Origin of the sequence: Streptomyces sp. NPDC088553, from assembly GCF_044752965.1 — a bacterium.
Lineage (GTDB): Bacteria > Actinomycetota > Actinomycetes > Streptomycetales > Streptomycetaceae > Streptomyces.
The window spans coordinates 108,278-162,974 of the sequence record NZ_JBIVMG010000004.1 but is presented as its reverse complement, the minus strand read 5'-3'; the positions used below and the strand labels follow the sequence as shown (position 1 = coordinate 162,974).

The window sequence follows — 54,697 nt, the reverse complement described above, 5'->3', positions numbered from 1 at the left end:
GTCTGCGGTGGCCGCGGTGCGCGTGTGGTGTCCTTCGGTCCGCGTCCGGTGCCTGCTCGGCTACAGCTCCGCGAGGAGCTCCGCCTTCTTCGCCGAGAACTCCTCGTCCGTCACCAGTCCCGCCTGGTGCAGTTCACCCAGGTGCCGAATCCTTTCAGCGACGGCCCCGGGAGCGGCGGCCGTGCGGGCCGGGACCCGGTCCGAGGTCCTGATCGCCGCGAGGACCGCCGCCGCGAAGGGGAGGGACAGGTGCACCGGCCCGTATCCGAGGCCGAACACGACGGAGGCGGGGTCGCGGTCCGGCTGGGGCGCGCGGGGTTCGCCGCCCCGCGGAACCAGCCGCAGATGCCCGTCCAGGACGTCAGGCGAGCGCCACTCGACCCCGCAGAGATCCCGTACGTGGAAGAACTGGTCACCCGCCTTCCACTTCTCGGAGGACGCCCCCGTCCAGGACCAGCGGAACGAGACCTCCGACTGCCCGTCGAAGCTCGCCTTCCCGTCGTACGCCTTGAAGGACTGCGGACCCTGCGGCGGCGCCACGAGGAAGCGGTCGGCGGGCGTCACGTCCCCCCCGTCCGACGCGTCGTCGGGGTACGCCGCCCCCGCCGTCCCCGACCCGAGTACGCCCCGCAGATCGTCCCGGTAGTACTCGGCGAGCGTCTCCCGGTCCGCCGGCAGCACCAGGCGGTACGGGTCGCAGTTCTCCGAGAGCTGCCCCGCGGCCGCCTCCATCAGCGGATCGGCGCCCGGTCTCGGCACGGCGTGCAGCACGACGGTGCCCCGCTTGCCGGGCGCGAGCGTCACGGACGCCAGCGCCTCGTGCGGTACACGTCGTTCGCGCAGCACGCCGAAGAGCCTCGGCGCACGGTTCCCCCGGTCGAAGCGGATGACGAGGGCGTCGCTCTCGAACTCCCAGGTGGCATGAATTCCGGCCAGCACATCACCCATACGCCTCATCGTAAGCGGCGCGTGCCCGTGCGTCGCCCCTGTGAAAGGTCCCGAAATTACGTGATCTACGCGCGTCAGCGCCCTTCCGTACCGGATATTCCCCCGTGGCAAGCGCTGTCGGCACCTGCGCAGACCAGCTCACCGTAGGAGCCGACGCCTATCGCGGCGAAGTTGCCGAGGCTGTCGGTGCCGGGCGCGAAATAGCCGCTGTGGCCGATGGCGCCGCGCGCCGAGAGCAGCCGGGCGCCGAACTCCGGGGCCACCGGATCGGCTCCGTGCCCGACCCCGCCCACCTCCAGGTGCGGCACGTCCGCGATCCAGTCGTCGGCGTCCCGCATCGCCCACACGTGCGCGGGGGTACGGAGTTCCGTCGCCCGCTCCACCCGCATCCCGGGGCTTCCGGCCACGGCCAGGTCCGTCACCCGGGCGGGCAGCCGGGGCGCGGCGACCCCGCAGAGCACGGAGCCGTAGCTGTGGCAGAACAGCGCCACGCGCGCGTCGCCGGGCAGTCCCTCGGTCATCCGGACGAGCCGGGCGGCGCCTCCCTCGGCGAGGCGGCCGGTCATGGCGTCGACGCCGACCCCGGCGGGCGCGGTGTAGTCGGCCCAGGCGATCACGGCGACCCTGGCGCCGGGCGAGGCCCGCCGCTCGGCGCCGTAGAGGGACTCGGCCATGCCGGCGGGGGCCCCGTACCGGCCGTGGGTCTTCTGGAAGGTGAGGAGGTTGGTGTCGACGCCGGGCACGATCACCGAGACGTGCCGGGCCCGCGTCAGGTCCCCGAGGACCTCGGCCGTCCGCCCCGTGCCGGTCGGGTCGAAGGCGAGGATCTGCCGGCCGGGCCGCATCAGCGAGACGAAGCGGTCGAGGCGGCGCTGCGCCTCGTGCCGTCCGTCGGCGGAGAGCCGGGCGTCGTGGACCCTGCCCCGTTCGGCGGCGAGGGCGTGGCCGAGGGTGATCCGGTTGGCGCGGTAGCGCAAGGAGACCGGGGCGCCGTCGAGATTGCCGACGACGAGCGGATGCCGTTCGGCGAGCTCGGCCGCGCGCGGGGGGCCGAGCCGGGCGAAGAACGCGGCTATGCCCCCGGCGGAGGTGTTCGGTCCGGGCAGGGGGCGGTGGTCGATCCGGTCGCGCGCCCAGGCGGCGAGCGCGGCCGCGCGGGTGGGACCGGGTACCGGACGGTGCGTGATCGTCGTCCAGCCCGTGGTCGTGAGCAGCACGAACACGACGGCGAGCGCGAGCAGGGTGCGCAGGACGACGAGCGTGGGGGAGTCGGCTTCGACGGGGGTCACGGGCGGCCACCCTACGGGTCGTGGGTGAACGGCCCGACCGCGCGGCGGCTACGTCCGGTCGCGCCAGTGGGGTGCGAGGGCCGGTCCGAGGTGGTCCAGATACCGCTCGGTGAGGGCGCGAATGGCCTCCAGGCTCTGGTCCGTGCCCCGTCCCCACATCTGCCCTGTCACACGCATCACACCGCTGAAGGCCGCCACCGCGATCCGCGGGCGCGGGTCCGCGTCGACGTCGAGGCCCTCGCGCTCGGCGATGATCCGGGCGAGGGTCTCCTCCATCTCGGTCGAGCGGCGCAGATGGACGGCGAGCAGCGCGGGCGTCGACTCGATCATCTGGAAGGTGCGCAGGTACAGCTCCAGCGGCACGATCTCGGTGATGGCGTCGCCGATGGTGTCCCAGCCGGAGAGCACGGCGTTGCGCATCGCGTCGAAGGGGCCCTCGCCGGGGGGCCGCCGCCGGAGGGCCGCGACGAAACGCTCCTCCACCATCTGCTGGACGGCGAAGGCGACCTCCTCCTTGGAGGAGAAGTAGCGGAAGAAGGTGCGCTGGGAGACCTCGACGGTGTCGACGATCTCGTCGACGGTCGTCCGCTCGTAGCCGTGCGCGGTGAAGAGCTCGAGGGCCACCTTGATCAGCGCCTCGCGCGTACGTTGCTTCTTCCGCTCGCGCAGGCCGGGCAAGGTCACGTCAGGGTCCTCTTTTCACGCATTTCGTCCAGCTCAGCGTACCTGTGAGCTACGTGACAGTTACCGGCGCATGAATCGCTTTGTCAATTGTCAGTGACTGTCACTAGCCTCGTTTCCATGACTAGTCAGACCACCGTGGAAAAGGCCCCGCAGGGTCAGGGGGACGCCCGGGAACCCGTACCGGCCCCGGCGAAGGGACTGCGTGGCCATCCGTGGTTGACGCTGTTCGGAGTCGCGGTCGGCGTGATGATGGTCGCGCTCGACGGCACGATCGTCGCCATCGCCAACCCCGCCATCAAGACCGACCTCGGCGCCTCCCTCGCCCAGGTCCAGTGGATCACCAACGGCTATCTGCTCGCGCTGGCCGTCGCCCTGATCACCGCCGGCAAGCTCGGTGACCGCTTCGGCCACCGGCAGACCTTCCTCATCGGCATCGCCGGCTTCGCCCTCGCCTCCGGCGCCATCGGCCTCTCCGACTCCATCGGGGCCGTGATCGTCTTCCGCATCCTCCAGGGCCTCTTCGGCGCCCTGCTCATGCCGGCCGCGCTCGGCCTGCTGCGCGCCACCTTCCCCGCCGAGAAGCTCAACATGGCCATCGGCATCTGGGGCATGGTCATCGGCGCGTCCACCGCGGGCGGCCCGATCGTCGGCGGCCTGCTCGTCGAGCACGTCAGCTGGCAGTCCGTCTTCTTCATCAACGTGCCGGTCGGCGTCGTCGCGCTCGTCCTCGGCCTGGTCATCCTCAAGGACCACCGCGCCGAGAACGCGCCGCGCTCGTTCGACGTCCTCGGCATCCTGCTGCTCTCCGGCGCCATGGCCTCCCTCGTCTGGAGCCTCATCAAGGCCGGCGAGTCCTGGGGCTGGTCGAGCGGCAGGACCTGGGGCGGCCTGCTCGGCGCGGTGCTGCTCTTCGCGGTCTTCGCCTTCTGGGAGACCAAGGTCAAGGAGCCGCTCATCCCGCTGGCCATGTTCCGCTCCGTGCCGCTCTCGGCCGGTGTGGTGCTGATGGTCCTGATGGCCTTCGCCTTCATGGGCGGCCTGTTCTTCGTGACCTTCTACCTCCAGGGCGTGAAGGGGCTCAGCCCGGTCGACAGCGGTCTGCACCTGCTGCCGCTGACCGCGATGATGATCGTCTCCTCGCCGCTCGCGGGCGCGCTGATCACCAAGTTCGGCCCGCGGGTGCCGCTGGTCGGCGGCATGGTCTGCACGGCCGTCGCGATGTTCGGCATGATCACCCTCTCCGCCGGCACCGGCACCTTCGTCATGTCCCTCTGGTTCGCCCTGCTCGGCCTCGGGCTCGCCCCGGTCATGGTCGGCGCCACCGAGGTCATCGTCGGCAACGCGCCCCTGGAGCTCTCCGGCGTGGCCGGCGGTCTCCAGCAGGCCGCCATGCAGGTCGGCGGCGCGCTCGGTACGGCGGTGCTCGGCGCCGTCATGTCCTCCAAGGTCGCCGACGCCTTCGAGGGCAACTGGAAGGACGCCGGCATCCCGGCCCCGGTCAACCCGCAGCTGGAGCAGGCCGCCGAGTTCGGCATGGCCCCGCCGGAGCTGGCCCAGGCGCCGGGGATGACCCCCGACGTCCTCCAGAAGATCACCGGCGTCATCCACGACACCTTCCTCGACGGCATGGGCCTGGCCTTCACCGTCGCCGGTGTCGTCGCCGTCGTCGCGGCCCTCGTCGCCACGCTCACCAAGCGCGGCGAGAACGCGGAGGCGGGCGGCATGGGCGGTCACATCTGACCTCCCTGGAGGTGCCCGTGAGGGGCCGTCACCCGTTCGCGTGAACGGGGGCGGCCCCTCTTCCGTCTCCGGGTGACCTCCGCCATGCTTTTGATTACGGAGAGTGACTGAACGGGGGTTCATCAGCATGTACGTGTATACGAAGGCCGCACTGGTGGTCGCGGCCGTCCTGACCGCCTTCCTCGCCGTCCCGGCGGCGGCCGCGCCGTCCGGGATCGCACTGGGGGCCTGCGGGCCGGGGCGGCTCTGTCTCTGGCCCAAGCCCGACTTCAAGGGCAGGGCGCAGAGCCACGAGCTGGCGACGACCGACATCGAGAGCTGTGTCGCGCTGCCGCCGGGCACCTCGGCCCAGTCCCTCGCCAACCGCACGGGACGGCCGGTGACCACGTACCAGTCGGCCGAGTGCGCGGAGGCGGGGGAGTTCGAGACCTACCCGGGGCGCGGGACCTGGGTGCCGCAGACGCCCTACGAGGTCAGAGCGTTCAAGATCTGGGAGCGGTAGGCGAGGGGAGGTCCTGGGGCTCCGGCCCGGGACCCCCGGCCGGTACGGCCTGCGCCGGCGCGGCGGCTGCCGGTACCGCCCCTGCGGGTGCGGCGTCTGCCGGGGCGGTCTCTGCCGTTACCACCCCGGCCGGGGCGGTCCCCGCCGGTGCGGCTCCGGCCGGTGCCGACAGCCGGGCGACCTCCGCGCGCAGGGCGCGGACCTCCAGGGTCAGTGTCTCCAACAGCTCGGTCTGGCGGCGCTCCACCGCGTCGTCGCGGTCGAAGCGGGAGATGAACCAGGCCGCGATGTTGGCGGTGACGACACCGAGCAGGGCGATGCCCGAGAGCATCAGGCCCACCGCGAGGACCCGGCCGAGACCCGTGGTGGGGGCGTGGTCGCCGTAGCCGACCGTGGTCATCGTGGTGAACGACCACCAGACCGCGTCCCCGAGCGTCTTGATGTTGCCGTCGGGCGCGTCCCGCTCGACGTGCAGCACGGCCAGCGAGCCGAACATCATCAGCCCGACGACCGCGCCCGCCACATAGGTGGTGAGCGTTATCTGAGGGGCCATCCGGGCCCGCCGGCCCACGAGGAGGAGGGTGGAGACGACCCGCAGCAGCCGCAGCGGCTGCACCATCGGCAGCAGGACCGCGAGCAGATCGAGGGGATGGGAGCGGACGAAGGCCCAGCGGGCCGGGGCGAGGGCCAGCCGGACCAGATAGTCGAGGGCGAAGGCCGCCCAGACCGCCCACTCGACATGGGTGCACAGCCGGAGCACCCAGGGTGCGGCGCCGGGAGCCACGATCGGCACGGCGTAGGCGACGCCGAACGCCACGGCCAGCACGAGCAGCGGTGCCTGTGTGCGTTCTTCCCAGCGATCCCTCATGCGGGGAATCGTAGAGAACGCCGAAGGGCGGCGAGACCGAGGTCCCACCGCCCCTCACCAGGTGCGCTGTGCTACCGGAGCACCGCCCGAGGGCTCCTCCGGGGGCTGCCCGAGGGCTGCCGGGTCAGGCGTCGCCGCCCGCGGCGCCCGGGTCGGCGGCCGTGACGTCGAGCAGCTGGTAGCGGTCCACCGCCTGCTTCAGGGCCGAGCGCTCGATCTTGCCCTCACGGGCCAGCTCGGTGAGCACGGCCAGCACGATCGACGGGGCGTCGATGTGGAAGTAGCGACGGGCCGCGCCCCGCGTGTCCGCGAAGCCGAAGCCGTCCGCGCCCAGCGAGCTGTAGGGGCCGGGCACCCAGCGGGAGATCTGGTCCGGCACCGCCCGCATCCAGTCCGAGACCGCCACGAACGGGCCCTGGGAGCCCTGGAGCTTGCGCGTCACGTACGGCACGCGCTGCTCCTCGTCCGGGTGGAGCAGATTGTGCTCCTCGACGGCCACGGCCTCGCGGCGCAGCTCGGTCCAGGAGGTCGCGGACCAGACGTCGGCCCGGACGTTCCACTCCTCGGCGAGGATCCGCTGCGCCTCGATCGCCCACGGCACGGCGACACCGGAGGCCATGATCTGCGCCGGGATGGTGCCCGCCTCGGCCGGCTTGAAGCGGTGGATGCCCTGGAGGATGCCCTCGACGTCCACGTCCGCGGGCTCGGCCGGGTGCTGGATCGGCTCGTTGTAGACGGTCAGGTAGTAGAAGACGTCCTCGGCCTCGGAGCCGTACATGCGGCGCAGACCGTCCTTGACGATGTGCGCGATCTCGAAGCCGTACGCCGGGTCGTAGGCGATACAGGCCGGGTTGGTCGAGGCCAGCAGGTGGGAGTGGCCGTCCGCGTGCTGGAGGCCCTCGCCGGTCAGGGTCGTCCGGCCGGCGGTGGCACCGAGCACGAAGCCGCGGGCCAGTTGGTCGGCCATCTGCCAGAACTGGTCGCCGGTCCGCTGGAAACCGAACATCGAGTAGAAGACGTACACCGGGATCAGCGGCTCGCCGTGCGTGGCGTACGCCGAACCGGCGGCGATCAGCGAGGCCGTGCAGCCGGCCTCGGAGATGCCGTCGTGCAGCATCTGGCCGGTCGGCGACTCCTTGTAGGCGAGGAGGAGTTCGCGGTCCACCGCCTCGTACTGCTGGCCCAGCGGGTTGTAGATCTTGGCGCTCGGGAAGAACGCGTCCATGCCGAAGGTGCGGTACTCGTCGGGGGCGATCAGCACGAAGCGCTTGCCGATCTCCTTGTCCCGCATGAGGTCCTTCAGGATGCGGACGAAGGCCATCGTGGTGGCGATCGACTGCTGCCCGGAGCCCTTCTTGGCGGCCGCGTAGGTCTTGTCGTCGGGGAGGACCAGCGGCTTCGCCCGCACGACCCGGGTGGGGACGTACCCGCCCAGCGCCTTGCGGCGGTCGTGCATGTACTGGATCTCCTCGGAGTTCCGGCCCGGGTGGTAGTACGGCGGCAGGCCGTCCTCCAACTGCCGGTCGGTCACCGGGATGTGCAGCCGGTCGCGGAAGCGCTTCAGGTCGTCGACCGTCAGCTTCTTCATCTGGTGGGTCGCGTTGCGGCCCTCGAAGTTCGGGCCCAGTGTCCAGCCCTTGACGGTCTGGGCGAGGATCACCGTCGGCTGGCCGGCGTGCGCCTTCGCCGCCGCGTAGGCCGCGTAGATCTTCTTGTGGTCGTGACCGCCGCGGCCCAGGTGCAGCACCTGCTGGTCGGTCATGCCCTCGACCATCGCCCGCAGCCGGTGGTCGTCGCCGAAGAAGTGGTCGCGGATGTAGCCGCCGGTCTCCGTGGCGTACGTCTGGAACTGGCCGTCCGGGGTGGTGTTCAGCTTGTTGACCAGGATGCCGTCGCGGTCCTGCGCGAGCAGCGGGTCCCAGGAGCGGTCCCAGATCAGCTTGATGACGTTCCAGCCGTTGCCCCGGAAGATCGACTCCAGCTCCTGGATGATCTTGCCGTTGCCCCGCACCGGGCCGTCGAGGCGCTGGAGGTTGCAGTTGACGACGAAGGTGAGGTTGTCCAGGCCCTCGCGCGCCGCGATGGACAGCTGGCCGAGCGACTCGACCTCGTCCATCTCGCCGTCGCCGAGGAACGCCCAGACGTGCGACTTGGAGGTGTCCGCGATCCCGCGCGCCTCCATGTACCGGTTCATCCGGGCCTGGTAGATCGCGCCGAGCGGGCCGAGGCCCATCGACACCGTGGGGAACTCCCAGAAGTCCGGCATCAGCCGCGGGTGCGGGTACGAAGAGAGCCCGTTCGGGAACTTCGACTTCTCCTGGCGGAAGCCGTCGAGCTGCGTGTCGTTCAGCCGGTCCAGGAGGTACGCGCGGGCGTAGATGCCGGGCGACGCGTGTCCCTGGAAGAAGATCTGGTCGCCGCCGTCGCCCTCGTCCTTGCCGCGGAAGAAGTGGTTGAAGCCGACGTCGTACAGCGAGGCGGAGGAGGCGAAGGTCGCGATGTGGCCGCCGACGCCGATCCCCGGACGCTGGGCGCGCGACACCATGACGGCCGCGTTCCACCGGGTGGCGTTGAGGACCTTGCGCTCGATCTCCTCGTTGCCCGGGAAGAAGGGCTCGTCCCTGGTCGCGATCGTGTTGACGTAGTCCGAGCTGCGCATCTCGGGCACGGCCACACGCTTCTCGCGGGCCCGCTCGATCAGTCGGAGCATGAGGTAGCGGGCCCGTTCACGGCCCCGCTCGTCCACGGCCGCGTCGAGGGAGTCGAGCCATTCCTGGGTCTCTTCCGGGTCGAAATCCGGGACCTGGCTGGGAAGGCCGCCAATGATGATCGGGTTGCGATCGGATCCGGGAGCCACGCTCTTCCTTCGCTGTTCGGTGGTGCCCACGGGCCACGACGTGGTCGGGATGTCCATCGTGTACCCCGTGTGCGCCAGACGTCACATTTACCGAGGGGTAACCCCCAGCGGTGTCCTCCACGAGTCTGGGTTCGGTCAAATCGCAACCTTACGCTCAACCCGCGCATGCGTTTCGTCCGGGCGTTCGGCAGACTGAAACCGCAGAAGTCTTCAAACCGGGATGAATCATGTGTGCCTGATCACGGAGCGGGGTCCCTACGGTGCCGGAAGTTGCGGCGAGACGGCCCCAAACGTCACCGTTTCGGCGGTCTCCACGGCCGGGTACTTGCGCGATCCACCCCGGCACGTGTGGACTACGGCCAGCGCCGCGCGCATACGCGCGGCCCAAGCATTTACCGAATGAGCAGGAGGCAAGCCGTGAGCGCGACCGCGGACCACGCGGAGGAGCGGACCAACCCGGCCGTCAGGCTGGGGTTCGAGCCCGGACAGGTGGTCCAGGAGATCGGCTACGACGACGACGTCGACCACGATCTCCGTGAAGGCATCGAGTCCATCATCGGGGCCGAGCTCGTGGACGAGGACTACGACGACGTCGCTGACGCCGTCGTGCTCTGGTTCCGCGACGAGGACGGCGATCTCACCGACGCCCTGGTGGACGCCATCGGTCTTCTGGAGGACGGCGGCACCATCTGGCTGCTGACGCCGAAGACCGGCCGCGACGGCTACATCGAGCCGAGCGACATCAACGATGCCGCGCAGACAGCTGGTCTCTCCCAGACCAAGAGCATCAGCGTCGCCAAGGACTGGACGGGCACCCGCCTGACCGCCCCCAAGCGCTGATCACCACGCTGCGAGAAGCCCCCGCCGGTCCGCCGGCGGGGGCTTTCGTGCGCGCGCGCCCGCCGGGCCGCCGGGCCTCGCGGGGGCTCGCGCGGACAGGCCGTAGGGTGGGGTTCACCGATTCGGCCCAAGGTCAGGGCCCCGCCGAAGGGATGCGTACGCGATGGCGATCGAGGTCGGCACCGAGGCCCCGGATTTCGCGCTCAAGGACAACCACGGGCGCACCGTCCGGCTCTCCGACTTCCGCGGCGAGAAGAACGTGGTGCTGCTCTTCTACCCCTTCGCCTTCACGAGCGTCTGCGCGGGCGAGCTCGGCGAGCTGCGCGACAACCTTCCGGTGTTCGTCAACGACGACACCCAGCTCCTCGCCGTCTCCAACGACTCCATCCACACCCTGCGCGTCTTCGCCGAGCAGGAGTCCCTGGAGTACCCGCTGCTCTCCGACTTCTGGAAGCACGGCGAGGCCTCCCGTGCCTACGGTGTGTTCGACGAGGAGAAGGGCTGCGCGGTGCGCGGCACCTTCATCATCGACAAGGAGGGTGTCGTCCGCTGGACCGTCGTGAACGCCCTGCCGGACGCACGTGACCTCGGCGAGTACGTCAAGGCCCTCGAAGCGATCTGACCTCCGTCGGGAGCGCCGAGGGGAGCCGCCGGGACCTTCCGGCGGTGCGACCCGAGGGGCTCTCCGGGACCCGACACCTGGATTCACCGGGCGAATCGACTGTTTCGAGCGGGAACCCGTCACTAGGATCCACTCGTTGATCCGATGCCAACGCACGACTGGGGGCGCTGCCCCTGGAAACCATATGGAGGGACTCGTGGGAGTCAGCCTCAGCAAGGGCGGCAACGTCTCGCTGACCAAGGAGGCCCCTGGCCTCACCGCCGTGACCGTCGGTCTGGGCTGGGACGTCCGCACCACCACCGGTACGGACTTCGACCTCGACGCCAGCGCCATCCTGGTGAGCGCGGAGGGCAAGGTCCGCAACGACCAGGACTTCGTGTTCTTCAACAACCTGAAGAGCGCCGACGGCTCCGTCGAGCACACCGGTGACAACCTCACCGGCGAGGGCGAGGGTGACGACGAGCAGGTCAAGGTCAGCCTGGCCACGGTGCCGGCCGACGTCGCCAAGATCGTCTTCCCGGTGTCGATCTACGACGCCGAGAACCGCCAGCAGTCCTTCGGCCAGGTGCGCAACGCGTTCATCCGCGTCGTGAACCAGGCCGGCGGCGCCGAGATCGCCCGGTACGACCTCTCCGAGGACGCCTCGACCGAGACCGCCATGGTCTTCGGCGAGCTGTACCGCAACGGCGACGAGTGGAAGTTCCGCGCCGTCGGCCAGGGCTACGCCTCGGGCCTGCGCGGCATCGCGCAGGACTTCGGCGTCAACGTCTGAGCCGAACCGTTCCAACCGTCCGGCGCCGCACATCCCGTGCGGCGCCGGACGTGCCTCATCACCACCGGGGAGGAAAAGAATCATGGGCGTCACGCTCGCCAAGGGAGGCAATGTCTCCCTCTCCAAGGCCGCACCCAACCTCACCCAGGTCCTCGTCGGGCTCGGCTGGGACGCGCGCTCCACCACCGGAGCCCCCTTCGACCTCGACGCCAGCGCGCTGCTGTGCCAGGCCGGACGGGTGCTCGGGGACGAGTACTTCGTGTTCTACAACCAGCTGCGCAGCCCCGAGGGCTCGGTCGAGCACACCGGTGACAACCTCACCGGCGAGGGCGACGGGGACGACGAGTCCCTGATCGTGGACCTCTCCAAGGTGCCCGCCCACTGCGACAAGATCGTCTTCCCGGTGTCGATCCATGACGCCGACAACCGCGGCCAGAGCTTCGGTCAGGTCAGCAACGCGTTCATCCGCGTCGTGAACCAGATGGACGGCCAGGAACTCGCCCGGTACGACCTCTCCGAGGACGCCTCCACCGAGACCGCGATGATCTTCGGCGAGCTCTACCGCTACAACGGCGAATGGAAGTTCCGCGCGGTCGGTCAGGGGTACGCGTCCGGGCTGAGGGGCATCGCTCTAGACTTCGGGGTCAACGTTTCGTAAAGCCATGTAATTCACGATGGGGCAAACAGTGGTTCTGAAAACCTTCGGCTGGTCGTTCGCCATCACGGCGCTCGGCCTGGTCGCAGCGGTGCTCTACGGGGGGTGGGAGGCGTTCGGGATCGTCGCGATCCTGTGTGTCCTCGAGATCTCGCTGTCCTTCGACAATGCAGTGGTCAACGCCGGAATCCTGAAGAAGATGAATGCCTTCTGGCAGAAGATCTTCCTCACCGTCGGTGTGCTCATCGCCGTCTTCGGCATGAGGCTGGTCTTCCCCGTCGTGATCGTGGCGATCAGTGCCAAGATCGGCCCCATCGAGGCCGTCGATCTCGCACTCAACGACGCCGAGCGCTACGAGCAGCTCGTCACCGACGCCCACCCGTCGATCGCGTCCTTCGGCGGGATGTTCCTGCTGATGATCTTCCTCGATTTCATCTTCGAGGACCGCGACATCAAGTGGCTCGGCTGGCTCGAGCGCCCGCTGGCCAAGCTCGGCAAGATCGACATGCTGTCGGTCTGCATCGCCCTGGTCGTCCTGGCCATCAGCGCCATGACCTTCGCGACCCAGGCCCACCAGCACGGCGGCACGCACATCGACGCGGCCTCGACCGTCCTGCTCTCCGGCGTCTTCGGCCTCATCACGTACCTCGTCGTCGGCGGTCTCTCCGGCTACTTCGAGAACAAGCTGGAGGAAGAGGAGGAGCGCGAGCACGAGGCCGAGGAAGAGGCCAAGCGCAGCGGCAAGCAGGTCGGCGTGGTGCAGCTGGCCGGCAAGGCCGCCTTCTTCATGTTCCTGTACCTGGAGGTCCTCGACGCCTCCTTCTCGTTCGACGGTGTCATCGGCGCCTTCGCCATCACCAACGACATCGTCCTGATGGCGCTCGGCCTCGGTGTCGGCGCCATGTACGTCCGTTCGCTGACGGTCTACCTGGTCCGCCAGGGCACCCTCGACGACTACGTCTACCTGGAGCACGGCGCGCACTACGCGATCGGCGCGCTGGCCCTGATCCTCATGGTCTCCATCCGCTACCAGATCCCCGAGGTGGTCACCGGTCTCATCGGTGTCGCCCTCATCGCCTGGTCCTTCTGGTCCTCCGTACGGCGCAACAAGGCGCTGGCGGCGGCCGAGGGCGGGTCGGGTCCCGCGGGGGACAAGACCGAGGTGTCGTCCGGGGTGTGACACCCCCGGCAATGAGGAACGCTTCACTGCGGGGCGGCCGGTGCACCCGGCCGCCCCGCAGGCATGTGCGGTGTCGGTGATCAGCGGTGCCGGCGGACGGCCGGCGATCAGTGGGGGGTGAAGGCGGCATGGCCTTCTGGGACAACCTTTTTCCGGGGAGGACGGCGTCGCAGTTCGACTCGGGCAGCGCCGCGTCGAACACGATCGATCTGACGAAACGGCGCCCGACCGTCTCGCTCACCAAACAGGGCGCCGCCACCGGCAACCTCCGGGTGAACCTCTCCTGGCGGATGCGGACCTCCGACCTCGAAGGACGCTCCCGGCAGAGCGGTCGGCTGCTCCGCAACCCGTCCCAGCTCTTCAAGCCCGAGGTCGTGCAGGCGCACACCCAGGGCATGGTCAACGTCGACCTGGACCTGGGCTGCCTCTACGAGCTCGCCGACGGCAGCAAGGGCGTGGTGCAGCCGCTCGGCGGCTTCTTCGGAGACCTGAACGGCGCGCCGTACGTGAAACTCAGCGGCGACGACCGCTTCGGCGGCTCCTCCGGGGAGACGATCTTCGTCAATCTGGACCACAAGGACGAGATCAAGCGCCTGCTGTTCTTCGTGTACATCTACGACCAGACGCCGGCCTTCGACCGTACGCACGCCAAGATCACGCTCTATCCGAGCAACGGCCCCCGGATCGAGATCGATCTCGACGAGCGCGCCCCGCAGGCCCGCTCCTGCGCGGTCTTCTCCGTGGAGAACGCCAAGGGCGAGCTGACGGTCCGCCGCGAGGTGCGCTTCGTGTACGGCTTCCAGGCCGAACTGGACCGGCTGTACGGCTGGGGTCTCCAGTGGGGGCGCGGCTACAAGACCAAGGCGTAGCCGTTGCCCGCGTCCGCGGGGCCGCCCCCGGGCCGCCCCTCGGGAGTGCCGGGCGCCTCGGGTCCGGCCCGCCCCTCGGGGCCGCCGATTCCCTCGGGGCCGCCGATCACCTCAGGACCGGACGAACTGGGGACCCATCGGCGGCATCCGGAACTCGGGTGCCGGGTTCTGCTCGGGGGCGGTCACCGGCTGCGGATAGCCGTACGCGGGGGCCGGGGCGGCGTTCGCCGGCTGCTGGGGGTAGCCGTAGGCCGGCGCCCGGTCGGGCATGGGCGGCGGCATGGTCGGCTGCGGCGGCACGGGTACGGGCGGGTGGGCGACGGTGAGGTCGAGATCCGGGTCGCCGGCACCGGGGGAGGCGACAGTGGCCGCCGTGACCTCCTGGGCCTCGCCGGGGGAGCCGTGGCCGCCCGGGACCTCGCGGAAGCCGCCCTGGGCCTCCTGGAGGCCGTCCTGGGCGCTCTGGGAGTTCGAGGCCGCCTGAGCGGCCTCCTGCGCCGCGTCCTGAGCGTCCTGCGCGTCCTCGTCGACCGAGATGCCGAAATCGGTGGCGAGGCCGACCAGGCCCGTCGGATAGCCCTGACCCACGGCACGGAACTTCCAGCCGTCCCCGCGGCGGTACAGCTCGCCGCAGATGACGGCCGTCTCCTCGCCCGTCTCCGCCGTCACGGAGAACAGGGCCAGCGCCTCGGCCTCGGGCCCCGCCGTCGCGTCGTACAGCAGGATCCGCAGGTCGGAGACGGAGCGGAAGGTGCCGCCGTCGGAGGAGGCCGCGATCACCACCCGGTCGACGGAAGGGTCGAGGCTTCCGAGGTCGGCTTCCACGGTGTCCGTGAGACCCTTGGAGTCACGCTTCTTCGGCAGCCGTCGCACCAGGCCCGAAGGGTGGCGCGGCTGGTTGTAGAAGACGAAGTCCTCGTCGGACCGCACCCGGCCGGAGGGCCCCAGGAGCAGGGCCGAGGCGTCCACGTCGGGGACCCCGGAGCCCGGGGTCCAGCGGAGCACGGCCCGTACGGCCGCGGTGTCGAGAGGGACGTTGGAGCCCTTCAGCATCGCGTGCGTCATGACCGTCATCCTGCCCTCCCGGCGGACCCGCGGACAACGCGGGGGCGTCACCTGTCGCGGGACGGCGTGACGGACGCTGACGAGTTACCTGGATTTCATGCTCGAAGGGAACTGTGGACACCCGCACCTACGTACTATTACCGGCCACATGTCGTCAGGTTCCAGAGAGGTAGACGGGGGACTTATATGCGTCATTTCGGGCACATCCCGTCCGCGACGCGGGCAGGTCTCTTCCTTCGGGAACCGGCCGCGTTCACGGCAGATTCGCCCGCGCGCACGCTCGCCGTGGCCCTGGGGGCCACGCTCTACAGCCCGGCCACCCGGCCCCGGCTCGCCGACGACGTGCGCAAGCAGGCGGCTCGTGGAGTGGTCTCCATGGTGCTCTGCCTGGAGGACTCCATCAGCGACGCCGATGTCGAGGCGGGCGAGGACAACCTCGTACGCCAGTTCGCCGACCTCGCCGATCGTCCGGATCGTGCCGATCCCACCGACCTCGCCGATCGCACCGCCGGGACCGTGACGGACGCCGACGCCGCCACGGGCACCGCCGCGGATCTGCCCCTGCTCTTCATCCGGGTCCGCGATCCGCGCCAGATCACCGACCTCGTCGCCCGGCTTGGAGAAACGGTCCGCCTGCTGTCCGGATTCGTACTGCCCAAGTTCACCGAGGCACGCGGCCAAGCCTTCCTCGAAGCGCTCGCCCTCGCCGAGCGGACGAGCGGACGGCGTCTTTTCGCCATGCCCGTCCTGGAGTCCCCCGAACTCCTCCACCTGGAGACCCGGGCCGAGACCCTGGCCGGCATCGCCTCGATCACCGACAAGTACCGCGACCGGGTCCTCGCCCTGCGCCTCGGCGTCACCGACTTCTGCTCCGCCTACGGGCTGCGCCGCTCGCCCGACATGACCGCCTACGACGTCAAGATCGTCGCGAACGTCATCGCCGACGTCGTCAACGTCCTCGGCCGCTCCGACGGCACCGGCTTCACCATCACCGGACCCGTCTGGGAGTACTTCCGGCCCGGCGAGCGCATGTTCAAGCCCCAGCTGCGCCGCAGCCCCTTCCTCGAAGGCCGCGCCGAGGACCTGCGCACGGCCCTCATCGAACACGACCTCGACGGCCTGCTGCGCGAGATCGAACTCGACCGCGCCAACGGCCTGCTCGGCAAGACCTGCATCCACCCCACCCATGTGGTGCCGGTGCACGCGCTCTCCGTGGTCAGCCACGAGGAGTGGAGCGACGCCCAGGACATCCTGCGGCCCGAACAGGGCGGCGGCGGAGTCCTCCGCTCCGCCTACACGAACAAGATGAACGAAGTGAAGCCGCATCGCGCGTGGGCCGAACGCACCCTCCTGCGCGCCGAGCTCTTCGGCGTCGCCAAGGAGGACGTCGGCTTCGTGGATCTGCTCACCGCCGGACTTGCCGGCTGACGAAGGGACGTCGACGACGTGGTGTGGACCGGAACGTGGGTCGCGGAGCGACTGGGCGTCGAACTGATCGGCGACGAGGCGCTACCGGCTCTGTTGGGCCTCGCACTGCGTCGCAACCCCAAGCGCGCGCATCTGCTGGTCTCCAGCGTGCTCGGCAAGCACGTGCCGCAGCGGCCGTCCGTGGTCTACGGCTCCGGCCTCGACCTCGGCCGGCGCGTCCGCGCGCTCCTCGGTGACGAGGAGGCCGCGCGCGCGGTCGTCCTCGGGTACGCCGAGACGGCCACCGCCCTGGGCCACGCCGTCGCCGACGGCCTCGGCCTCGCCCCGTACCTCCACTCCACCCGGCGGCCGGTGGCCGGAGTCGCCCGCGCGGGCGGCTTCGAGGAGTCCCACTCGCACGCCACCTCGCACCTGCTGCTGCCCGAGGACCCCAAGCTGCTCGCCGGGGACGGCCCGCTGGTCCTCGTCGACGACGAGTTCTCCACCGGCAACACGGTCCTCAACACGGTCCGGGCCCTGCACGAGCGCTACCCGCGCGACCGGTACGTCGTCGTCGCCCTCGTCGACATGCGCTCGGCCGCCGACCTCGGCCGCCTGGACGCCTTCGCGGCGGAGATAGGCGCCCGCGTCGACCTGATATCCGGCGCCGCCGGCACCGTACGCCTCCCGGAGGGGGTCCTGGAGAAGGGCCAGGCGCTGGTGGCGGAACACGAACGGGCGTACGAGCCGGGAGCGGGCTCCGCCCCCGGCCGCGGCCCGTCCACGGCCCCGGACGTCGTGCGGGTGGCGCTGGACTGGCCGGAGGGGCTGCCCGACGGCGGACGACACGGCTTCACACCCGACCACCGAGACCGCCTGGAGTCGGCCCTCCCCACGATGGCGGTCAGGATCACGGAGGCGCTGCGGGCCCCGGCGGCCGGGGGACTGCGGTTCCCGGCGGCCGAGGCGGAGCCCGGCTCGGCCGCCGCGGGGCGGCAGGGCCTGTCCGGCGGGGCGTGGCCCGGCCTGACGGCCGAGGAGCGGCGTGGCTCGTCCGCCGAGGACGAGTCCGGCTCGGTCGTCGAGGCGGAGCCCGGCTCGGCCGCCGAGGAAGTCTCCGGCGCGTCCGCCGAGACGCTCGGTGAGACCGTCGGCGGACGCGCCGACACCCCCGCCCCGCCGCCCGCAGGGCCCCGCGTCCTCGTCCTCGGGTTCGAGGAGCTGATGTACGCGCCCCTGCGCCTCGGCACCGCCCTGGAGGACGCCGGGCACGACGTCAGGTACTCCACCACCACCCGTTCGCCCGTCCTCGCCGTCGACGACCCCGGCTACGCGATCCGCACCCGGCTCGTCTTCCCCGCCCACGACGACCCCGCCGACGGCCCCGGCGAGCGCTACGCCTACAACGTGGCCGGCGCCGGCTTCGACGCCGTCGTCCTCGTCATCGACTCCACCGCCGACACCCCGGCCCTGCACGCCCCGGACGGCCTGCTCGCCCAGCTCGCCGCGCACATCCCGCGCGTCGTGCTCGCCGTCGTCCCCTCGTACACGCCCACGGCCTCGCCGTACGTTCCGTACGACGCCACGCCCGAGGTCACCGAAGCCACCGAAGCTCCCGAAAGGAGCTCCATGCTGCCCGAGCCCCTCCGCGGCCCCGCCTTCTCCTCGTACGCACCCGAGGAGGTCGGCTGGCTGCTCCAGGACCTCTCGGACGTCGAGCTCGAGGCGCCCACCGAGGAACGCGAGGAAGCCATTCAGAGCGGCGGCGCGCACTACGCCGAGTCGCTCCCCGTCGAGTACCAGCCGAGCGACCGCTACCAGGAGCTGTTCCACGCGGCCCTGGAGACCTCGGCGGCCCGCATCGCCCGCGCCGTCGGCACCGTCACCGAGACCGTCCTCGCCGAGCGCGAGCGCCCCGGCCACCTCCCCGTCCTCGTCTCGCTCGCCCGCGCCGGCACCCCCGTCGGCGTCCTCATGCGCCGCTGGGCGCAGGCCCGCCACGGCCTGGACCTGCCCCACTACGCCGTCTCCATCGTGCGCGGCCGCGGCATCGACGCCAACGCGTTGCGCTGGCTCGCCGCCCACCACGACCCCGCCGACGTCGTGTTCGTCGACGGCTGGACCGGCAAGGGCGCCATCACCCGCGAACTCGCCGACGCGATCAAGGAGTTCGAGGCCGCCGAAGGCGTCACCGGCTTCGACCCGGAGATCGCGGTCCTCGCCGACCCCGGCTCCTGCGTCCGCACGTACGGCACGCGCGAGGACTTCCTCATCCCCTCCGCCTGCCTCAACTCCACGGTCTCCGGCCTGATATCCCGTACGGTGCTCCGCGCCGACCTGGTCGGACCGAACGACTTCCACGGCGGGAAGTTCTACCGCGAGCTGGCCGGCGCGGATGTCTCCAACGCCTTCCTCGACGCCGTCGCCGCCCGCTTCGACGAGGTCGGAGCGGCCGTCGACGCCGACGTGAAGGAACTCCTGGCCGCCGACCGCACCCCGACGTGGGAAGGCTGGGCCGCCGTGGAGCGGATCAGCGAGGAGTACGGCATCCACGACGTCAACCTGGTCAAGCCGGGCGTCGGCGAGACCACCCGCGTCCTGCTCCGCCGCGTCCCCTGGAAGATCCTCGCGAAGCGGGGCGCCGACGCCGACCTCGCGCACGTCCGGCTGCTCGCCGAGCAGCGTGGCGTACCGGTCGAGGAGGTCGACGAACTCCCGTACAGCTGCGTCGGCCTGATACACCCTCAGTACACGAGGGGCGCGACAGGCGCCGACGGCAAGGCGGTGGTGTCCCAGTGAGTACGGCGAGCGCGCCCGGTAGTACGACGGACACGACGGAAGCGACGGGTACGACCACGAGCGTGACGACTACGGCGAAGGCCCCGATTCCGGCCCAGGCCCCGACACCGATCCCGACCCCGATCCCGGCCCCGACCGCGGGCCCCGCCCCCGTCCTGGTCGCGAGCGACCTCGACCGCACCCTCATCTATTCCTCCGCGGCCCTCGCCCTCGGCATGCCCGACGCCCAGGCGCCCCGGCTGCTCTGCGTCGAGGTCCACGAGTCCAAGCCGCTCTCGTACATGACCGAGCACGCGGCGGGGCTCCTGGAGCGACTGACCGGGGAAGCCGTCTTCGTCCCCACCACCACCCGGACGCGCAAGCAGTACCAGCGCATCCAACTCCCAGGCGGCGCACCGAAGTACGCGATCTGCGCCAACGGCGGCCACATCCTCGTCGACGGCGTCACCGACGCCGACTGGCACGCCTCCGTGGTGCGCAGGCTCGCCGAGGAGTGCGCGCCGCTCTCCGAGGTCCGCGCCTACCTCACCGCGACCACGGACCTGTCCTGGGTACGCAAGCACCGCGTCGCCGAGGACCTGTTCGCCTACCTCGTGGTCGAGCGGGAACGGCTGCCCGAGGACTGGCTGGAGCGCTTCGGCGCCTGGGCGGGCGAGCGGGGCTGGACGGTCTCGCTCCAGGGCCGCAAGGTGTACGCCGTACCGAAGCCGCTCACCAAGAGCGCGGCCGTCCGCGAGGTCGCCCGCCGCACCGGCGCGTCGCTCACCCTGGCGGCCGGGGACTCGCTCCTCGACGCGGATCTGCTGCTCGCCGCGGACCGGGCGTGGCGCCCGGGCCACGGCGAACTGGCCGAGAGCGACTGGACGGCCCCCCACCTCGACGTCCTCGCGGAACGCGGGGTCGCGGCGGGGGAGGAGATCCTGCGCCGCTTCAGGGCGGCGGCGGCCGTCTAGCCGACGGGAACAGCCGGCCGGAAACAGCGGACCGGGTCGGCCGGCCGGGATCAACCGACCGGGATCAACCGGCCGGGGTGAACCGACCGGGATCAGCCGGCCGGGGTGAACCGGCCGGGGTGAACCGACCGGGATCAGCCGCAGCAACCGCCACCGCAGCAGCCTCCGCCACCCCCGCCACCGCTCGGCGCGGGGGCGGCGGAGGCGGAGCCGCCGACGGCCACGGCCGAGAGCAGCTTCACGGTGTCGTCGTGCCCGGCGGGGCAGGATGCCGGGTCGGAGGACTCGGCCATGGGCCGGCTGAGCTCAAAGGTGTCGCCGCAGGTCCGGCAGCGGAATTCGTAACGAGGCATGGGAACAGGCTAGAGCCTGCGAGCGGACACGGGCAGGGGACCCGACGGCAACGCCGTCCCCCGCGCGGGTCTCAGGCCCCGGCACCGGACCGGGGCATCGGGCAGGGGTATCGGGCCGGGGCGCCCGGCCCGGGCCCCTGGAGGCGGCGGCCCCGTGTGGCGCCCCGCCCTCCGCTCTCAATGCCCGGTGGCGCCGCCCCGTTCCTCCCTGATCCGGCCGACGACGTGCGCGGCCGTGGCCCGTACACCCTCCAGTTCGGTCAGGAAGTGCCAGTAGTCCGGGTGGCGGCCCTCCAGGGTGTCGACCGCCCGGTCGATCCGGGCGACGGCCTCGTCGAGGGGGCGGGCGTGGCGGGGGTCGGGGGTGCTGCGCCCGGCCATCGCGAGGCGCTGGGCGTCCCGTACCGCGAACCGGGCGCGGTCGATCTCGGCCTTGGGGTCCTTGGCGACGGCGTCGAGCCGGCGCAGCCGGTCGCCGGCGGCGGAGACGGCCTCGTCGGTGGAGTCGAGCAGCGCGCGGACGGTGGAGAGCAGCGAGGTCGCGTCCGGCCAGCGCTGCTCGGCGCGCGCCTTTCCGGCCTCGGCGAGCCGCTCCTCGGCCTGCCGGAGCGTGGTGGCGGCCTGCTCGGGCACGTGCTGGAGGTCCTGCCAACAGGGTGCGGTGAAGCGTCGGCGCAGCTCCGAGAGGATCGGCTCGACGCCACCGGTGCGCGTGGTGAGGGCCTCGGTGCGGGTACGGAGGGAGACGAGGCGCCGGTCGATCTCGGCGGCCCGCTCGGGCAACCGCTCGGCCTCGGCCCGGACGGCTTCGGCGTCGCGCAGCACCTTGTCGGCGCGCTGGAGGGTCTCGGGGACGCCGTGCCGGCCGGCACCCTCGTTGAGCCGGGTGAGTTCGGGCCCGAGGGCGGCGAGCCGGGCGGCGAGGTCGTCGGCGCGCAGCCCGCTCTCCCGTACGGAGTCGAGGGCGCCGCTCGCACCGCGCAGGGCCTGCCGGGCCCGCTCGACGGCGGGGGCGAGGCGGGCGAGCTGGGTCTCGGCCTGTCCGAGCAACGGGGCGAGACCCGCCTCGAACCGGTCGAGCTCGCCCTTCACGCGGTCCAGCTCGTCCTTGGCGCGGGTCAGTTCGGCCCGGGCCCGGCCGGCGGTCGCGGCGTCGAGCTCGTCCCGGTCGAGGTCGTGGGCGTCTACGGCGCTGATGTACGTGTGGCTGACCTCGTCGATACGGCGCCCGAGGGCCTCGAAGCCCTCGACGGCGCGGCGCGTCTCGGGGGAGCTGTCGACGGCGGTGATGGTCTCGATGGAGATGCGCAGGCCGCGCTGGGCGGTGTCGAGCTCGTAGAAGGCGGAGGCGGCGGCGTCCTTGGCGGCCTGGGCCTCGGCGCGCTGGCTCTCGCCGCGTCCGCCGAACCAGCGGCGGGTGCCGCCGCCGGCGAAGGAGTGCGGCAGCAACGAGCCGACGAGCAGCGGAAGGGCGAGGGCGAGCCGAAGCCCGGACATCCCCGGCCTCGGGCCGTCGTCGGATCGGGTCTGCCCCCGGCTTGGCGCGTCACGACGCCGGACGCCGCTCGCCCCCCTCGCGTCGCTCGCCGCCACGTACCTCTCCCGTGCTGTGTCCGCCGTGCCCGGTCCGGTTCATTCTCCCACCCGGTAAGGACGAACACACGGGCCGGTCAGTTCGCCGTGAGGACGGAGACGTCACCGTTGTCACTGCGGACGCTCACGGAGTGCTCGCTCTTGTCGCGGCGGGGGACGTCGATCCGGACGTCGCCGTTGTCGCTGGCGCCGGTCACCTCGTACTCGGCGGTGGGGACGGAGACGTGGACGTCGCCGTTGTCGGTGACGACGTCGACGCGGCGGGGGACGGAGCCGAGGGTGATGCGGACGTCACCGTTGTCGGACCGGGCGATGACCTCGGGCGCGGTGGCCCCGGGCTCGACGGCGACGTCACCGTTCCCGGTGCCCAGGTCCAGCGCGCCGCCGGCCTTGCGCACGCGTACGTCCCCGTTGTCGGAGCGCACCTTCATCGGGGTGGCGAAGCCGTCGGCGGTGACGCGCCCGTTGTCGTTCTCGACGGTGACGGCGACGTCGCGGGGGACCTGGATCCGGTGGACGGCGTCACAGTTGGAGGAGACGCCGTCGCAGTGGACCCGCAGGGTCAGCCTCCCGTCGACGAGCTTCCACTCGGGCTCGGGCCCCGACCCCATGAACACCCACCCGTCGACCTGCCGCTCGACGCGCACGTCGTCGATGTCGGCGGGGGTGATCACGAGCTCGGAGTCGTCGGAATCGACGGTGAGCGCGTCGCCGCCGAAGGCGAAGGTCCGCCGCTCCACGGGCGCCCCCTCGACATCGGTCGAGCCGCACCCGGCGAGCGCGAGAGAGGCGACCAGCACTCCACCGGAGGCGAGCAACACCCGGAACGGACGACGTACAGCAGCCATGACGCCGAGACCCCCACAAGAAACCCAGAAACGCGAACAGTCCCCCGACCGTACGACCCCACCACCGGCGGTCACGATCCGGCGACCCACCGTCCCGGGGTGGGGCTACCCCCCCCCACCGGGAGGTATCGGTTTGCAGCACCCACCCATGCGCCATGTAGGCTGTTGCCTCTTCCACGGGTGCGTAGCTCAGGGGTAGAGCGCTGCTCTTACAAAGCAGATGTCGGCGGTTCGAAACCGTCCGCGCCCACCAGCAGGTAGCACGACAAAGGCCCAGGTCACCGGTACTGAACCGGGGATCTGGGCCTTATTCGTTCCCCGGCCGCGGGGGCGGGGGGAGAGGCGTCGTGCCAGTTACGTGCCAGATGGGTCGTCGCCGGACTCGGCCGGCCGGACCTTCCTGATCTGCTCGTCGACGTGAGCGGCGATGGCGTGGTCACGCCCGTTCACCAGGTGCTGATAGATCAGCGCGGCCCGCACCGACGAATGCCCCATCCGCTGCATCAGCTCACGCGTCGTGGCGCCGCCGGTCGCGGCGAGGGTGTTCCCGGTGTGGCGCAGATCGTGGAAGTGGACGTCTTTGAGCCCGGTGGTCTTCAGGGCCCGCAACCACAGTCGGCGGAAGTTGTTCCGGCGCAGCTGCCCGCCGCGGGCTCCGGTGAAGACCAGCCCGGTCCGACCCGGCTCGGCGTAGACGGCGAGATGAGTGGCCAGGACTTCCGCCAGCGAGGCCGGGAAGGCGACGGTACGCACACCGGCCGCGCTCTTGGGCGTCTTGACCAGGATGCCGTCGGTACGAGTCTCGGCCAGAGAACGTCGTACGGCGACGGTCCGCCGGTCGAGGTCGACGTCATGGCGCTGAAGCGCGGCGAGCTCTCCGAAGCGGAGACCGGTGAAGGCCGCCAGCAGGATGAGCACCCGGAAGCGCGCCGGCACGGCGTCGGCGAGCTGGAAGACCTCGGTGACGTCGAGGAACGGCCGCTCGGCCGTCTTGGCTGCTCCGGCGCCCTTGATGCGGCAGGGGTTGCGCTGGATCAGCTCGTCGTCGACCGCGGTGTTCATGATGGCGCGGAGGATCTGGTACGCCTTGGCGACCGTCGGCTCACCGACTCCCGACTCCAGGAGGCCGGCACGCCAGCGGCGGATCTGGGGTGTGGTGATCTGACTCAGGACCACGTCCGCGAAGGTCGGTAGGACGTGGAGGCGCAACGCGCTGCCGTTGCGTTCGCGGGTGGTCGCCGCATAGTCGTGTTCCTTGAACCAGGCGTCGGCGTACACCCCGAAGAGAACCTTGTCGTCCGGGTTCTGCCATTTACCGTCGAGGATCTCTGCTTCCTTGCGGACGAGCCACCGATCGGCATCGGTCTGCGAGGCGAACGTCTCGGGGGCCGATCGAGTTATCCCGTCAGGCCCTTGATAGCGAGCCTGGAACCGCCCCGAGGGCAGCTTGCGCACCGCACCGAAGCGGCGACGCTTGCCTTTGCTGTTTGCCATCAGGCCACCGCCGCGAATCGGCGACGAGTGGTGATCGGCTGGACGGTGTGGGCGACGACGAATTCCTCCAGGGCCCGCTCAGGAATGCGGACATGCCGCCCCACCTTGACGAAGACGATCCGGCGCTCGGCGATGAGCCGACGCGGAAACCTCTCGGTGGTGCCAAGGAGTTCGGCGGCCTGGCCCACGGTCAGCAGTCGGTCGGTCATGCGGTTGCTCCTTCCAGGGCGAGTTGGTCGCGTAGGGCTTCGCGGGCGGTCTCACGGTTGAGCTGGATGTCCCGGGCGATGGAGGCGGCGAGGGCGGCCTCACCGGGGGAGTGGCCCTGGCCGACGTAGGCCCAGGAGGTGAGGACGAGGACGGTGTCCGGCTCGATGTCGTCGATGCCGCGGGCGGTGCGTTCCTGGGCGGCGCGGTAGTCGGCGCGGGTCTGGCGGAGTTCGCCCAGGGTGGTGGAGTACTGCCGGGACTTGGTGGAGAAGTGACCCCGGAAGCCGAGCATGTGGGCCCAGGCGAGGAGGCGGCGATCCGGGTACAGCGGGTCGAGGTCGAAGCAGGCTTCGACGAGGCGGCGGGTGTGGTCGGGGACGCCGAGAAGGACCAGGGCCTCGCGGTTGCCGATGCGGCGGTCGAGGCTGCCGGTGGTCTCGGCGGCCTTGGTGGAGTACTTGGCGATGTAGGAGGCGACGGCCTGTTCGGTGATGTCGGAGCCGTCGCCGAACGCCTTCACGGGCCGGATGTCGAGCTGGGTGCCCCAGCGGAGACGACGTAACGGCTGATGGCCAGCGGCGGGGATGGTGACGGTTGTGTATGCGTGGGTGGCGGCGGCCTGGATGGCGTCGGTGAGGCATTCGGTGGTCGCCCACGAGGGCGGCGGGGAGTCGGGACCGTCCGGGCCGTCGATGCGGATGACGGCGTGAAAGTGGACGGCGCCCCGCTTCTGGAACTCGGCGACCTTCCCGTACGAGATCCGAGCGACGGTCTTCAGCTCCCGCTGCGAGAGGCTGGCCGTGGCGGCGATCTCCCGGCGGAGGCGATTCGTGAACCTCTGCCAGAGCTGTCCGGCGTGGTTGTTGAAGAGGACGGCGGCGGCGTAGTCGTACGAGTCGGGGTCGAGCGGCGTGCCGAGGGCGGTGTCGTCCTCGGCGTGGCGGACGCCGCAGCGGCAGGGCCGGGTGCCGGGGCGGTTGTGGACCGGTCCGAAGGATGGGGCGGTGAGGGTGAGGAAGACGCGGGGGTGATCGCGGACGGTGGCGGGGATGTCCCGGCGGTCGTCTCCGGCGAGGCCGGCACGGATGAGGTGGTACGTGTCGCCCGCGTACGTCCAGGCGCAGGCGGGGCAGCGGGAGGCCCGCCGGTTGCCGCAGGCGATGCGGAGCCGGGCGCCCGGTTCGGTGTCGGTGGAGTACCGGTGGAGGGTCTCCCCGGTGGTCTTGTCCCGGGTGAGGGTCCAGCCCTGGAGGTGGATGGGGTGGGAGCAGCCGCCGGTGCGGTGGATCTGCTCCTTCCATCGGTCGAAGCCGGGGGACCCGGCCACCCGGAGCATGTCGCTAAGGGTGGCGGTGTCGAATCCCGCCGACGAGGCGGCTGGGGCGGTCATCATGGAGTGCTTCCTTCTGGTTCTGCGAACTGGGAAGGGGCGGGGCTTCCGGGCGGCAGAGACTTGGCGGTTGAGCCGCCCGGAGGCCGACTAGTGCTGTGACTGGAAAGGCCCACCGGATCGGCGTGGGTGGGGATCGGATGGGCGCCCCGAGAGATTGGGCGCCTTGTCAGAGGGCGGTGGGAGGATCACGCCGTGACGATCAACCTGCATGACTTCGACGGCGAGTACTCGCTGACCTTGAATGCCGGTGGCTTGGCTGCCGATGCCGCTGTAGCTGCCGCCGGGCACGAGCCGAACGGGTACTTCTGGGAAGGTCTCGTGCAGTTCGCCTGGCCGGACATTGCCGAGGAGCTCGACTTCGACAGCGAGGCCGGCATGTTCTGCGCGGTCGGGAGTCCGAGCGACCTCGCACGCCTCAAGGCGGCTCTTGAATCCGTCGTCACGAGCCCTGAGGCAGTGCGCGACATCATTGCCCGTGCGGAGGCGTCGGGCTTCGAGTTCGACGACTAGCGCTGTCGGTGCTGGCCGTTGAGGAGCGAGCGCAGGACGACGGCGCACACGGCGACCGATGGTGCGCTGACGGCGACGGCGACGGCGAGGAGCATGGAGACCAGGACCGTGCCGATGACCAGGACGGCACCGACGCCGCCGGCGACGACGACTGCCAGGCCGGCCGGGGTTCGTCCAGTTGGGCGCTCCACCTGGACGCCCGGCACCGCGCCTGCTCCACAGGCGTGTGGGTCGACGGCAGACGGGATGGGAGGCGGGGCGAGTGGTGGAAGGCGGAGGACCGCTCGCCAAGGCGAAAGGGCCGCCGCCCCCAAATATGTATCCCGAACCGCATGACCCTCATCGCCGCAGCCATCCTCACCCTGGAGCGTCAACGCTGAAAAGGCTCACCGTCTCGTAGGAGATGCTGGGCACTTCTACACGGTTCCTGGAAGCTCACGTGCACCGCACCGCAGTCGGATACGTTGGCGGCACAATGTGAACCAGATGGGTGGGAGGGGCATGCCGTGGACGAGCCGTTCGCTGAATTCCGTGAGGTCAGCGTGACAGACCCATTGCGACAGGGCGATGTCCTGGAAGCCGTTGCCTCCGAAGCAACGATGTGGCAGCGGCACCTACTCGTCGTGACGGCCGACTGCGACTTCGCCCATGCGAAGCACCAAGGTCGCGTCACCTGCGTCCCAATGCTCACGGCAGATGAGTACCTGTCGGAGATGCAGATCCCCAAGCTCCGTGAGCAGCTGGCCAAACAGCAGGTGCGAGAGCTGCGACAGATCCTCTCGAAGTCTGCGGCCCCCATCATCACCGAACGCCGGCTTCGAGAGTGGCCGAACGAACAAGAACCCGTGGACATCGTCAGCATGCTCAACCTGCAGCCCGCAGAGGGAAAGAGGGCCCAAGCCGCTCTCGAGGCCATCCGCATGATGGAAATGCAGGCGGACAGCCTCAAGGGAAGCATGCGCCTGTTCGTGGAGGCTCAACTCATCGGCGTTAACCCTCCAAAACGGGAGAATGCAGTCAAGCGGGTGAAAGAGAAACTGCGAGAACCCTATGCCCAGCCCCCTGGCGACGCACTGTTCCTGACAGCCATCGGGCCCGGACAGGACTCGGGGTACTTCGCCTACCTCCGCCACATCGAACAGGTCTGGGAGCCCGCAATTTCACTTGGGCCGGCACGCCAAAATTTCTCATACCGCCGAATCTCGCGTATGCAAGACCGGTTCACTCACGCCCTTGTGCAGAAGTTCGCCATGGTATTCATGTCGATCGGTCTTCCAGATCAGTACGAAGACCTTCGCGATCTACACGCTGACTATCTTGGAGATGATCTCACGTGAAGCCGCTGATTACGACCGTCCGTGCACTGAGCGAGCTAGCTACCGGCCTATCACCCGACGCCGTCTCCTCATCAGCTGTTCTCTTCGAATTCGGCACCGAGTCGGCCGATTTCATCCTTTCCGTAGATGACGATGAAGAAGCGCAACGCGTCGTCCTCATGCGCGACCAGAACAACAAAGAACCATTCGTTCCAGAGCATCTCGCAATCCTAAGAAGAGAAGTTCTGAGTCGGATGAAGAGCTTTGCCGAAAGAGCTAGGACTCCGGGACCTCTTTCTCTTCCGAAGCAGTGGCACCAATATAAGTACAATAACTACATCGCTTTCAGGGCAACATCAAAGAAGGATGCCCACGAGAGTCGATGGGTTACGGAAGTTATCCCTGGCCAAAGAGCCGACATCATCTTCTGGACTACCACTACAGCGGACAACAAATCGACGCTGGAGCAGTTCGACTCCAGGCGACCTACCGCGCCCGACATCAACGCAGACTGGCCACTGGCCGTCGCGGCCTCTCAGGAATACTTCAGCCAGGCGCGATCCCAACCCGCAGATGTCGAGATGAGCCTTCCGGCACTCGAACAGTCGACGACCAAGGGCTGGTCACATCAACAATGGCTGGAGGCAGTCAGCAGCGAGCAGCGCGCATTCATCGAGGCAGAAACGGAAAAGTCGATCCGCCTTCGAGGCCCTGCCGGTTCTGGCAAGACACTCGCCCTGACGCTCAAGGCAATCCGCGAGGTACTTAACGCCCGCGCAGCCGGAGAGGATGTGCGCGTTCTCATCGTTACCCATAGCTGGGCGTTGGCGGCTCAGATCTCAGACTCAATCGACTCGATGGGCCTCGGGCTCTTTCAGGAAATCGATGTATTTCCCCTGCTCGAACTCGCGACGATGATTTCCCCTCAGTACGTGCAGGATGAATCATCTGGTTTCAGTCTGATTGGAGAGGATAGCCTCAGCGGCAAGCAAGCCCAGTTGGACGAGATTCAGGAAGTGCTGGACGAGTTCATCAATGGTGACTGGATCACCTATAAGGGGCAGGTCAGTGAAGGGCTGCGCGCGAGATTCGATTCGAACGACGATGGCGAACGGCGCGCGCTCGCCTGGGATCTACTCATCGAGTTCGGATCGGTCATCGGCGCTGCAGCTATCTTCCCCGGCGCTGGAGCCGATCTGCGGTACTTTCAACTGCCTCGGGCATCATGGATGCTACCCCTCAGTCGTGAAGACCAGCGGGTCGTCTTCGAGTTGTACACGCGATATTGGGCAAGTCTCGACGAACGCTCGCTCACCACATCCGATCAGGTGCTCGCGGACTTCTTGATCCACCTGTCGACGAATACTTGGAACCGCGCCCGTCGAGTTCAAGGGTACGACTTGGTATTCGTAGACGAATTCCATCTATTCAATCCATTGGAGCGACAGGTGCTCCACTACCTCACCCGTGATACGTCGGTCTACCCCCGCGTATTCATGGCCGTGGATCCTAGGCAGTCACCCTCCGAGGCGTTCATCGGTCTGGCTGCCGACGGGACCAGGTCGTCAAGTGGTGTGCCCGAGGACGACGACCTCGGCGACGTGACGAACTTCGAACTCACCACCATCCACAGATTCACACCACAGATCCTCGAGCTCATCAAGCATGTACATCACGAGTTCCCAACCCTCGACCTCGGCCAGGATTGGGACATCGACTTCTCCAGGGTGGAGTCTGCGCAGGCGGATGGCCCCCCGCCGCACCTGATCTCCGCCGCTTCTCGCATCGGTGAGGAGGATGACATCGTCCGCGCGGTGCAGGAGTTGTATCCCTCAGGCCGGCTAGCGCTCGCGGTGGTGGACTTCCGCCAATGGTCAAGGTTCAGCAGGCTCGCCTCACGGATCGGGCACTCGGGCAAGTTCCATGTCTCCACCGTCACTGGTCGATCCGACATCGAGGGCCTTGGCTACCGGCGCCGCGGGCTGGTCGTCGGAACAGCAGAGCACCTGGCAGGGCTGCAGTTCGACGCAGTGATTGTCGCGGGGATCCCGGATCTGAACTCGTCCACACCGACCGCCAATGAACGCATCCGGTATCTGTCGCTCCTCTACCTCGCACTCAGCCGCGCACAAAGGGAAGTGCGTGTCTTTGTTAACGAGGACGACGATGGCGGAGCGCCTGAAGTCCTTCTGCGTGCATGCAACAACCAACTGATGGAATCGAACCAGGGAAGTCGCATCTAGCCCTTAATGCCGGTGCTTAACCACGGCTCCGGCCCGGGTTCGGATCTTTCTGACGCCGTCTGTGCCACTACCCGGTGGGGCCTCTTTCATTCTTCGCTGGATGGGTGAAATGGCCTGGTGGGCGGGGGGTGTAACAGGGCAGGGCCCCTGGTCGTTTGCGTGGTGATCTCACTCATCACACCGGCGACCAAGGGGCCCTGTTGATTCCATATCCTTCCGTGCTCGACGTCCCGTGCGAGCTCGTCGAGCATGTTTCCTGGCTCATCTACGCCCGAAGGCGTGAACCGGACTCGACGTGGAGACGGCTTGTTTGCTTCAAAGAGGCACTGCTCGTTCTGGCCCACCTCCGGAAGAACGAGACATTCGCCCAGTTCGCGGCAGCGTTCGGCGTCTCGACCGCAACGGCCTGGCGCCACGTCGATGAGACCCTGGACGTCCTCGCAGCGTGGGCGCCAGGCCTGTGCGAGGCCCTGACCAAGCTGAGCGAGGGCGACTAGTCATCGCCGATCGCTACCAGCAGTTCAACCGGGACCATGCCCGGCTAAGAGCCCCGGGCGAACGCGCCTTCGCCCTGCTGAAGTCCTGGCGACTACTCCCACGAGCCAGATGCTCCACCCGCCGCATCGGCACCGCCGTCCAATCCGTCCATACACTGCTGAACTGCAGCTATTCAGGATGAAAACGCCTCAGTGCTCGATCGCGCCTATGGCCTCTCGCTGCGCTCATGCAACATGTCTCGAACCCAGGACTAGCGATGCAGGGCGGTCTGATACTGAGCACAGCCAAGGAGAGGGAGTGTTGCGGATGTTGAGACGGTGGGCGCAGCAACGCCATGACAGAGCGCAAGCCGAGTACTGGCAAAGCATGGAGTCGGTACTTGAGCCTGAGGAACGGAAAGTTGCTACTGCACCCGCTCTCAACCTTTGGGATGGTCACCAGCAAGGCGTTCTCTTCCTCACGGACCGCGCCATCTACTGGGGCGCCTGGCTGGGGCGGGGAAGGCAGACCAGGCCCATGTTCGCCCAGGAGCTTCAAGAGTGTCCGAGTGTGCGGATTGGCGAGCGAGGCACGCTGGACATAGCTATTAGCGGTGAGCATGCTGGATCGTTCGCATCGTTTGCGCCGGCCCCCGGCGTCCAGTGGAGCTTCGCCGAGTTCTGTAAGAGATTCAGCCGGGTCATAGGGAGCAGCAGAGCGCTGTCACAGGCTGATGAGAAACCCTACAGAGACTAAACAGTAGGCCGGGGCGTCTCGCTGGAGTAGCAGCTAGTTCGATGCGCGGCCTATTCATGGACGGCGAAGCAAGGCTAATCCGCTCGTGCGCTTCTGGACAGCGGCAATGAACGGAACGCACGCGGCCTCCGGAGCCGTGTGTCGTGAGCGGCATCATGGTCACCATGACTTCCGGGCCCGTCCATGGCCCAATCGAGAGCACTCACGTCACGGTGACGGATGGTGCCGCACTCATTTTTACGTGGGATGCGGACTCACGGATCGAGGTGCGGAACCTTGGGGGCGAGGTTGTCATCGAGGCGAATGCCGCAGGCCTCAGGACGCTGGCTGGGCACCTGCTCGTACTGGCCGGCGACGGTATCTCCGACGGAGCGCACCTCCACCTCGAAGACAGCAACGGGCTGGAGGACGGCTCCGTCGGTTTGGTGCTGGAGCGGAGCGACGAGGAGTAGCGCCTTCAGTGCGTAAGCCCCTTGGTCGGGTGGAGGTGGTTGCCCTAGGGCGGGATGCGGCATGCAAGTAGGGTGCCGCGCATGACCACTTCTCCTGATCACGTTGTCAGCAGAGAGGATCTGGCGTCCTTCGTCCGCTCTCTGCACCGCAGCTATGTCGACGGCGGCGAGTCGTGGGACAACGCGGACCTTGCTGGGTTCCTGGAGGCGTTGGCCGCATGGGTTGACGACGCGGACGGTTGGTACCGCAACACCGGCTGCGAGCTGCCGACCAATGGTGACTGGCGCTTCTTCGCTCAAGCTCTCCAAGCGGCGACCACGTACGAGTAGTCACAGGTCTCGCACGGTCAGGACACCAACCCAAGCAGAGCAGCCCCGCATGAGATCCGGGGCTGCTCTTTCATCGGATGTGCTGCTGTTAACCGAAGGCTGCCGCTGGCAGATGAGAGCCCTCGACGACGCCTTTACCGGTGTTCCGATCCAGCGCCGGCAGGCGATGACCGCGGCTTGTTGGTACCCGGAGCGCGTCCTTGAGTGCTTCCGTCAGGTCCGCTGCCAGTTGTCGAAGTTCCTCCAGCTCGGTCACCTCGTCTTCGAGAACTTCCAGAGTGTGCGACACGAGGTCCGTCGCCCGGCCGAGTTGCAGGGCTTCGGTGCTGTCAGCCAGGCGGGACAGGTGGCTGTCTTCGTCTTCGGTGCTCAGGTAGCAGGGCTTGCCGTCGGGGCCCGTCCACGGCAGGAGGCGGAGTTCGTTGTGGGGCGTCATCCTTCCTGTCCTTTCGCGTTGGCTGTGTGGTGCGTGACAAAGAGTGCTTCGGCGCGGTCGCTGGGGAGGACCAGGAGGGCCGCCTCGACCACGCGTCCGGTGATGTCGGTCGACACACGCGTGATCGAGAGGACGGCCAGCGTCGAGCTGATTCGGAGGGTTGTCGCTTCCTCGGGGGTTGGGTGGCGCGCCCTGACCTTGTCTCGGGATTCCTCCACGCCGGATCGGGGCCAAGGGGGCCCAGCCGACGCCAGCTCGCGAGGGACGTAGATGCGGGCCAGGCTGTGTGGGGACTCTCCCTGGTGGGTGAGGTAGAGGAACTCCGTCAGCGGAGTGCGCGAGGGGACTCCGAGCAGCGGGATTAGGTCTCCGCGGGCTCGGACGTTGGTGGTGCGGATCGTGACGTGGAGGTCTGTGTCCGGGGTGAGGTGGCCTCCCGTGTACGTGAGTCTGCGCAGCGGGTGGCGGACGAAGTTGCCCTTGCCGTGGATCTTCTCGATCAGGCCCTCGGCCTGGAGGAGCGCGAGGGCGTTGCGCAGGGTTGGGATGCTCACCTTGTACTGGGCGGCGAGCATCGGTTCCGAGGGGAGGCGAGTGCCGGCCTTCAGGTGGCCGGTGGTGATCTGCGTCCGGAGGTCGTCGGCGATGGTGTGGCGGAGGGACGGCATGGGGGCGCTCACCACCTTCTGAGCACTCGTACGGCGATCAGGCGCGTGCGGGTGTGCATGGTCAGGAGTTCACCCGACTCGAAGAGGAGACGCTTCGCGCCGCCGGGGAGTTGGCGGAGGTCGGCTACTCGGCACGGTTGGCCGCCGATCTGGATGACGTCGCCGCGCTGCACGGTGGCCGTGGTGATCTCGACCGGCGAGGCGAGCGCGCCGCCGGAGGGGAAGCCGTTCACGAGGCCGCCTTCGGTGACGTGGTCGGGGAGTGACAGGGGCAGACGCACCCCTCGTAGATGACGGGGATGTCGATCGGTGCCGTCGTCGGGGAGGAGTGCGCGCACTGGTGGTGGGTGCCGATACGGCATGAGCTGGATCGGTAGGGCGTGGCCGCTGCCGGAGGGACGCGCGTCATCCGTGGACCTCCGCCGGCATGAAGCACGCGTGGGCGAGGGTGGTGCGAGACGGGCGTCGAGCGCTGCCTTGTGCGCTGCTCGCTGGCCAGGACGTACGGGCGGACGAGGGCCGTCTCCTCGCCCGGGAGGAAGTCCGTTCGATCTTGGAGCTGTCGAAGGAGCAGCGTCAGCGCCTCGGACGGGTTGGGGTGGATGCGTGTCGGGCGGGTGGGCTTTAACGCCTCGCAGTGCCGGGGCTGTTGGGAGTACCGTTCTCTGGTGCGCGCGATGGCGCGGCGGATACGGTTGAACATGCTGATCAGCTCCTATCGCTGATGGCCAGGTCCCCGGACATCGCCCGTCGCGGGGACCTCTTTGTTCACGGCGGCCCAGAGGGTTCGGCCGCCCAGGCTGGTGGCGAGGAGACCGAACCGGTCCGCCTTCGACACGACTTCCAGGACCTCCCGCCATGTCTCGGCGGGGAGGGATTCCGGTACCTCCGCTTCGATCGATGTGTGTCTGGCCTGCTCCTCCACGCGCGTGGTGAGCCCGATGGCAGATAGCCGGGCGGCGAGGGTCTCTGCGCTTACTTCTGGAGCAGGCACAGGACAGCCTCCGTCACCGACGATCACTTTCAGTGAAGCTAGTTAACTAAATTGGAGCTAGTGGACTAGATTCTCCATATGCCTGAGCAGCCGCCCTATCTCCGCATCGCCGACGAACTGCGGCGGCGGATCGCGGAGCACGAGTGGACTCCTGGAGACCGCCTGCCCTCTCGGGCCCAGATCGGCCAGGAGTGCGGGGTAGGCGAGAACGTCGTTCGCCGCGCCCAGGAGCTGTTGATCTCCCAGGGCGTGCTGGAGGGGCGAGCCGGGTCCGGGACCTACGTGGCCGAGCCCCGGCAGCGGGTGCGGATGGTTCGATCCGCGGCGCGCGAGCAGCCTGACGGGTCCCCGTTCCGGGCCGACATGAGGGCCGTGGGGCGAAACGGCGGCTGGGAGAGCCGGACCGATGCCAAGGTGCCCGCACCGGCGGAGATCGCTGCGCGGCTCGGGATCGGCGAGGGCGAGCCGTGCGTCCGGACCGTGTACGAGTTCCTCGCCGACGGACGGCCCGTGCAGCTGTCAACGAGCTGGGAGCCGTACGACCTCACCGGCGGGACCCTCGTCGTCCTTCCCGAGGGCGGGCCGCACGCTGGCGCCGGCGTCGTGAACCGCATGGCCGAGATCGGCGTCACGGTCAGCCACGCCGTCGAGCAGCCCGAACCGCGGCAGGCCACCGCCGAAGAGGCGTCACTCCTCGGGATCCAGAAGGCCGCACTCGTCACGCACATCCGGCGGACGTACTACAGCGACGACGGCCGTCCCGTCGAGACGGCCGACATCATCGTGCCCGCCGCCCACTGCGAGATCGTCTACGAGATCCCGATCAAGCGGTAGCTCGACTCAGTCCCGCAGGTCTGGCCAACCGTCCCGGTTGGAGTAGCTCTCGACGCAGTACCGGGTCGAGCGGTCCCACTCCGCGCCGGTGGCCAGCTCGTACGCCGTGTCCGGCACGTACAGCAGCCATTCGCCGTCACGCTCGCTTGAGGTGTACGGCGTGAACTTGTCGGCGTCGAAGAAGACGCTCTCCCATACGGCCTGACCCGCGGCCACCACAGCGCAACGCGCGTACAGGAACACGTCGGACGATTGCGGGAACGGGCTGCCGAACCGGGCCGTCAGGTCGACCACCGGCAGAGTGCCGAACTTTTCCTGATCCAGGCGGTAGAGCGCCTCGGCATGCCGTTCCGCGAAGCCGATGATGTCGGAGACGGGATGGCGGCTCAGCTCCTCGGCGAGGCGCTGGCAGCTCTCTTCAGTCGCTTCGCCGTTCAGGGTGGCTATCAGTGCCCAGAAGTCGGCCCATGTCATTCTCACGGGCGCAGGATGTCAGGCCGGTCTGACATCTACGGCTGTCATCAACGACGGCGGCCGGGGGCGGTCGCACCCGGCCAACCGCAGCAACCGTCAGCAGCGCCCCGCCTCCGGCCAGGACCCCACAACCGAACTCCTAAAGCGGTGGTCACACCTATGGTGACGGTTCTCGATCGAGCGGAGCGAGGTGTTGGCCAGTCGTGTCCCTGCCGCACAGCGCGCGATGGTAGCGAAGGTGTGCCGCGTTGATCTGGTGAGCGGGGTGCGGCCGGAGCTCGCCTATGCGGCTGCCGTCGGCAGTCATGCGAACGATGCCGTCCGGGTCGACGTAGATCGCCAATGTGTCGAACTGGACATGATGGTTCGGGCACAGCACCAGTAGGTTCGGCAGCTCGTCGGGACCGTTATGGGGTCGGCCCAGGCCGCGGATGTGGGCGGCTTCGCTGTAGGTGCCGAATCGTGTGGGCAACTGTAGGCCGCAGATCTGACATCGGTCGGCGTGGAGCTTCTTCGCCTTGGCTGCCAAATCGGTGTCGCGGACGATACGAGATGCGGCGACCGTACGCCGTGCGGCGGGACTGGCTTCCGTCCCCTGGTCTTCTGTGAAGTCGCCGACGCCGCTGGCCCTCTCGTAGCCGGCCAATCCCAGCCGTTGCATCAGGGCGTGCTGGTCTATGTCGGCAAGGTATGTCTCCCGCAGCACGGCGATCGCTTCCGACCGCACGCACAGATCGCTCAGCAGCCGCTCGGCCCGCCCGACTATTCCTCCCTCGGGGTTCAACCTGTCGAACGTTGCCGCATGCACCTTGGTGGCCTGCTCGGCCGGCACACCATGCACATCCCACAGTTGGCTCGTCCGCAGGTGCCAGAACGGATACTCAGGGGTCACAGAAGAGTCTGGAAGGCCGAACTCGGCCAACAGCCCTCCCACCTCATCGCGGAACTGGCGCCATGGTGCAAAGGAAGGCTTTCCCGTAGCCACGCGGGAGATGCCCCACAGCAAGGCAAGTGGCTTGTGCCTGCTCTGCCGACCGTTCCTCTGGTGGACTTTGAGGCTTCTCAACCTGTCCATGAGCTCGCTGACCGTCATATTCTCCAGCGACCCGGTTGGTGCAGAAGGGGCTGAAGCTGAGTCGTCCGGTCGGCGGGGGACGGGAAACAGGGTCATGGAGCCGCGGTCGTCGTCCTCCGAGTGCCAGCCTGAGTTACTGGCCCCGCGCGTGGTCTGCCGTCGCAACTTCGGCAAGGCGGCATGCCCCTGCTCGACCCACTGACACCAGGAGCGGGGAGCGCGCGTGAGCGCGTCTGTAGCCGACAACTCGGGGCTTCCGCGGTCCTCGATCCAACCCCAATCGACCTGATTGTCTTCTGCGGTCAGGTCCAGGACGGAGAGGTCATAGCGGTAGTTGGGGAAGGGCCTTCCCTCCGCCTCCTGCTCGATCTGCTCGGCATCTTCGATGACCGCCACGCCGCAGAACTCGACGTATCCCTTCGGTGTTCCGTTCCGGGATACCGCCGCGAAGAGCAGCATAGGTGCGGCCAGTGCACGCTCTTCCGAGGTAGTTGCCTGATGCTCCCCCAGTGCCTCCAGCAGCACTGCGTTGCCTTGGGTCGTTCCCACCGGCACTGTGTGATCCACCCTGTGGTCGCCGAAGTAGCGCACGTGGCCGTTGTCCAGGTCGAACACGTCGTGCCAAGGTGTCTCAGCGGTACCAGCCTTCCACGGGCTGGAACGGATCAGGATGGCTGGGCGGCGCCGCCCGCCGACAGTCTTGGCCTTGGCGATCGGGTTGATTCCCTTGCTGAGCTGGATCTGGGCGAGGACCGTGGAAGCTGTGACGTGATGGATATTCGGGTAGCCATCGATGCGCCTTACCGACGGGTCTCTGTTCTGGGCCGACCGAAACACGTCACCGACACGCAAGCTTCCCACCGGGCCTCCCCCTGCTGCACCATCCTGCTTTCCTGATCTTGCCAGGCGGGGGAGCCCTTGCTCCTTTCAGGCGTGAACTATTTGTGGACGGCGGTTGCCGGGCGGGGGCAGGCGACCGTGTGACCAGCGGAGGCAGGCGAGCCGCATGGGGCCTCCGGAGCCGTGTGCAGGCAAGTCGCTGAGGCCTCCGAACCAATGGCAATCTGCTGGTCAAAACGCCTCACACCCTCCACGATGGCCGTCATGGACCGGTTGCAGGACAGTGCTTGGCAGTACGTGGCGGAGGTGCTCCGCCCTGAGGATCTCCCGTTGATCGCTGCGCACGCGCTAGTTGACGGGCACGACTCTCCTGCCCTGCGTGAGCTGGCCGGCCTGCCGAGCCGGAGCGATGCGACCGAGGTCCGCGAGCTGTACGTCCAGGCGCTGAGCGAACTCGGCGTGCCTTTGCCTGATGAGGAGACGGCTGGCCGACGTCTCCTCGTGAGCCTCGCGTTCGGTCTTGTGCAAGGCGATCTGAGTCCCAAGGAAGTGGGCAACAGCCTCTCGATGACCGTCGCGGCACACACTGAGGAGGAGACACAGTTCCTCTCCATCGCGGCGGAGTACAGCGAATGGATCGGACCGGATGATCTTCCGGCATGGGAACGCGAGCTGCAAGCGGCAGCCCAGTTGTTGGCGGCTTCTACCGACCTTGGTTCCGGCATCCGCGTACCAGCTTCGCGGCACGACTGACCCCCGGCCTCGGCGCGCTCTCGTGCCAGATCCGTGCCAGATCGAGCGGTCAACCACGGACACCCGGAGCCTGTCGCGGGGTGAACGCCCATCGAGAGATTCGTCGCGTGGCACGCGCGACGACCAGCGAGGACGTGTCCACGCGTGGCGCCAGGCTTACAAAGCAGATGTCGGCGGTTCGAAACCGTCCGCGCCCACCACGGAAAAGGCCCCCAGCCGATCATGGCTGGGGGCCTTTGACATCCACCCTTGACATCAACGTCCATGGTCACCGCGGCCTGGGGCTCGTCCGGTCGATCGTGGTGAGCGTCAGGGCTGCGATTCCGTCGCGGGGGGAACGGCGGAGGACGTCTTCGGCGCGCCAGGGAGACTGCCGAAGGGGTGGATGCACGCGATCTTCCACGGTGGCCCGTACGGCGAGGGCGTGGGCTGTCACCGGCGGACGGAGCGGGACCCGGGTGTCCCCACCATCGAGGCGATGCTTGCCGGGCTGCGGCACAGGGAGTATCCACGAGGATGAGGGCGACTGGTACATCCAAGTCCTCCTGCTCGACGAGGGCGACGCCTACGAGGTGGTTCACCGAGCGGGCACGGCCACTGAGCGCGAGGGGGCGCGGTCAATTTCCCAGGCCGCAGTCCGTGATGCCGTCCTCCGCTGGGCAGCCGAGCAGCCGACCTGCGCTTGAACGGCCCGAGCCCGGGGACGACTCCTGAGCAGCCGATCCATGTGGCTCACGGCCTGCGATGGTCTCCTAGGCCGTTGACCAGTCACTTTGACGCTCCCCGCTGTGCGAGGGCGTGAGGCGACGTCCACGCGCCTGCCCGCCAGGGACCCCGCCCGCTCCGTCTGCGGCTGTCAGGCCTTGATCACTTCTACCTTCTTGTCGCCCGCGCTCGCCTCCACCTTCACCGTGCCCGTTTCGCGGTCGCCGGCCTCGGTGGTGTCCGTGGTCGTGTGGGGTGCCAGGGTGGCGATCGCCGCGGCGGCGAGGGCGGCCAGGGCTATGGCTGCCTTGGTGGCGGTCGTCGGGTGGGTGAGGTGGGACTGCGGCTTCACGGGACCCCCTGAAGTTGTCGTGGGTGAAGGCGAGTTCGTCGATCGTCGACGGCCTTCGGCGGTGGTTGAAACTACCTTGCGGGGGCTGCGCGGGGAATGGGTGAAGAGTTGACGGGGACCTGGCAGGGCCGGTGTACTCGCCGTATGGCTGAGGTGGGGGACGCGCCCGGATCCGGGGTGCAGGGTGGCGAGATGACGCCGCAGCGGTACATCGAGACGAGGCTCTCGCAGTACCAGGGCTGGTACGACGCCAAGGCGACCCGGATGAAGGCGATGCATCTGCGGATGCGGACCGTCGCGGTCGTCGGTGGCGCGCTCGTGCCCGTGTTCGTGAATCTGGATCTCGCCTTCGCGCGGGTCACCGCCACCGTCCTGAGCGTCGTGGTCGTCGCCGCCGTGTCGCTGGAGAGCGTCTACCGGTACCGCGAGCAGTGGAAGAACTACCGGTCCACCGAGCAGCTCCTCGGGCACGAGCGGGTCTACTTCGAGACCAAGGTCGGGCCGTACCACAACCTGCCGAAGCGGGACGCGTTCTCGACGCTCGTCGCCCGGGTCGAGAAGGCCATCGCCAGCGAGAACTCCGCGACCCTGAACGTCATGACCCTCGGTGGGCAGGTCAACTCCGACGTGCAGCAGCACGGGATTCCGGCCGCCCGGGAGCCCGAGGGCGGCGAGAAGTAGAGAGGTGCGCGGACGGCCCCGGGGTTTCCCGGGGCCGTCCTCCGTCCTGGAGCCGTCAGCTCAGCACCACTTGTAGTCGACCCGCGTCGAGTTGTACGCGCACGTGTCGATCCGCGCGCCGTTCGACTTCTTCAGCGTCGCGGTGTCGCGGTCGTTGTTCCACACGTACCAGCCGCGGTTCTGGTAGACGTTCGCGGACGTGTTCGTGCCGCGGCCCGTGCGGACCGTCACGATCTTGCCCTTGCCGAGGACGAAGTTGCCGAACGTGTACTTGTGGTTCGCCGCGTCCGTCAGCGTCCAGCCGCGCAGGTTGACCGCCGCGCCGGTCGTGTTGCGTATCTGCACCCACTCGCCGTTGAGGCTCGTGTTGCCGCCGCGGTCCGAGCCCGGGCTGTCGTAGTGGATCTTGTACAGGTGGACCGATCCGGCGGCCTGCGCCTGCGTGGGCAGCAGCAGGATGCCGGAGGCGGCGGCCGCGGTCACGGCCGCGAACGTGCGTGCACGAAGCATGAATGTCCCTCAGTTTCTGCCGGGGGCCCGCCGATGGGTCCCGGCGCGCACACAGAATACGCACGCTCTTCACCCCATCCCCACAACTTCGCGTGAGTTGAGCGGGGGTGATCTAGTCTTGGCTCATGCTCGACACGTCCCTGCGGGTCACCGTGCTCGGCTCCGCCACCCCCTTCCCCCGCCCGGGCAACCCCTGTTCCGGCTATCTCGTCGAGGGCGGCGGGGTGCGCGTCTGGGTCGACGCCGGCAGCGGCACCCTCGCCGAGCTCCAGCGGTACGTGGCCCTCCGGGACGTCGACGCGGTGTGGATCTCCCATCTGCACGCCGATCACTCCGCCGACCTGCTCACCTTCTACTACGCCCTGCTCTACGCGGGGCTCGACGTGGTCCTGCCCGTGCCCCTCTTCGGGCCCGTCGGGATCGCCGACCGGCTCGCCGGGTTCCTCACCAGCGGCCCCGAGCGCAGTCCCGTCGAAAAGGCCTTCAAGGTCGAGGAGTTGCGCGACTCGCACGTCGCCCGCGTCGGTGGGCTCACCCTGACCTCCCGCGCCGTCGAGCATGGACTTCCCGCCTTCGCGCTGCGCGTGGAGGACGAGGACGGGCGCTCGCTCGTCTACGCCGGGGACTGCGAGCCCTGCCCCTCCCTCGTCGAACTCGCCCGTGACTGCGACCTGTTCGTGTGCGAGGCGGACGGGGGGACCCCCGGACACCACTCCGCGGCCCAGGCCGGCAGGACCGCGGCCGAGGCCGGTGTCGGACGGCTCGTCCTGACCCATGTGGGGTCGGCACTGCCGCCCGGGGAAGCCGTCGCGCTGGCCGCAGGGACGTACGCGGGCGACGTCGCCCACGCCGATCCCGGGCTGCGGTTCGACGTCACGCGTCGAAGTCGTACTCCAGGACGTACGACGACGAGTCCAGCGTCATCTCGTTGAGCTCCACCGCCATCCCCGGCCCCGTGAACGCCGTACGCCCGATGAGGACCACCGGCGTCCCCGACTGCAGGGCCAGCCGGTCCGACTCGTCCGCCGTCGGCATCCGGCAGCGGATCTCCTCGCGGAACCGCACCGGACGGTGACCCAGCTCCGTCAGTCGCGCGTAGGTCCCGCCCGGCCCCGTGTCCGGCTCGGCGATCGGCGTCCCGCGCACCAGCTCCGCCGACAGGTACGAGACCGACAGCAGCACCGGCTTGGCGTCGAGGACGAAACGGCGGCTGCGTACGCACACGGGCGCGCCCGGCGTCAGGTTCAGCGCCCCCGCGACCCGCGCCCCCGCCTCCGTCTCACCCACCTCGATCTGGTCGACGACCAGGTCCCGGTCCTCCGCGTCCGCCGACCAGACCGAACGCCCGTTGCCCCACTGCTCGCCGGACAGCCGCGGAATGCCCCGGCGGCGCAGCGGACGGAAGACCCGGACGAAGACCCCGGCTCCCTTGCGTGCCTCGGCGAGCCCCTCGGTGCGCAGCACGGAGAGGGCCTGGCGGGCCGTCATCCGGGCCACGGCGTAGGTCGTCATGAGGTCGTTCTCACCGGGGAGCCGGTCACCCGGCGCGAACGCGCCCGACTGGATCGCGGTTCTCAACTCGTCGGCGATGCGCTGGTACTTGGGCCGACGAGCGCTGTCCTGGTCAGTCACGGGTGGACCACTCCCTTCATCTGCGGACACCCTACGGCGCACCCCGAGGTCAGGGTGCACACGTGTGCGCCGCCCCGCCCGGTCGATCCATCCATCGGGGGACATCTCTAGAGATACGTTGACAGGGAGGGGGTGGAGGGCTTCTCTGGTTCTCCCCAGGCTTCAGGAATCGGGACGGAGGGGATGCGTGCAGCCACTGCCCGAGGTCGGTGACCTCGTCCGTGACACCGCCACCGGGCGGGTCGGCTTCTACGTCGGGAGCGTCTCCGGGAGCGTCTCGGGAAGTGTCTCGGGGAGCGCCTCCGGAAGTGTCCCCGGGAGCGTCTCCGGGAACGTCCCCGGGCGCTGTCTGATCCGGCCCGTCCACGGCGGCGCCGAGTGGGAGGCCGAGCCCGCCGACGTCCAGCCGGCCACGCCGCTGCGCGAGCTGCGCGCCCGGGCCGCCGAGATCAACGCGCGTAGCCGGCGGGGGCTGTCCTGAGGCCGAGGGCCGTCCCGCCGCCCGGTGGCTCCGTGCTCCGGCGGTTGTCAGTGGGGCGCGCCACACTGGAGGCATGTGCCGCAGCATCAAGACGCTCCGACCGCCCGCGCTGCCCGAGGAGGCGACCGAGGACGACATCCGCGCCGCCGCCCTGCAGTACGTCCGCAAGGTCTCCGGGTTCCGCGCCCCCGCCGCCCACAACCGCGAGGTCTTCGAGCGGGCCGTGGACGAGATCGCCGACGCGACCGCGAGACTCCTCGACGACCTGGAGGTACGCGGTGCGCATCACGCGCACCCGGCGCGGCCCGCCGTCAGGCGGCAGGCGCGGGAGCCTCAGCCGGACGCCGTATGAGGTAGGCGGCGAGCCCGCCCGCCAGGAAGAGCGCGAGGGTCGACACTCCCGCGCTGAACCACGTCGCGCCCAGCCACTGCCCGCCCAGCCAGCCGAGCCCCACGCTGTACGAGGCCCAGGTCACGCCCGCCAGGGCCGACCACGGCAGGAACTCCTCCACGCGCCGCTTCGCCGCGCCCGCGCCCAGCGAGACCACCGAGCGGCCCGCCGGTGCGAAGCGCGCGAGGACGACGAGCAGCCCGCCGCCCCTGGTCAGCGCGGTGCCGAGACGTTCCTGCGCCATGGACAGGCGCCGGGACCGGGCGATCGTCCGGTCGAGCCTGGCGCCACCCCGTAGCGCCAGCCGGTACGCCAGGAAGTCGCCGAGCACCGAGGCCGTGGCCGCGCAGAGCAGCAGGGGGAGGAGGGACGGTACGTCGGGGGTGGCCGCGGTGGCCGAGGCCGCCGCCGTGGCGGCGGTGATCACCAGGAAGCCGCTCGGCAGCACGGGCAGGAAGACGTCGAGCAGGATCGACGTCGCCACCACCGGGTAGATCCATGGACCGGCGGTGAGCGACCGCAGCGATCCAAGGCTGTCGAGCAGATTCACAGGGGCAGAGCCTACGCGGGGGCGGGGGGCCGCCCGCCGGGTGGGTGCCGGGCTCCGCCGGGCCCGCGCGAACGTGTGCGACTTTGCGGGAATGTGCCCGGGGGGAGGGGCCGGTTCCGGGTGAGAGGGGCAGGGGAAAGGGCCGGAACGCGTGCTGCGTGGTCCGGCCCTTTCCTGTATGCGACTCAGCTGTGGGCCTCAGCCTGCCGGGCCGAAGCGGCTCAGGCGGCCGCCTGCGTCATGACTCGGGCCGTGGACGGCGGGGGTCGTACCCCACGCCGTGGACCGCTGGGCATGGCTCCGGCCGTGGACTACGGGGGCACGACCCAGGCCGTGGACCGAGGGCGTCATGGCTCAGGTCGTGGACCGAGGGCGTCATGGCTCAGGCCGTGACCGGGGTGGCCTGCTCCTCGCGCTCCTCGCTGGTCCTGCGGGCCGTGGCGCTCGCGCCGACCCGGCCGCGGAAGAGACCGTCGAGGGCCAGCGCGCCCGGGCCGGTGAACACGAGCAGCGCGAAGGCCCAGCAGAACAGGGCCGCGGTCTCGCCGCCGTTCTGCAGCGGGAAGAGGGACTCCGGCTGGTGGACCTTGAAGTACGCGTACGCCATCGATCCCGAGGCGAGGAACGCGGCGCTCCGGGTGCCCAGGCCGAACAGGACCAGGCCGCCCGCGCCGAGCTGGATGACGGCGGCGTACCAGCTCGGCCAGGTGCCGGCCGGGATCGTCCCGCCGCCCATCGCGCCGCCGAGGACGCCGAAGAGCGAGGCGGCGCCGTGGCAGGCGAAGAGCAGGCCGACGACGATGCGGAAGAGGCCCAGCGCGTACGGCTGCGACTGGTCGAGGCGGCCCGCGAGGGCGCTCAGGCCGCCGGGGTTCTCCGTGGTCCGCTGATTCTTCGGGCTGCCCGGGTTGTTCGGGTTGCCTGGGTTGCTCGGGTGGCTCGGGTTGTTCGGGTTGTTCGGGTTGTTCATGGGGGGACTCCTTCGGCCTGGCCCCGTCCGTGGGGTGGACGGGGAGTGGGGACGGAAACCGATGAGGCCGTCAGGTTAGGCACCCCTCACTAGTACTTGCAAGTTCAACATCAGGCCACCGGCAAGTGTGTGGTGCGGTTCACTTCCCGATGGCCGTTGTTGACGCAGTGTCAGCGGTGGGGTCCTCAGCAGCCGTTGAGCACGGACTGGAGGGCGCTCTTCTCGGCGGAGTCGACGCTGAGGTTCCAGTAGTACTTCACGTGCACCCACGCGCGGGCGTACGTGCAGCGGTACGCGGTCCGCGAGGGCAGCCACTCCGCCGGGTCCTGGTCGCCCTTCGACTGGTTGACGTTGTCCGTCACGGCTATCAGCTGCGGCCGGGTCAGGTCGTTCGCGAAGGACTGGCGCTGCGAGGTGGTCCACGCGTTGGCGCCCGAGCGCCAGGCCTCGGCCAGCGGGACCATGTGGTCGATGTCGAGGTCGGCGGCGGCGGTCCAGGTGGCGCCGTCGTACTGCGAGTACCAGCTGCCGCTGGTCGCGGCACAGCTGGAGTCCGTGACGACGTTCACGCCGTCGCGCTTGAGGACGGTCTCGCGGGTGTTGCAGGCGCCGGACTGGGTGATCCAGTGGGGGAAGAGGTCCCGGCTGTATCCGGAGGAGGAACCTTCCGCCTTCACGGTGAGGGAGGCCAGGTAGGTGCGGGCGGTGGCGGCGCTGACCGGGGTGGGCATGGCGGCCTGGGCGGCCGGGGCCGTGGCGAGGAAGCCGGTGGCGGTGAGGGCGGCGGAGGTGGCGAGCACGGCGAGTCGACGCGCGTAGACAGTGCCGACGGGCATGGGAACTCCCTTGAGGTGGGGGGACCTTGGCGGGTGCCGTCCCCGTGAGTGCCGGGCTTACGGCCCGGTCATCGTGGCGGCGCGAGGTTTCGGTGGGGGGTGCGCCAGGTAACAGGGTGACGACATGAACACGTCACATCAAGGGGTGTGACGTGTCCTGATGGAGTGCCAGGTTCCGCCGGGCGTCACGGGGGTGGGGCGGGAGTGGCCGTCAGCGACCGCGCGTGCGGGGACACGACGAGACCCCGGGCCGTTTCGGCCCGGGGTCTCGTCCCGTCGTGGATCCCCGAGTGGGGAGGTGCGGTCGGTGCTTGAGGAGCGTGGTCCTTGAGGAGCGCGAGGTCCTACGGAAGCACGGTCAGCGTGATCGAACCGTCGGCCGCGGGCTCGACCCGCAGACGGGTGAGGTCGTCGACGTGCACGTCCGGCGCGAAGGCCGCCGCGCGCGGGCCGACGCCCACGATCCGCATGCCGGCCGCGCGGCCCGCCTGGATGCCGGCCTCCGAGTCCTCGAAGACGACGCAGTCCGCCGGGTCGAAGCCCAGCTCGGCCGCGCCCTTCAGGAATCCCTCGGGGTCCGGCTTGCTGGCCCCCACGCACTCGGCGGTGATCCGGGTCTCCGGCATCGGGAGCGCGGCGGCGCCCATCCGTGCCTGTGCGAGGGCCTCGTCCGCCGAGGTCACCAGGGCGTGCGGCAGCTGGGCGAGCGCGGCCATGAAGGCGGGGGCGCCGGGAACGGGCACGACCCCGTCGAGGTCGGCGGTCTCCTCGGCGAGCATGACGCGGTTGTCGGCGTGGTTCTCGTCCATCGGGCGGTCCGGGAGGAGGACGGCCATGGTCGCGTACCCCTGGCGGCCGTGGACCACCTTGAGCACGGCGTCCCCGTCGAGGCCCTGCCGCTCCGCCCAGCGTCGCCAGCAGCGCTCGACGACGGCATCCGAGTTGACGAGGGTGCCGTCCATGTCGAGGAGGAGGGCGCGGGCGGTGAGCGTTGCCGGGGTGGTGGCAGGCATCAGGTCTCCAGAGGGGGTGGTGCGGAGAACGAAGCGGTCCCGCCCGCCGGTCAGGGTGTGCGGGCGGGGCCACTTTGTTTTTCTACGATACAAAACCCGGGGGTGTCTTGGCCAACCGGTCCGCATACCGGGACCCGGGGCGGGCTCGCGGGAGTCGGACGGGGAGTCGGATCGGGGGCCGGGTGGGAAGCCGGACCGGGAGTCGGATCGGGGGCCGGGTGGGAAGCCGGACCGGGAGTCGGATCGGGTGGGGGGCCGGGCGGGAAGCCGGATCAGGAGCCGGATCGGGAGCCGGATCGGGGGTCAGATGTGCGGGGTGTACCGCTCCAGGACCTCGCGGGTGTTCGGCCCGTACACGCCCTCGGGATCGCCCTGGATGTACATGTACGACTGGTAGAGCGCCACCGCCTCCCACACGTCGTCGTCGTACCTGCCGTTGACGCGGCCGCGGTAGACCCCGACGTCGGCGAGACGCCGCTGGAGCTCCCGTACCTCCTGCCCGCTGGAGCCGTAGTCCAGGGTCTCCTCCTGGCCCTGTTCCCCCTCCCCGGGGGACGCGCCCGGGGGCGTCGTCGTGGCCGGGGGAGCCGTCGTCGGCCCGACGGCCGGCGCCGACGAGGATGAGGCCGGCGGGGGCGCCCCCGCGCCGCTCGTGGTCACGGAGGCGCTCGGCGACGCGGTCCTGGGCGTCGGCGAGGCCGACGTGGGCGACGGGGACGCGGACGTCTCGCGCGGGGTCGGGGACGAGGACGTCGGCTCCGGGCTGTGCGACGAGGCGGAGGGGGAGGGTGCCTCCGACACGCCGAGGTTCAGCGACGCGCTCGTGGTCACGTCCGGTACGGCCGCCCGGTCGTCGGGCTCCTCCCCGCCTCCGAGGACGGCGGCCGCCAGGGCCGCGGTGCCCGCCACGGCGACGGCGGCCGCCGCCGCGACCAGCGCGCCGCGCCGGCGCCCGCGTCCCCGCGCCTGCCCACGGCCGGGCGGCGGGGGTATGTCGCCGGTGCCGCGCAGCAGGAGCGGCATGGTCTCGGAGAGGTCGCCCCCGGGGTGCGGCTCGGCCGAAAAGGCCGCGGTGCCGCCGTACGGCTCGTACCCGCCGCCGGGGACGGGCCCGGAGACGGGCCCGGAGACGTCTGCGGTGGTGTCCCGCACGACACCCCCGCCCGGCCCCCCGTCCGGCCCATGGCCCAGCCCCCCGCCCGACCCCCCGTCCGGCCGGACCGCCGCCAGCGGCGCCGTCGGCGGGTCCTCCGCGGCGGCACCGCCGTAAGCACCCGTTCCGTACGAGTCGGCGCCGTGCGCAGCCGTACCGTGCGAGTCAGGGCCGTACGCACCCGTTCTGTACGAGTCAGGGCCGTACGCAGCCGTACCGTACGAGTCGAGGCCGTGCGTCGCAGCCGTACCGTGCGAGCCGGTGCCGTAAGCGCCAGGGCCCCCCGACCCCGAGCCCCCCGACCCGGCGCCTCCCGCCACGGCCCCCGGCCCGTCCTCCGGTGCGTCCAGCGTCACGTACGGCCTGATCCGGAGCGGATCGAAGTCCTCGGCCGCCGCCAGTTCGGCCTGGGCGCAGGCGCAGCCAGGTCTTTGTACACCGCATTCAGGACAGGCATGTCCGGTCATGATGGGTCCCCTCCCCGAGACAACTGCTGGCGATTATGCAGCCCGCACCCTCCCGGCGGGCGAACAGGCGGACGAACTCCGCAGGCCATATCCGGACATTCGGACCAGGATGGAGGGGCCGTCCCATGGGCCGTCCGGCGGGACGCCCGACGAGACGCCCCGAGGAGACGCCCATGGCCCAGGAAGTCAGCCCCTCCGAGCTCGGTGGCGCCCCCGCGCCCGGGGAGGGGCAGAGCCGCCGCACGGTCCTCGTCGCGATCGGCGCGCTGCTCCTGGGCATGCTGCTGGCCGCCCTCGACCAGACCATCGTCTCCACCGCGCTGCCGACCATCGTCAGCGAGCTCGGCGGCATGGAGCACCTCTCCTGGGTGGTCACCGCCTACATCCTGGCGTCCACGGCGGGCACCCCGCTCTGGGGCAAGCTCGGCGACCAGTACGGGCGCAAAAGGCTCTTCCAGGCGGCGATCGTCCTCTTCCTCATCGGCTCCGTGCTCTGCGGCATCGCACAGAACATGCCGCAGCTCATTGCCTTCCGCGCGATCCAGGGCCTCGGCGGCGGCGGTCTCATCGTGCTGTCGATGGCGATCGTCGGCGACCTCGTGCCGCCGCGGGAGCGCGGCAGATACCAGGGGCTCTTCGGCGCCGTCTTCGCCACCACCAGCGTCCTCGGTCCGCTGCTCGGCGGGGTCGTCACCCAGCAGCTCTCCTGGCGCTGGGTCTTCTACATCAACCTGCCGATCGGCATCGTCGCCCTCTTCGTGATCGCCGCAGTGCTGCACATCCCGGTGAGTTCCACCCGGCACACCATCGACTACCTCGGCACCCTTCTCATCGCCTCCGTCGCCACCTGTCTGGTCCTCGTGGCCTCGCTCGGCGGCACCACCTGGGCGTGGGGTTCGGCGCAGATCATCGGCCTCGCCGTCCTCGGAACCGTACTCCTCGTCCTCTTCGTCCAGGTCGAGCGGCGGGCGGCCGAACCCGTACTGCCGCTCAAGCTCTTCAGGATCCGGACGTTCAGCCTGGTCTCGGTCATCAGCTTCGTCATCGGCTTCGCGATGTTCGGCGCGATGACCTATCTGCCGACCTTCCTCCAGGTCGTGCAGGGCGTCACCCCGACCAAGTCCGGCGTGCACATGCTGCCGATGGTCGCCGCCATCCTGATCACCTCGACGATCACCGGCCAGATCGTCTCCCGGACGGGCCGCTGGAAGTTCTTCCCGATCGCCGGCACCGCCGTCACCTGCCTCGGACTGCTCCTGCTCCACGGGCTGACGGAGACCAGCTCCACCGCGGAGATGAGCGTCTGCTTCTTCGTCTTCGGCGTCGGCCTCGGCCTGGTCATGCAGGTCCTCGTCCTGGTCGTGCAGAACGCCGTCCCGTACGGGGACCTCGGCGTCGCCACCTCCGGAGCCACCTTCTTCCGCTCCATCGGGGCCTCCTTCGGCGTCGCCGTCTTCGGCACGATCTTCACCACCCGGCTCACCCACTCGCTCGACGACGTGTTCGCCGCCGCCACCGCCGCAGGGCAGGACCTCCCGCCCGGCATCGGCCCCGAGCAGCTCGCCGCCGACCCGCGCACCGTCGCCTCGCTCCCGGCCGGCCTGCGCCCCGACGTCCTGCACGCGTACGCCACGTCCATCACCGACGTCTTCCTGTACGCCGCGCCCGTGGTCCTGGTCGCCTTCGTCGTCGCCTGGTTCCTCAAGGAGGACAAGCTGCGGGGCTCGGTCACCGCGCCCGACACCAGCCAGACGCTCGCCGCCGGCCCCGTCGTGCGCTCCTCGTACGACGAGTGCGCCCGTGCCGTGTCGCTCCTCGGCTCCCGCGCGGGCCGCAGGGAGACCTACGAGAAGATCACCGCCCGCGCCGGGCTCGACCTGCTGCCCGCCGCGAGCTGGCTGCTGCTCCGCATCCGCCGCCACGGCACCGTCGAACCCGTCCGGCTCGCCGAGCACGTGCCCGTGCCGCTGCGGGTGATCACGGAGGCCTCCCGGCAGGTGGAGGAACGGCGCCTGGTCACCCGGGAGGGGCCCCAGCTGATGCTGACCGAGGAGGGCGTCCAGGCCGCGACCCGGCTCGACGCGGCCCGCGAGGAGTCGCTCGCCGAGCTGCTCGGCGACTGGTGGGGGCCGGACCGGCCCACCGACCTGGTGAAACTCGTGGAGGAACTGACGGCCGAGCTCGGCGGCCCGGACGGGGAGCGCCCGCGCGACCCGGAGCCGCCCCGCGACGACCACGCGTAAGTGCGCGGCCGCACGCCCTGTATGACAGTCATTCAGGACCCCTCAGTACGCTGTTCCCTCGACGATCGGATCACAGGGGGAGCGGGCAGGATGAACAGCGAAGAACCACGTCAGGGCCAGGGCTGGCCGGCGCCGCCGGCACACCCGCCGGCCGGGCCGGCGAACGGCGGACACGGCGGGTACGGAGGCGGGTACGGCGGTGGATACGGCGCCCCGGCGCCCGTCGTCGTGGCGCGTACGTCCTCGCACCGGGGTGCCTGGATCGGCGCGGCAGCCACGCTGGTGGCGGCGGTGATCGGCGTCGTCGGCACGTATCTGGTGAGCACCCACGACGACGACCCCACGCCGCCGCGGGCACAGACCCCGGTGACGAACTCGGCCGCCCCCTCCGGAGCGGAGAGCGGGAGCGGCGAGGACACCTCCGTGGACTCCTCGCAGAGCCCGGAGCCCACGACGAGCCACGAGACCTCGACGCCCTCGGGGACGCAGTCCTCCGAGGCCCCGCCCGCGAAGCCGGCCGGCGCGGAGGCCTGGAAGGGGGCCCTGGTGATCGTGTACGCGGAGGACAAGGACCTCGACGCGGCGCCGCCCGCGGAGTCCGAGATCCGCGAGGAGAACGACTTCTCCGTCTACCCGTTCGGCGGCCACATGCTGCAGCCCGGGGACGACGTCAAGGCGCTGGTGTGGAAGGACTCGACGAACAAGACGCCCTCGTACGAGGACTGCGCGCGGGACATCGACACCCTGGGCACCTCGACGGCGACGGAGCTGAAGACCGGAATGGTCGTCTGCGCCGCGACGAACGACGGCCGCCTCGCCCGCCTGACCGTCAAGGAACTGGCCGGTCTGGCGTCCGACACGCGCGCCGTGTTCGACGTCGTCGTCTGGAGCCGTTGACCGCCGCCGCTGACTGGAGCCGTTGACCGCCGCCGCTGACCGGAGCCGCTGACCGCCGCCGACCGCCGCCGACCGGAGTCGTTGACCGGAGCCGCTGACACGGAGCCCCCGGCGGTCCCGGGGCGGGTCGGTCAGAGGTCCTTGCCGTACCAGATGTCCATGTACGGGCCCGTGCAGTACGCCGGGATCTCGTCGTACCCGTGCCGGGTGTACAGGGCGCGCGCCTCGACCAGGTCGAGGCGCGTGTTCAGGACCATCCGGCGGGCGCCGAGCCCGCGTGCCGCGTCCTCCAGGGTGCCGAGGAGCACGCCCGCCCCGCCCAGGCCGCGGAAGGCGTGACGCAGGAAGACGCGGGTCAGTTCGGCGCGGTCCTCGTCGAGGAGGAGCACCCCGCCGCAGCCGGCGGGCTTCCCTTCGTACCGGCCGACCAGGAACTGCCCGGTCGGCGGCGTCAGCAGCTCGACCCCGTCGTTGGTCAGGCCCTCGTCGATCTCCGCCCGCGTCGCGGGGCGCTTCCAGTAGCGGCTCGCGACATCGTCGTAGTAGTCGCGGCGCAGAGCGGTGGCGTCCGGGGTGTCGACGTGCTCGGGGGAGAAGGTCCAGGTCATGAGCGCCATTGTGCGGCGCGCACGACCTGGGACGCAGCCCGATTTCCCCGGACGCCCGGCCGGCGGGGGACGCGCGGGGTCAGCTCTTCGGGGACGCCTGCTGGACGACCTCGAAGGACCAGAGGGTGGAGCCGGACGCGGCGGGCCTGGGCCGCTCGCCGCCCTCGGAGCCGCCCTCGGCACCACCCGCGCCGCCGCCCCCGTGCGCGGCCTTCATGGAACCGTTCATCCAGGCCTGGAAGTCCTCCTCGCTGCGCCACCGCGTGTACACCAGGTACTGGTCGGTGCCCTCGACGGGGCGCAGCAGCTCGAACCACTCGAAGCCGTCGGACCCCTCCACGGCCCCGGCCCGGGAGGCGAAACGCTGCTCCAGGACCTCCCGCTGCTCGGCGGGCACGGTCAGGACGTTGATCTTCACGATGCTCATGAGAGGCAGGATATGACTCCCGGTCCCACCGCCTTCGAGGCGGACGCGGTACGGGTCCTGGCGGCCCGCTGGCTGCCCTGTCTGGGCGAGGGTGACTTCGTCTGTTCGCCGGTGGGGCTGTGGCTGGCGCTCGCGGCCGTGGCGTCCGGGGCCCGCGGCCGGACCGCCGAGGAGCTGCGGGGGCTGCTCGGGGTCGACGGGGAGGCGGCCGCCGTGGCGGTGACCGCCGTCGGGCGGCGGCTCGCGGTGACGGAGGGGGTCGTGTCGGCGGCCGGTGTGTGGAGCGGGGTGGCGCTGCGCGATGCCTTCCGGCGTGGCCTGCCGGACGTGGAGTTCGGGGTGCTGCGCGGAGCGCCGGCCCGGTTCGAGCTGCCCGACGAGGTGTCCGGGGCGACGGACGACGTGTCCCTGGGGGAGGTTCCCGCCGTCGCCCAGGACGAACTCGACGACTGGATACGGAGGGCGACCGGCGGGCGCGTCCAGCGGCTGCCGCTCGGGCTCGACGGTTCCGAGGACCTGGTCCTGGTCAACGCCATGGCCCTGAAGGCCTCCTGGCTGACCGCGTTCCCCGCGCACCTCACCCGCGACGAGCCCTTCACCGACGGCTGCGGCGACACCCGGCCCGTACCGACGATGCGGCGGCGGATTCCGGCCGACGCGGTCTGGTCCGTGGACGGGGTCACCGTCGTCGAGCTGCCGTGCGCGGGCGAGGAGGCGGCCCGGGTGCGGTTCGTCCTCGGCCGGCCCGGCGCCGGGCCGGCCGATGTCCTGCCCGCCGCCTGGGCCGCGCCCTCGGCGCGGAAGCCGCTCGCCGCGGACGCGGCCGACCTCACGCTGCCGCGTTTCACCCTCCGTACGAGGACCGGGGCCGACGCCCATCTGGCGTCGCTCGGCGTCAGCCGGGCGTCGCGGCCCGGGGCCGACTTCTCGGGTCTGTCCCCGGCGGGTCTCTTCGTCTCCGCGGTGGTGCAGGAGGCGCTGGTCGAGGTCGCGGAGGAGGGTGTCGAGGCGGCCGCCGTGACCCAGGTGACGATGACCCGCAGCGCGGCACCGGCCCGGCGCCAGGTCGTGGAGCGGGTCGCGTTCGACCGGCCCTTCGGCCTGGTCGTCCTCGACGCGTCCGGTGAGCTGCCGCTCTTCGCGGGCTGGCGCCGGAGCGCACCGGGCGGGGCGGGCTCCGGAGCCCCGTAGCCATCGCGCCGCCGCGAGACGCTCCGTTCTGTTAGGGTCGCTCGTATGTGTTCCGTCATCCACAACCGGCAGGCGATCCGCACCCGTTCGGGGTGCTGACCGCGGTGCCGGCCTGCGCCCGGCACCCGGACCCGCGTCCACCGTTCGCCTCCTGATGACGAGGAATCCCACCATGCGCGCACACTCGCGCCCCACGTTCGTATGCGTCCACGGCGCCTCCAGCAACGCACGGGCCTGGGGCCCGCTGCAGAACGAGCTCGCGCTGCTCGGACACCGTTCGTACGCCGTCGATCTGCCCGGGCACGGCGACCGGGCCGAAGGCCCCGCCGCCTACTACCGGCAGCCCCAGGACCTGGCGGCGCTGGCCGCCGCCCCGTCCCCGATGAGCGGCGTCACGCTGCGGGACAACGTGCGGCACGTGACGGAGGTCCTGCGGCGGCTGGCCCCGCTGGGGCCGGTCGTGCTGGTCGGCAACAGCCTCGGCGGTCTCACGATCGGTGCCGTCGCCGAGGCCGCGCCGGAGCTGGTGGACCGGCTGGTCTATCTCTCCGCGTACTGCCTCGCCGACCCGGCGATGCTCACCGGGGCGTGGGACGTGGTCGACGAGAACCTGCTCGACGCGGCGGTGGCGCGGATCGCCGTGCCGCTCACGGGCGAGTCCGCCGACCCGGCCGTGGTCCGGCTGAACTGGCGGGCGGCCCACGCCGATCCCGCCGTGTTCGCCGAGCTGAAGGCCGCCGTCATGGCCGACTCCACCGACCGCGCGTTCGGAGCGCTGCTCGACACCCTGGATCCGGACGAGAACCACGGGGTGCTGGAGCCGGGGGCGCTGGTCACGGCGGAGCGGTGGGGCCGGGTCCCGCACACGTACGTCCGGCTGGCCGGGGACGCGAGCATCACCCCGGCGGTGCAGGACCACATGATCCGCAAGGCCGACGAGCTGACGCCGCACAACCCCTTCGAGGTGCACACCCTGGACACCTCGCACGTCGGCTACTTCAGCCGGCCCGCGCTCTTCGCGGAACTGCTGGCAGGCCTCGTCCGGCGCGCCCCGGGTGTCTCCCTTCCCGCCGTGCGGCCGGGAAGGGAGACACCCGCGGGGGGCTAGCCCACGACGCGGGCGAGCAGCAGGCCGTCGTAGCCCTTGGTGCCGACCGTCTGGATCGCCGTCGCGTCCAGGCGGGGTTCCGCGGCGACGAGGTCGAAGAGTTCGCGGGTGCCGGTGATCGCCGGGTCGTCCGGGTCGGGGGTGGTGATCCTGCCGCCCCGGACCACGTTGTCGACGATGATCACCGTGCCGGGGCGGGAGAGCTTCAGGGCCCACTCCACATAGCGCGGGTTGTTGACCTTGTCGGCGTCGATGAAGACCAGGTCGAACGGGCCCGCGCCCTCCGCCTCCAGCCGCGGCAGGCTGTCCAGGGCCGCGCCGGTACGGACCTCGACGATCTTGTCCAGGCCGGCGTGGGCGAGGTTGGCGCGGGCGACGTCCGC

The 54,697-nt window shown here is 70.0% G+C and carries 56 protein-coding genes, 1 tRNA gene and 1 pseudogene (1 of these 58 only partly in view); 28 read left to right on the top strand and 30 right to left on the bottom strand.

Features of this window, described 5'->3' with window-relative positions; translation table 11 throughout:
- Positions 1–60: 60 nt before the first annotated feature.
- The 3 genes from ACIP8Z_RS13845 to ACIP8Z_RS13835 all read right to left on the bottom strand — a co-directional run bounded on the left by ACIP8Z_RS13845 (position 61) and on the right by ACIP8Z_RS13835 (position 2,921).
- A complete protein-coding gene (locus tag ACIP8Z_RS13845) occupies positions 61–948 on the bottom strand; it encodes a DUF4429 domain-containing protein (protein ID WP_402082710.1) in 888 nt (295 codons plus the stop codon).
- Positions 949–1,022: 74 nt separating this feature from the next.
- The gene (locus ACIP8Z_RS13840; RefSeq protein WP_402082707.1) at positions 1,023–2,237 is read right to left on the bottom strand and encodes an alpha/beta hydrolase; all 1,215 of its coding nucleotides are present in this window, start codon (positions 2,235–2,237) and stop codon (positions 1,023–1,025) included.
- Positions 2,238–2,285: 48 nt separating this feature from the next.
- Positions 2,286–2,921 carry a TetR/AcrR family transcriptional regulator gene (locus ACIP8Z_RS13835; protein ID WP_402082704.1) on the bottom strand — a complete coding sequence of 212 codons (636 nt, stop codon included), beginning with the start codon at positions 2,919–2,921 and terminating at the stop codon, positions 2,286–2,288.
- Between the two features lie 117 nt (positions 2,922–3,038).
- Here ACIP8Z_RS13835 and ACIP8Z_RS13830 point away from each other — a divergent pair, with 117 nt between their 5' ends.
- Positions 3,039–4,661 (top strand): MFS transporter, encoded by a 1,623-nt coding sequence (locus tag ACIP8Z_RS13830; RefSeq protein ID WP_402082702.1) that lies wholly within the window; start codon positions 3,039–3,041, stop codon positions 4,659–4,661.
- Positions 4,662–4,788: 127 nt separating this feature from the next.
- Entirely contained in the window at positions 4,789–5,163 is a 375-nt protein-coding gene (locus ACIP8Z_RS13825; protein WP_402083820.1) for a peptidase inhibitor family I36 protein, read from the top strand.
- Here the strand turns inward: ACIP8Z_RS13825 and ACIP8Z_RS13820 are convergent.
- Both ACIP8Z_RS13820 and aceE read right to left on the bottom strand, forming a co-directional pair.
- The gene (locus ACIP8Z_RS13820) at positions 5,144–6,031 is read right to left on the bottom strand and encodes a potassium channel family protein (RefSeq protein ID WP_402082699.1); all 888 of its coding nucleotides are present in this window, start codon (positions 6,029–6,031) and stop codon (positions 5,144–5,146) included. The genes ACIP8Z_RS13825 and ACIP8Z_RS13820 overlap by 20 nt on opposite strands.
- A gap of 124 nt (positions 6,032–6,155) precedes the next feature.
- On the bottom strand, positions 6,156–8,888 hold the full coding sequence (aceE, locus tag ACIP8Z_RS13815; RefSeq protein ID WP_402082696.1) for a pyruvate dehydrogenase (acetyl-transferring), homodimeric type: 2,733 nt from the start codon (positions 8,886–8,888) through the stop codon (positions 6,156–6,158).
- Between the two features lie 417 nt (positions 8,889–9,305).
- On the opposite strand from aceE, the gene ACIP8Z_RS13810 reads away from it, so the two are divergent.
- From ACIP8Z_RS13810 to ACIP8Z_RS13785, 6 genes are all read left to right on the top strand, one after another.
- Positions 9,306–9,728 carry a DUF3052 domain-containing protein gene (locus ACIP8Z_RS13810; RefSeq protein ID WP_030321821.1) on the top strand — a complete coding sequence of 141 codons (423 nt, stop codon included), beginning with the start codon at positions 9,306–9,308 and terminating at the stop codon, positions 9,726–9,728.
- A gap of 163 nt (positions 9,729–9,891) precedes the next feature.
- A complete protein-coding gene (locus ACIP8Z_RS13805; RefSeq protein WP_319309133.1) occupies positions 9,892–10,350 on the top strand; it encodes a peroxiredoxin in 459 nt (152 codons plus the stop codon).
- Between the two features lie 196 nt (positions 10,351–10,546).
- Positions 10,547–11,122 carry a TerD family protein gene (locus ACIP8Z_RS13800; RefSeq protein ID WP_015033386.1) on the top strand — a complete coding sequence of 192 codons (576 nt, stop codon included), beginning with the start codon at positions 10,547–10,549 and terminating at the stop codon, positions 11,120–11,122.
- Between the two features lie 82 nt (positions 11,123–11,204).
- Positions 11,205–11,780, top strand: coding sequence for a TerD family protein (locus tag ACIP8Z_RS13795; RefSeq protein ID WP_266965648.1), 576 nt, complete (start codon positions 11,205–11,207; stop codon positions 11,778–11,780).
- 28 nt (positions 11,781–11,808) lie between these two features.
- Positions 11,809–12,957 carry a DUF475 domain-containing protein gene (locus ACIP8Z_RS13790; RefSeq protein WP_319309130.1) on the top strand — a complete coding sequence of 383 codons (1,149 nt, stop codon included), beginning with the start codon at positions 11,809–11,811 and terminating at the stop codon, positions 12,955–12,957.
- Positions 12,958–13,085: 128 nt separating this feature from the next.
- On the top strand, positions 13,086–13,826 hold the full coding sequence (locus tag ACIP8Z_RS13785) for a Tellurium resistance (protein ID WP_402082692.1): 741 nt from the start codon (positions 13,086–13,088) through the stop codon (positions 13,824–13,826).
- Between the two features lie 111 nt (positions 13,827–13,937).
- Here the strand turns inward: ACIP8Z_RS13785 and ACIP8Z_RS13780 are convergent, their stop codons facing one another.
- Positions 13,938–14,900, bottom strand: a complete 963-nt coding sequence (locus ACIP8Z_RS13780; protein WP_402082689.1) for a TerD family protein — start codon at positions 14,898–14,900, stop codon at positions 13,938–13,940.
- A 177-nt stretch (positions 14,901–15,077) separates the two neighbouring features.
- Between ACIP8Z_RS13780 and ACIP8Z_RS13775 the strand changes: the two genes are divergently transcribed.
- The 3 genes from ACIP8Z_RS13775 to ACIP8Z_RS13765 all read left to right on the top strand — a co-directional run bounded on the left by ACIP8Z_RS13775 (position 15,078) and on the right by ACIP8Z_RS13765 (position 20,050).
- On the top strand, positions 15,078–16,319 hold the full coding sequence (locus ACIP8Z_RS13775; protein WP_402082686.1) for an HpcH/HpaI aldolase/citrate lyase family protein: 1,242 nt from the start codon (positions 15,078–15,080) through the stop codon (positions 16,317–16,319).
- 18 nt (positions 16,320–16,337) lie between these two features.
- The gene (locus ACIP8Z_RS13770; protein WP_402082684.1) at positions 16,338–19,097 is read left to right on the top strand and encodes a phosphoribosyltransferase; all 2,760 of its coding nucleotides are present in this window, start codon (positions 16,338–16,340) and stop codon (positions 19,095–19,097) included.
- A gap of 122 nt (positions 19,098–19,219) precedes the next feature.
- The gene (locus tag ACIP8Z_RS13765) at positions 19,220–20,050 is read left to right on the top strand and encodes an HAD family hydrolase (RefSeq protein WP_402083818.1); all 831 of its coding nucleotides are present in this window, start codon (positions 19,220–19,222) and stop codon (positions 20,048–20,050) included.
- A gap of 134 nt (positions 20,051–20,184) precedes the next feature.
- Here ACIP8Z_RS13765 and ACIP8Z_RS13760 read toward each other — a convergent pair whose 3' ends face one another.
- The 3 genes from ACIP8Z_RS13760 to ACIP8Z_RS13750 form a co-directional block, all read right to left on the bottom strand.
- Positions 20,185–20,403 (bottom strand): zinc ribbon domain-containing protein, encoded by a 219-nt coding sequence (locus tag ACIP8Z_RS13760; RefSeq protein ID WP_030321806.1) that lies wholly within the window; start codon positions 20,401–20,403, stop codon positions 20,185–20,187.
- A gap of 177 nt (positions 20,404–20,580) precedes the next feature.
- The gene (locus tag ACIP8Z_RS13755) at positions 20,581–21,900 is read right to left on the bottom strand and encodes a hypothetical protein (RefSeq protein ID WP_402082681.1); all 1,320 of its coding nucleotides are present in this window, start codon (positions 21,898–21,900) and stop codon (positions 20,581–20,583) included.
- Between the two features lie 173 nt (positions 21,901–22,073).
- Positions 22,074–22,844 (bottom strand): DUF4097 family beta strand repeat-containing protein, encoded by a 771-nt coding sequence (locus tag ACIP8Z_RS13750; RefSeq protein ID WP_402082678.1) that lies wholly within the window; start codon positions 22,842–22,844, stop codon positions 22,074–22,076.
- A gap of 178 nt (positions 22,845–23,022) precedes the next feature.
- Between ACIP8Z_RS13750 and ACIP8Z_RS13745 the strand changes: the two genes are divergently transcribed.
- Positions 23,023–23,097 (top strand) — tRNA-Val (locus tag ACIP8Z_RS13745).
- Between the two features lie 101 nt (positions 23,098–23,198).
- Here ACIP8Z_RS13745 and ACIP8Z_RS13740 read toward each other — a convergent pair.
- The 3 genes from ACIP8Z_RS13740 to repSA are packed head-to-tail and all read right to left on the bottom strand — an operon-like array spanning position 23,199 to position 25,941.
- The gene (locus ACIP8Z_RS13740) at positions 23,199–24,338 is read right to left on the bottom strand and encodes a tyrosine-type recombinase/integrase (RefSeq protein WP_402082676.1); all 1,140 of its coding nucleotides are present in this window, start codon (positions 24,336–24,338) and stop codon (positions 23,199–23,201) included.
- Complete coding sequence (locus ACIP8Z_RS13735; protein WP_341623205.1) at positions 24,338–24,547, bottom strand: excisionase family DNA-binding protein; 210 nt, start codon at positions 24,545–24,547, stop codon at positions 24,338–24,340. The genes ACIP8Z_RS13740 and ACIP8Z_RS13735 overlap by 1 nt, the downstream gene beginning before the upstream one ends.
- On the bottom strand, positions 24,544–25,941 hold the full coding sequence (gene repSA, locus ACIP8Z_RS13730) for a replication initiator protein RepSA (protein ID WP_402082674.1): 1,398 nt from the start codon (positions 25,939–25,941) through the stop codon (positions 24,544–24,546). The genes ACIP8Z_RS13735 and repSA overlap by 4 nt, the downstream gene beginning before the upstream one ends.
- Before the next feature lie 192 nt (positions 25,942–26,133).
- Here repSA and ACIP8Z_RS13725 point away from each other — a divergent pair, with 192 nt between their 5' ends.
- On the top strand, positions 26,134–26,451 hold the full coding sequence (locus ACIP8Z_RS13725) for an Imm51 family immunity protein (protein WP_402082671.1): 318 nt from the start codon (positions 26,134–26,136) through the stop codon (positions 26,449–26,451).
- On the opposite strand, the gene ACIP8Z_RS13720 is transcribed toward ACIP8Z_RS13725, so the two are convergent.
- Positions 26,448–26,765, bottom strand: a complete 318-nt coding sequence (locus tag ACIP8Z_RS13720; protein ID WP_402082669.1) for a SpdD-like protein — start codon at positions 26,763–26,765, stop codon at positions 26,448–26,450. The genes ACIP8Z_RS13725 and ACIP8Z_RS13720 overlap by 4 nt on opposite strands.
- A 192-nt stretch (positions 26,766–26,957) precedes the next feature.
- Here ACIP8Z_RS13720 and ACIP8Z_RS13715 point away from each other — a divergent pair, with 192 nt between their 5' ends.
- The 5 genes and pseudogenes from ACIP8Z_RS13715 (at position 26,958) to ACIP8Z_RS13695 (ending at position 32,025) form a co-directional block, all read left to right on the top strand.
- Positions 26,958–27,788, top strand: coding sequence for a hypothetical protein (locus ACIP8Z_RS13715; RefSeq protein WP_402082666.1), 831 nt, complete (start codon positions 26,958–26,960; stop codon positions 27,786–27,788).
- Positions 27,785–30,010, top strand: coding sequence for a UvrD-helicase domain-containing protein (locus ACIP8Z_RS13710; protein WP_402082664.1), 2,226 nt, complete (start codon positions 27,785–27,787; stop codon positions 30,008–30,010). The genes ACIP8Z_RS13715 and ACIP8Z_RS13710 overlap by 4 nt, the downstream gene beginning before the upstream one ends.
- A gap of 159 nt (positions 30,011–30,169) precedes the next feature.
- Positions 30,170–30,689: pseudogene (locus tag ACIP8Z_RS13705) on the top strand (transposase family protein).
- A 697-nt stretch (positions 30,690–31,386) separates the two neighbouring features.
- Positions 31,387–31,695, top strand: coding sequence for a hypothetical protein (locus ACIP8Z_RS13700; protein WP_402082662.1), 309 nt, complete (start codon positions 31,387–31,389; stop codon positions 31,693–31,695).
- 81 nt (positions 31,696–31,776) lie between these two features.
- Positions 31,777–32,025 carry a hypothetical protein gene (locus ACIP8Z_RS13695; RefSeq protein WP_402082660.1) on the top strand — a complete coding sequence of 83 codons (249 nt, stop codon included), beginning with the start codon at positions 31,777–31,779 and terminating at the stop codon, positions 32,023–32,025.
- Between the two features lie 88 nt (positions 32,026–32,113).
- On the opposite strand, the gene ACIP8Z_RS13690 is transcribed toward ACIP8Z_RS13695, so the two are convergent.
- The 4 genes from ACIP8Z_RS13690 to ACIP8Z_RS13675 form a co-directional block, all read right to left on the bottom strand.
- On the bottom strand, positions 32,114–32,461 hold the full coding sequence (locus ACIP8Z_RS13690) for a hypothetical protein (protein WP_402082658.1): 348 nt from the start codon (positions 32,459–32,461) through the stop codon (positions 32,114–32,116).
- Entirely contained in the window at positions 32,458–33,129 is a 672-nt protein-coding gene (locus ACIP8Z_RS13685) for a GntR family transcriptional regulator (RefSeq protein WP_402082655.1), read from the bottom strand. Before ACIP8Z_RS13685 ends, ACIP8Z_RS13690 begins: the two co-directional genes overlap by 4 nt.
- 8 nt (positions 33,130–33,137) lie before the next feature.
- On the bottom strand, positions 33,138–33,362 hold the full coding sequence (locus ACIP8Z_RS13680; protein ID WP_150504121.1) for a hypothetical protein: 225 nt from the start codon (positions 33,360–33,362) through the stop codon (positions 33,138–33,140).
- A 482-nt stretch (positions 33,363–33,844) separates the two neighbouring features.
- Positions 33,845–34,123: a hypothetical protein gene (locus ACIP8Z_RS13675; protein WP_402083816.1), complete on the bottom strand. Its 279-nt coding sequence runs from the start codon at positions 34,121–34,123 to the stop codon at positions 33,845–33,847.
- Positions 34,124–34,201: 78 nt separating this feature from the next.
- Between ACIP8Z_RS13675 and ACIP8Z_RS13670 the strand changes: the two genes are divergently transcribed.
- The gene (locus ACIP8Z_RS13670; protein ID WP_402082653.1) at positions 34,202–34,957 is read left to right on the top strand and encodes a GntR family transcriptional regulator; all 756 of its coding nucleotides are present in this window, start codon (positions 34,202–34,204) and stop codon (positions 34,955–34,957) included.
- Positions 34,958–34,963: 6 nt separating this feature from the next.
- On the opposite strand, the gene ACIP8Z_RS13665 is transcribed toward ACIP8Z_RS13670, so the two are convergent.
- Together ACIP8Z_RS13665 and ACIP8Z_RS13660 are read right to left on the bottom strand one after the other, a co-directional pair.
- The gene (locus tag ACIP8Z_RS13665; RefSeq protein WP_402082650.1) at positions 34,964–35,431 is read right to left on the bottom strand and encodes a DUF4240 domain-containing protein; all 468 of its coding nucleotides are present in this window, start codon (positions 35,429–35,431) and stop codon (positions 34,964–34,966) included.
- Positions 35,432–35,588: 157 nt separating this feature from the next.
- Positions 35,589–37,367, bottom strand: a complete 1,779-nt coding sequence (locus ACIP8Z_RS13660; RefSeq protein ID WP_402082647.1) for an HNH endonuclease — start codon at positions 37,365–37,367, stop codon at positions 35,589–35,591.
- Between the two features lie 243 nt (positions 37,368–37,610).
- Here ACIP8Z_RS13660 and ACIP8Z_RS13655 point away from each other — a divergent pair, with 243 nt between their 5' ends.
- Entirely contained in the window at positions 37,611–38,099 is a 489-nt protein-coding gene (locus ACIP8Z_RS13655) for a hypothetical protein (protein WP_402082645.1), read from the top strand.
- 856 nt (positions 38,100–38,955) lie between these two features.
- Here the strand turns inward: ACIP8Z_RS13655 and ACIP8Z_RS13650 are convergent.
- Positions 38,956–39,156 carry a hypothetical protein gene (locus ACIP8Z_RS13650; protein WP_402082642.1) on the bottom strand — a complete coding sequence of 67 codons (201 nt, stop codon included), beginning with the start codon at positions 39,154–39,156 and terminating at the stop codon, positions 38,956–38,958.
- A gap of 144 nt (positions 39,157–39,300) precedes the next feature.
- Between ACIP8Z_RS13650 and ACIP8Z_RS13645 the strand changes: the two genes are divergently transcribed.
- The gene (locus ACIP8Z_RS13645; RefSeq protein WP_402082639.1) at positions 39,301–39,837 is read left to right on the top strand and encodes a DUF4231 domain-containing protein; all 537 of its coding nucleotides are present in this window, start codon (positions 39,301–39,303) and stop codon (positions 39,835–39,837) included.
- Between the two features lie 60 nt (positions 39,838–39,897).
- On the opposite strand, the gene ACIP8Z_RS13640 is transcribed toward ACIP8Z_RS13645, so the two are convergent.
- On the bottom strand, positions 39,898–40,347 hold the full coding sequence (locus ACIP8Z_RS13640; RefSeq protein ID WP_402082636.1) for a lamin tail domain-containing protein: 450 nt from the start codon (positions 40,345–40,347) through the stop codon (positions 39,898–39,900).
- 125 nt (positions 40,348–40,472) lie between these two features.
- On the opposite strand from ACIP8Z_RS13640, the gene ACIP8Z_RS13635 reads away from it, so the two are divergent.
- Positions 40,473–41,279, top strand: coding sequence for an MBL fold metallo-hydrolase (locus ACIP8Z_RS13635; protein ID WP_402082633.1), 807 nt, complete (start codon positions 40,473–40,475; stop codon positions 41,277–41,279).
- Here ACIP8Z_RS13635 and ACIP8Z_RS13630 read toward each other — a convergent pair.
- Positions 41,221–41,979, bottom strand: coding sequence for a GntR family transcriptional regulator (locus ACIP8Z_RS13630; RefSeq protein WP_402082631.1), 759 nt, complete (start codon positions 41,977–41,979; stop codon positions 41,221–41,223). The two genes, ACIP8Z_RS13635 and ACIP8Z_RS13630, sit on opposite strands and share 59 nt — an antisense overlap.
- A gap of 187 nt (positions 41,980–42,166) precedes the next feature.
- Between ACIP8Z_RS13630 and ACIP8Z_RS13625 the strand changes: the two genes are divergently transcribed.
- Both ACIP8Z_RS13625 and ACIP8Z_RS13620 read left to right on the top strand, forming a co-directional pair.
- Positions 42,167–42,460 (top strand): hypothetical protein, encoded by a 294-nt coding sequence (locus ACIP8Z_RS13625; RefSeq protein WP_402082629.1) that lies wholly within the window; start codon positions 42,167–42,169, stop codon positions 42,458–42,460.
- A gap of 73 nt (positions 42,461–42,533) precedes the next feature.
- Complete coding sequence (locus ACIP8Z_RS13620; RefSeq protein ID WP_402082627.1) at positions 42,534–42,812, top strand: DUF2277 domain-containing protein; 279 nt, start codon at positions 42,534–42,536, stop codon at positions 42,810–42,812.
- Here the strand turns inward: ACIP8Z_RS13620 and ACIP8Z_RS13615 are convergent.
- From ACIP8Z_RS13615 to ACIP8Z_RS13595, 5 genes are all read right to left on the bottom strand, one after another.
- Entirely contained in the window at positions 42,772–43,401 is a 630-nt protein-coding gene (locus ACIP8Z_RS13615) for a DedA family protein (protein WP_402082625.1), read from the bottom strand. The two genes, ACIP8Z_RS13620 and ACIP8Z_RS13615, sit on opposite strands and share 41 nt — an antisense overlap.
- Positions 43,402–43,783: 382 nt before the next feature.
- Complete coding sequence (locus ACIP8Z_RS13610; protein ID WP_402083813.1) at positions 43,784–44,263, bottom strand: DoxX family protein; 480 nt, start codon at positions 44,261–44,263, stop codon at positions 43,784–43,786.
- A 293-nt stretch (positions 44,264–44,556) separates the two neighbouring features.
- Positions 44,557–45,207 carry an HNH endonuclease family protein gene (locus ACIP8Z_RS13605; protein ID WP_319309100.1) on the bottom strand — a complete coding sequence of 217 codons (651 nt, stop codon included), beginning with the start codon at positions 45,205–45,207 and terminating at the stop codon, positions 44,557–44,559.
- Positions 45,208–45,551: 344 nt separating this feature from the next.
- The gene (locus ACIP8Z_RS13600) at positions 45,552–46,220 is read right to left on the bottom strand and encodes an HAD-IA family hydrolase (RefSeq protein WP_402082623.1); all 669 of its coding nucleotides are present in this window, start codon (positions 46,218–46,220) and stop codon (positions 45,552–45,554) included.
- A 303-nt stretch (positions 46,221–46,523) separates the two neighbouring features.
- On the bottom strand, positions 46,524–47,372 hold the full coding sequence (locus ACIP8Z_RS13595) for a peptidoglycan-binding protein (protein ID WP_402082620.1): 849 nt from the start codon (positions 47,370–47,372) through the stop codon (positions 46,524–46,526).
- 641 nt (positions 47,373–48,013) lie between these two features.
- Here ACIP8Z_RS13595 and ACIP8Z_RS13590 point away from each other — a divergent pair.
- Both ACIP8Z_RS13590 and ACIP8Z_RS13585 read left to right on the top strand, forming a co-directional pair.
- Positions 48,014–50,083 carry a DHA2 family efflux MFS transporter permease subunit gene (locus ACIP8Z_RS13590; protein ID WP_402082617.1) on the top strand — a complete coding sequence of 690 codons (2,070 nt, stop codon included), beginning with the start codon at positions 48,014–48,016 and terminating at the stop codon, positions 50,081–50,083.
- Positions 50,084–50,173: 90 nt separating this feature from the next.
- The gene (locus tag ACIP8Z_RS13585) at positions 50,174–50,980 is read left to right on the top strand and encodes a hypothetical protein (protein ID WP_402082615.1); all 807 of its coding nucleotides are present in this window, start codon (positions 50,174–50,176) and stop codon (positions 50,978–50,980) included.
- 131 nt (positions 50,981–51,111) lie between these two features.
- On the opposite strand, the gene ACIP8Z_RS13580 is transcribed toward ACIP8Z_RS13585, so the two are convergent.
- Complete coding sequence (locus ACIP8Z_RS13580; protein WP_402082612.1) at positions 51,112–51,597, bottom strand: GNAT family N-acetyltransferase; 486 nt, start codon at positions 51,595–51,597, stop codon at positions 51,112–51,114.
- 70 nt (positions 51,598–51,667) lie between these two features.
- On the bottom strand, positions 51,668–52,015 hold the full coding sequence (locus tag ACIP8Z_RS13575; protein WP_319309092.1) for an antibiotic biosynthesis monooxygenase: 348 nt from the start codon (positions 52,013–52,015) through the stop codon (positions 51,668–51,670).
- Between the two features lie 12 nt (positions 52,016–52,027).
- Here ACIP8Z_RS13575 and ACIP8Z_RS13570 point away from each other — a divergent pair, with 12 nt between their 5' ends.
- On the top strand, positions 52,028–53,206 hold the full coding sequence (locus tag ACIP8Z_RS13570) for a serpin family protein (RefSeq protein WP_402082609.1): 1,179 nt from the start codon (positions 52,028–52,030) through the stop codon (positions 53,204–53,206).
- A 172-nt stretch (positions 53,207–53,378) separates the two neighbouring features.
- Positions 53,379–54,314 carry an alpha/beta hydrolase gene (locus ACIP8Z_RS13565; protein WP_402082607.1) on the top strand — a complete coding sequence of 312 codons (936 nt, stop codon included), beginning with the start codon at positions 53,379–53,381 and terminating at the stop codon, positions 54,312–54,314.
- On the opposite strand, the gene ACIP8Z_RS13560 is transcribed toward ACIP8Z_RS13565, so the two are convergent.
- Positions 54,311–54,697, bottom strand: partial view of an O-methyltransferase gene (locus tag ACIP8Z_RS13560; RefSeq protein ID WP_402082605.1) — the 3' portion only. Its footprint extends 282 nt past the window's final position; the window shows 387 of its 669 coding nt (coding positions 283–669); its start codon lies beyond the right edge, outside the window; it ends in the stop codon at positions 54,311–54,313. The two genes, ACIP8Z_RS13565 and ACIP8Z_RS13560, sit on opposite strands and share 4 nt — an antisense overlap.

Coding starts and splice junctions, on each gene's coding strand:
- ACIP8Z_RS13845 (WP_402082710.1), bottom strand. CDS start 948: ATGGGTGATGTGCTGGCCGGAATTCATGCCACCTGGGAGTTCGAGAGC.
- ACIP8Z_RS13830 (WP_402082702.1), top strand. CDS start 3,039: ATGACTAGTCAGACCACCGTGGAAAAGGCCCCGCAGGGTCAGGGGGAC.
- ACIP8Z_RS13825 (WP_402083820.1), top strand. CDS start 4,789: ATGTACGTGTATACGAAGGCCGCACTGGTGGTCGCGGCCGTCCTGACC.
- ACIP8Z_RS13820 (WP_402082699.1), bottom strand. CDS start 6,031: ATGAGGGATCGCTGGGAAGAACGCACACAGGCACCGCTGCTCGTGCTG.
- ACIP8Z_RS13805 (WP_319309133.1), top strand. CDS start 9,892: ATGGCGATCGAGGTCGGCACCGAGGCCCCGGATTTCGCGCTCAAGGAC.
- ACIP8Z_RS13795 (WP_266965648.1), top strand. CDS start 11,205: ATGGGCGTCACGCTCGCCAAGGGAGGCAATGTCTCCCTCTCCAAGGCC.
- ACIP8Z_RS13785 (WP_402082692.1), top strand. CDS start 13,086: ATGGCCTTCTGGGACAACCTTTTTCCGGGGAGGACGGCGTCGCAGTTC.
- ACIP8Z_RS13780 (WP_402082689.1), bottom strand. CDS start 14,900: ATGACGGTCATGACGCACGCGATGCTGAAGGGCTCCAACGTCCCTCTC.
- ACIP8Z_RS13775 (WP_402082686.1), top strand. CDS start 15,078: ATGCGTCATTTCGGGCACATCCCGTCCGCGACGCGGGCAGGTCTCTTC.
- ACIP8Z_RS13760 (WP_030321806.1), bottom strand. CDS start 20,403: ATGCCTCGTTACGAATTCCGCTGCCGGACCTGCGGCGACACCTTTGAG.
- ACIP8Z_RS13755 (WP_402082681.1), bottom strand. CDS start 21,900: ATGTCCGGGCTTCGGCTCGCCCTCGCCCTTCCGCTGCTCGTCGGCTCG.
- ACIP8Z_RS13750 (WP_402082678.1), bottom strand. CDS start 22,844: ATGGCTGCTGTACGTCGTCCGTTCCGGGTGTTGCTCGCCTCCGGTGGA.
- ACIP8Z_RS13740 (WP_402082676.1), bottom strand. CDS start 24,338: ATGGCAAACAGCAAAGGCAAGCGTCGCCGCTTCGGTGCGGTGCGCAAG.
- ACIP8Z_RS13735 (WP_341623205.1), bottom strand. CDS start 24,547: ATGACCGACCGACTGCTGACCGTGGGCCAGGCCGCCGAACTCCTTGGC.
- repSA (WP_402082674.1), bottom strand. CDS start 25,941: ATGATGACCGCCCCAGCCGCCTCGTCGGCGGGATTCGACACCGCCACC.
- ACIP8Z_RS13695 (WP_402082660.1), top strand. CDS start 31,777: ATGACCACTTCTCCTGATCACGTTGTCAGCAGAGAGGATCTGGCGTCC.
- ACIP8Z_RS13690 (WP_402082658.1), bottom strand. CDS start 32,461: ATGACGCCCCACAACGAACTCCGCCTCCTGCCGTGGACGGGCCCCGAC.
- ACIP8Z_RS13685 (WP_402082655.1), bottom strand. CDS start 33,129: ATGCCGTCCCTCCGCCACACCATCGCCGACGACCTCCGGACGCAGATC.
- ACIP8Z_RS13670 (WP_402082653.1), top strand. CDS start 34,202: ATGCCTGAGCAGCCGCCCTATCTCCGCATCGCCGACGAACTGCGGCGG.
- ACIP8Z_RS13665 (WP_402082650.1), bottom strand. CDS start 35,431: ATGACATGGGCCGACTTCTGGGCACTGATAGCCACCCTGAACGGCGAA.
- ACIP8Z_RS13655 (WP_402082645.1), top strand. CDS start 37,611: ATGGACCGGTTGCAGGACAGTGCTTGGCAGTACGTGGCGGAGGTGCTC.
- ACIP8Z_RS13645 (WP_402082639.1), top strand. CDS start 39,301: ATGGCTGAGGTGGGGGACGCGCCCGGATCCGGGGTGCAGGGTGGCGAG.
- ACIP8Z_RS13640 (WP_402082636.1), bottom strand. CDS start 40,347: ATGCTTCGTGCACGCACGTTCGCGGCCGTGACCGCGGCCGCCGCCTCC.
- ACIP8Z_RS13635 (WP_402082633.1), top strand. CDS start 40,473: ATGCTCGACACGTCCCTGCGGGTCACCGTGCTCGGCTCCGCCACCCCC.
- ACIP8Z_RS13620 (WP_402082627.1), top strand. CDS start 42,534: ATGTGCCGCAGCATCAAGACGCTCCGACCGCCCGCGCTGCCCGAGGAG.
- ACIP8Z_RS13605 (WP_319309100.1), bottom strand. CDS start 45,207: ATGCCCGTCGGCACTGTCTACGCGCGTCGACTCGCCGTGCTCGCCACC.
- ACIP8Z_RS13600 (WP_402082623.1), bottom strand. CDS start 46,220: ATGCCTGCCACCACCCCGGCAACGCTCACCGCCCGCGCCCTCCTCCTC.
- ACIP8Z_RS13590 (WP_402082617.1), top strand. CDS start 48,014: ATGGCCCAGGAAGTCAGCCCCTCCGAGCTCGGTGGCGCCCCCGCGCCC.
- ACIP8Z_RS13585 (WP_402082615.1), top strand. CDS start 50,174: ATGAACAGCGAAGAACCACGTCAGGGCCAGGGCTGGCCGGCGCCGCCG.
- ACIP8Z_RS13580 (WP_402082612.1), bottom strand. CDS start 51,597: ATGGCGCTCATGACCTGGACCTTCTCCCCCGAGCACGTCGACACCCCG.
- ACIP8Z_RS13575 (WP_319309092.1), bottom strand. CDS start 52,015: ATGAGCATCGTGAAGATCAACGTCCTGACCGTGCCCGCCGAGCAGCGG.
- ACIP8Z_RS13570 (WP_402082609.1), top strand. CDS start 52,028: ATGACTCCCGGTCCCACCGCCTTCGAGGCGGACGCGGTACGGGTCCTG.
- ACIP8Z_RS13565 (WP_402082607.1), top strand. CDS start 53,379: ATGCGCGCACACTCGCGCCCCACGTTCGTATGCGTCCACGGCGCCTCC.